At 49.0% G+C, this 43617-nt stretch carries 35 protein-coding genes and 1 tRNA gene (1 of these 36 only partly in view); 17 read left to right on the top strand and 19 right to left on the bottom strand.

What is annotated here, in order from left to right; translation table 11 throughout:
• Positions 1 to 1865, bottom strand: a 1865-nt coding sequence (locus D6029_RS11750) for a retention module-containing protein (protein ID WP_120064932.1), incomplete at its 3' end; no start/stop codon positions are given.
• Positions 1866 to 2264: 399 nt separating this feature from the next.
• Here D6029_RS11750 and D6029_RS11745 point away from each other — a divergent pair.
• The 3 genes from D6029_RS11745 (at position 2265) to D6029_RS11735 (ending at position 7274) form a co-directional block, all read left to right on the top strand.
• Positions 2265 to 3608, top strand: coding sequence for a TolC family outer membrane protein (locus D6029_RS11745; RefSeq protein WP_120064931.1), 1344 nt, complete (start codon positions 2265 to 2267; stop codon positions 3606 to 3608).
• 134 nt (positions 3609 to 3742) lie between these two features.
• Complete coding sequence (locus D6029_RS11740; RefSeq protein ID WP_244212406.1) at positions 3743 to 5914, top strand: type I secretion system permease/ATPase; 2172 nt, start codon at positions 3743 to 3745, stop codon at positions 5912 to 5914.
• Entirely contained in the window at positions 5901 to 7274 is a 1374-nt protein-coding gene (locus tag D6029_RS11735) for an HlyD family type I secretion periplasmic adaptor subunit (protein WP_120064929.1), read from the top strand. Before D6029_RS11740 ends, D6029_RS11735 begins: the two co-directional genes overlap by 14 nt.
• 121 nt (positions 7275 to 7395) lie before the next feature.
• Here the strand turns inward: D6029_RS11735 and D6029_RS11730 are convergent, their stop codons facing one another.
• Entirely contained in the window at positions 7396 to 7998 is a 603-nt protein-coding gene (locus tag D6029_RS11730) for a helix-turn-helix domain-containing protein (RefSeq protein ID WP_120064928.1), read from the bottom strand.
• Between the two features lie 645 nt (positions 7999 to 8643).
• Between D6029_RS11730 and D6029_RS11725 the strand changes: the two genes are divergently transcribed.
• The 5 genes from D6029_RS11725 (at position 8644) to D6029_RS11705 (ending at position 16437) form a co-directional block, all read left to right on the top strand.
• Entirely contained in the window at positions 8644 to 9426 is a 783-nt protein-coding gene (locus D6029_RS11725; protein WP_120064927.1) for a winged helix-turn-helix domain-containing protein, read from the top strand.
• Positions 9426 to 9947 (top strand): hypothetical protein, encoded by a 522-nt coding sequence (locus D6029_RS11720; RefSeq protein ID WP_120064926.1) that lies wholly within the window; start codon positions 9426 to 9428, stop codon positions 9945 to 9947. The genes D6029_RS11725 and D6029_RS11720 overlap by 1 nt, the downstream gene beginning before the upstream one ends.
• Positions 9948 to 10486: 539 nt before the next feature.
• Positions 10487 to 12613, top strand: a complete 2127-nt coding sequence (locus tag D6029_RS11715; protein WP_147365232.1) for an EAL domain-containing protein — start codon at positions 10487 to 10489, stop codon at positions 12611 to 12613.
• A 174-nt stretch (positions 12614 to 12787) separates the two neighbouring features.
• Positions 12788 to 14086 carry a sensor domain-containing diguanylate cyclase gene (locus D6029_RS11710; RefSeq protein WP_120064924.1) on the top strand — a complete coding sequence of 433 codons (1299 nt, stop codon included), beginning with the start codon at positions 12788 to 12790 and terminating at the stop codon, positions 14084 to 14086.
• Between the two features lie 125 nt (positions 14087 to 14211).
• Positions 14212 to 16437 carry an EAL domain-containing protein gene (locus tag D6029_RS11705; protein WP_120064923.1) on the top strand — a complete coding sequence of 742 codons (2226 nt, stop codon included), beginning with the start codon at positions 14212 to 14214 and terminating at the stop codon, positions 16435 to 16437.
• Positions 16438 to 16466: 29 nt separating this feature from the next.
• On the opposite strand, the gene D6029_RS11700 is transcribed toward D6029_RS11705, so the two are convergent.
• The 9 genes from D6029_RS11700 to xerD form a co-directional block, all read right to left on the bottom strand.
• A tRNA-Gly gene (locus tag D6029_RS11700) sits at positions 16467 to 16540 on the bottom strand.
• Positions 16541 to 16665: 125 nt separating this feature from the next.
• A complete protein-coding gene (locus D6029_RS11695) occupies positions 16666 to 17865 on the bottom strand; it encodes an MFS transporter (protein ID WP_120064922.1) in 1200 nt (399 codons plus the stop codon).
• Complete coding sequence (gene pepT, locus D6029_RS11690) at positions 17862 to 19109, bottom strand: peptidase T (protein WP_120064921.1); 1248 nt, start codon at positions 19107 to 19109, stop codon at positions 17862 to 17864. Before pepT ends, D6029_RS11695 begins: the two co-directional genes overlap by 4 nt.
• A 221-nt stretch (positions 19110 to 19330) precedes the next feature.
• A complete protein-coding gene (actS, locus tag D6029_RS11685; protein ID WP_120064920.1) occupies positions 19331 to 20095 on the bottom strand; it encodes an amidase activator ActS in 765 nt (254 codons plus the stop codon).
• Between the two features lie 65 nt (positions 20096 to 20160).
• The gene (lysS, locus tag D6029_RS11680) at positions 20161 to 21675 is read right to left on the bottom strand and encodes a lysine--tRNA ligase (RefSeq protein ID WP_120064919.1); all 1515 of its coding nucleotides are present in this window, start codon (positions 21673 to 21675) and stop codon (positions 20161 to 20163) included.
• A 9-nt stretch (positions 21676 to 21684) separates the two neighbouring features.
• A protein-coding gene (prfB, locus tag D6029_RS11675; protein ID WP_120064918.1) for a peptide chain release factor 2 occupies positions 21685 to 22783 on the bottom strand; the annotation gives its coding sequence in 2 pieces (ribosomal slippage) (positions 21685 to 22707 and positions 22709 to 22783; 1098 coding nt in all).
• A gap of 96 nt (positions 22784 to 22879) precedes the next feature.
• Positions 22880 to 24613: a single-stranded-DNA-specific exonuclease RecJ gene (recJ, locus tag D6029_RS11670; RefSeq protein WP_120064917.1), complete on the bottom strand. Its 1734-nt coding sequence runs from the start codon at positions 24611 to 24613 to the stop codon at positions 22880 to 22882.
• Positions 24614 to 24620: 7 nt separating this feature from the next.
• A complete protein-coding gene (dsbC, locus tag D6029_RS11665) occupies positions 24621 to 25337 on the bottom strand; it encodes a bifunctional protein-disulfide isomerase/oxidoreductase DsbC (protein ID WP_120064916.1) in 717 nt (238 codons plus the stop codon).
• A gap of 24 nt (positions 25338 to 25361) precedes the next feature.
• On the bottom strand, positions 25362 to 26258 hold the full coding sequence (gene xerD / locus D6029_RS11660) for a site-specific tyrosine recombinase XerD (RefSeq protein ID WP_120064915.1): 897 nt from the start codon (positions 26256 to 26258) through the stop codon (positions 25362 to 25364).
• A gap of 113 nt (positions 26259 to 26371) precedes the next feature.
• Between xerD and fldB the strand changes: the two genes are divergently transcribed.
• Positions 26372 to 26893, top strand: a complete 522-nt coding sequence (fldB, locus tag D6029_RS11655) for a flavodoxin FldB (RefSeq protein ID WP_120064914.1) — start codon at positions 26372 to 26374, stop codon at positions 26891 to 26893.
• A gap of 7 nt (positions 26894 to 26900) precedes the next feature.
• Here the strand turns inward: fldB and D6029_RS11650 are convergent, their stop codons facing one another.
• Both D6029_RS11650 and sdhE read right to left on the bottom strand, forming a co-directional pair.
• The gene (locus D6029_RS11650; protein ID WP_120064913.1) at positions 26901 to 27323 is read right to left on the bottom strand and encodes a protein YgfX; all 423 of its coding nucleotides are present in this window, start codon (positions 27321 to 27323) and stop codon (positions 26901 to 26903) included.
• Positions 27304 to 27570, bottom strand: coding sequence for an FAD assembly factor SdhE (gene sdhE, locus D6029_RS11645; RefSeq protein ID WP_120064912.1), 267 nt, complete (start codon positions 27568 to 27570; stop codon positions 27304 to 27306). Before sdhE ends, D6029_RS11650 begins: the two co-directional genes overlap by 20 nt.
• 247 nt (positions 27571 to 27817) lie before the next feature.
• Here sdhE and ygfZ point away from each other — a divergent pair, with 247 nt between their 5' ends.
• Positions 27818 to 28804 (top strand): tRNA-modifying protein YgfZ, encoded by a 987-nt coding sequence (gene ygfZ, locus D6029_RS11640; RefSeq protein WP_120064911.1) that lies wholly within the window; start codon positions 27818 to 27820, stop codon positions 28802 to 28804.
• A gap of 145 nt (positions 28805 to 28949) precedes the next feature.
• On the opposite strand, the gene trhA is transcribed toward ygfZ, so the two are convergent.
• Entirely contained in the window at positions 28950 to 29603 is a 654-nt protein-coding gene (gene trhA, locus D6029_RS11635; RefSeq protein WP_120064910.1) for a PAQR family membrane homeostasis protein TrhA, read from the bottom strand.
• A 237-nt stretch (positions 29604 to 29840) separates the two neighbouring features.
• Here trhA and D6029_RS11630 point away from each other — a divergent pair, with 237 nt between their 5' ends.
• Both D6029_RS11630 and D6029_RS11625 read left to right on the top strand, forming a co-directional pair.
• Positions 29841 to 30569: a MurR/RpiR family transcriptional regulator gene (locus D6029_RS11630; RefSeq protein WP_120064909.1), complete on the top strand. Its 729-nt coding sequence runs from the start codon at positions 29841 to 29843 to the stop codon at positions 30567 to 30569.
• Positions 30570 to 30734: 165 nt separating this feature from the next.
• Positions 30735 to 32168 (top strand): 6-phospho-beta-glucosidase, encoded by a 1434-nt coding sequence (locus tag D6029_RS11625; RefSeq protein WP_120064908.1) that lies wholly within the window; start codon positions 30735 to 30737, stop codon positions 32166 to 32168.
• Between the two features lie 63 nt (positions 32169 to 32231).
• Here D6029_RS11625 and D6029_RS11620 read toward each other — a convergent pair whose 3' ends face one another.
• Positions 32232 to 33239, bottom strand: a complete 1008-nt coding sequence (locus tag D6029_RS11620; protein WP_120064907.1) for a LacI family DNA-binding transcriptional regulator — start codon at positions 33237 to 33239, stop codon at positions 32232 to 32234.
• 189 nt (positions 33240 to 33428) lie between these two features.
• Between D6029_RS11620 and D6029_RS11615 the strand changes: the two genes are divergently transcribed.
• Positions 33429 to 34523 carry a cellulase family glycosylhydrolase gene (locus tag D6029_RS11615; protein WP_120064906.1) on the top strand — a complete coding sequence of 365 codons (1095 nt, stop codon included), beginning with the start codon at positions 33429 to 33431 and terminating at the stop codon, positions 34521 to 34523.
• A 72-nt stretch (positions 34524 to 34595) separates the two neighbouring features.
• Entirely contained in the window at positions 34596 to 35999 is a 1404-nt protein-coding gene (locus D6029_RS11610) for an MFS transporter (protein WP_120064905.1), read from the top strand.
• A 49-nt stretch (positions 36000 to 36048) separates the two neighbouring features.
• Here the strand turns inward: D6029_RS11610 and D6029_RS11605 are convergent, their stop codons facing one another.
• Together D6029_RS11605 and D6029_RS11600 are read right to left on the bottom strand one after the other, a co-directional pair.
• Entirely contained in the window at positions 36049 to 37515 is a 1467-nt protein-coding gene (locus D6029_RS11605) for a sensor histidine kinase (RefSeq protein ID WP_120064904.1), read from the bottom strand.
• Positions 37516 to 37518: 3 nt separating this feature from the next.
• Complete coding sequence (locus tag D6029_RS11600) at positions 37519 to 38229, bottom strand: response regulator transcription factor (protein ID WP_120064903.1); 711 nt, start codon at positions 38227 to 38229, stop codon at positions 37519 to 37521.
• A 143-nt stretch (positions 38230 to 38372) separates the two neighbouring features.
• Between D6029_RS11600 and D6029_RS11595 the strand changes: the two genes are divergently transcribed.
• Genes D6029_RS11595 through D6029_RS11585 form a run of 3 tightly spaced genes read left to right on the top strand, consistent with a single transcriptional unit; the run spans position 38373 to position 40077 of the window.
• Positions 38373 to 38984 (top strand): cytochrome b/b6 domain-containing protein, encoded by a 612-nt coding sequence (locus D6029_RS11595; RefSeq protein WP_120064902.1) that lies wholly within the window; start codon positions 38373 to 38375, stop codon positions 38982 to 38984.
• A 9-nt stretch (positions 38985 to 38993) separates the two neighbouring features.
• Positions 38994 to 39782, top strand: a complete 789-nt coding sequence (locus tag D6029_RS11590; RefSeq protein WP_120064901.1) for a molybdopterin-dependent oxidoreductase — start codon at positions 38994 to 38996, stop codon at positions 39780 to 39782.
• A 34-nt stretch (positions 39783 to 39816) separates the two neighbouring features.
• On the top strand, positions 39817 to 40077 hold the full coding sequence (locus D6029_RS11585) for a pentapeptide MXKDX repeat protein (RefSeq protein WP_120064900.1): 261 nt from the start codon (positions 39817 to 39819) through the stop codon (positions 40075 to 40077).
• A gap of 60 nt (positions 40078 to 40137) precedes the next feature.
• Here the strand turns inward: D6029_RS11585 and D6029_RS11580 are convergent, their stop codons facing one another.
• Entirely contained in the window at positions 40138 to 40881 is a 744-nt protein-coding gene (locus D6029_RS11580; protein WP_120064899.1) for an SDR family oxidoreductase, read from the bottom strand.
• Between the two features lie 179 nt (positions 40882 to 41060).
• Positions 41061 to 43617, bottom strand: partial view of an aminomethyl-transferring glycine dehydrogenase gene (gene gcvP / locus D6029_RS11575; protein WP_120064898.1) — the 3' portion only. The gene runs 317 nt beyond the window's last position; the window shows 2557 of its 2874 coding nt (coding positions 318-2874); its start codon lies beyond the right edge, outside the window — the gene reads right to left on this strand; it ends in the stop codon at positions 41061 to 41063.

Genomic DNA, 43617 nt, shown 5'->3' with positions numbered 1-43617 from the left:
CCGCCCACGGTGCCGGTCACACTGGTGGTCGGCTGCTGGCTTTCATGTGCATTGATTACATCATCAACCGCTATCGTGTCGATGGTGATGGTCGCTTCTGCTGCATAGTCCGGCGTGACAGTATGGTCTGCTGTGGCTTCCACGGTATTGCCTGCGCCGTCGGTGGCGGTAATGCTGGCGTGTACTTGCTGACCGTTCGCCAGGTCAGCGGTGTTGACATCAATGCTGTAACCCAGATGCCCGTTCGGCATCGGTTGCACTGTGCCGGTAAACTCATGGCCATTAACGGTCAGCGTCACCACGTCGTGCACCCGCGCATCGCCGCCCACGGTGCCGGTTACACTGGTGGTCGGCTGCTGGCTTTCATGTGCATTGATTACATCATCAACCGCTATCGTGTCGATGGTGATGGTCGCTTCTGCTGCATAGTCCGGCGTGACAGTGTGGTCTGCTGTGGCTTCCACGGTGTTGCCCGCGCCGTCGGTGGCGGTAATGCTGGCGTGTACTTGCTGACCGTTCGCCAGGTCCGCCGTGTTGACATCAATGCTGTAACCCAGATGCCCGTTCGGCATCGGTTGTACCGTGCCGGTGAAGTCATGGCCGTTGACCGTCAGGGTCACGGTATCGTTGAGTTTCGCATCGCCACCCACGTAACCACTGACCGCCGTTGTCGGCTGCTGACTTTCCTGCGCATTGATCACATCATCACCGGCAATCTGATTGATGGTGATGGTCGCTTCAGCATGAATATCAATGGCGACAGTATGATCGGCAGATGCCTGAGTCGTGTTTCCTGCCGCATCGGTAGAGGTTACGGTGGCATGAATATTCGGGTCCGCCAGCAGGCCCTGAGTGGAAACGTTAATCTGGTATCCGAGCTTGCCATCGGCCAGCGTAATGACTTCGCCGGTATATTCCTGGCCATTGACCGTTAACGTCACTTTGTCGCCGATGGAGGCATCCCCGGAAACATTGCCGTGGATTAGCGTATTTGTCTGGTGGGATTCATTGATGTTGATAACGTTGTCCGGCGTGACGCTATCAATGGTTATTTGGTCTTGCGGGCCATGAGTGTCTAACGCGGAGTCGGCGGTGCTGTGTGCTGTGCGCCCGGAAACATCCGTTGCCGTTGCCACCACGGTGATATTGCCATCCACCAAACCACTTAAATCGGGTTGGATTGTCCATTGTCCATTGTGGACAGGAACGTCCACCGTAATTGTATTATTTTGGCTATCGGTAAAAACAAGGATGACGTGATTTTGGTTACTGGTGCCGCTGACGGGGGTATGGTTTATTTCTTGTTTGTTAATGAAACCATCGTTACCGGCGAAATCGTCAATCTGAACAACAGGAGGGAGAACGGGGGAGGAACCGGAAGTGCTGCCATTCGTTAAACCATTCTCGGGTAAGATTAATTCCGAGCCTGGCGTTCCTATACCCAGGGTATTAAAACCGGCAGTTGGGTCAATAATTTTACCGGTCATATCCAACTGGACTAAGGTGTGCCCACCGCCGCCGCCTTCAATATGCACTGGTGGTTCGTTGCCCGCAGCCGTTGCTTCTAAAGCTTGCGTCGGGTCAGCGCCATCCGCAATGGCCTTTTGAACCGAGGCGATATCCTGCGTGTCGTGCTCTGTATTACTGACGGTGTTTAAGCCCTGTTCTGTCCAGTGGCTGTTGCGCCCGAGATCCAACGTTTTGCCATCTGGCAAAGCCACACTGACCGCACCACTGGCTCCGGTGACAATTTCTTCGCCACTGTAGATCCGGTCACCCTCTTTCAAAAGACGCTGCGAGCCATCTGCTTCAACGACATAAACCTGACCAACTATCGCTTTAATTACACCCAGTAAATTGCTCACAGAATCCTCTCTTGAATTTCTTCGTTATTTTTATAAAAAACAAATGAAAAAATTGATAACACTAATTTTTCATTTTCCAAACATTGCGGAGATATAAATAAATAGCCATTAATGGACATTTCCCAAATGAATTATTTTATTAATGTAGAAAAAAATACAGTTATTAAAACGTGATTCGCAGAAGCTTGACTGCGCGTTAAATATAATCAAAAATGACGGAAAGTGAAACATCACATTACAAAACATAAAATAAGACTTCATATGAAAGTCGCGTTTGATGTAATTAGATAAAACCCTCTTCGCTTGTTAATCAATATGATGTTTCGTGTTAAAAATATAAATGGATATAAAGCGTGATATAGGGATATCGTTAACGCGTGTCATTAAGGCTTCATAAAAATGCAGAAGTTTTTCCTTTTTATATTTGGTTTTTTATCAATACCCTGTGTTAACGCGGAAAGCTTACAGAATACCGTAGAGCAAGCCTTATCCACCCACCCTGAAGTTAATGCATCGGTCAACAGCCGTTATTCAGCTGAACAAGACTTGCGTGCCGCGCGTGGTGGCTATTTGCCTACGTTAAATTTGGATGCCGAAGCCGGGCAAAAAAATATTAACGATGCAACGACACGCGCAGGCGGCACCAACAAAGGGATGAATCTTTCCCCGAACGACGCGACGATTAACCTTAATCAGAATGTCTTTGATGGTTTCGCCACTTCAAGCGAAGTCGACCGCCAGAAAGCGACCGTAGATTCCCGGGCTTTTAGCGTACTGAACGTTAGCGAAAACACCGCATTCGAAGTGGTTCAGGCTTATCTTGATGTGCTGCAACGTCAGGAATATGTGCGCCTGGCCGAAGATGATTTGGCAAACCATGAACGCATCTATGACCAGATTCGTTTGCGTACCGATCAAGGCGTGGGCCGTTCTGGCGACTTAATGCAGGCGGAAGCGCGTCTGGCGCAGGCTCGCAATAATCTGCTAACCGAACAAACCAATCTTGAAGACGCGAATACCACGTTTGTGAGCGTCACCGGGCAACCGCCAGAAAACCTGAGCCTGCCTGAAAGTATTGATGCCATTTTGCCTAAATCGCTGGCCGACGCGAAACGCATTATGGAGTCCAACAGCCCGCTGCTGAAATCTGCCAATGCGGATATTGAAGCCGCTCGCCAGCAATATGAAGCGTCAAAATCAACGTTCTATCCACGCGTGGACGTGGAACTGGCTCGCAGTGTAAGCAATGACTCAGACACCACTCGCGCGCACTCTGAAGAGTGGCAGGCGATGGTGAAAATGCATTACAACCTTTACCAGGGCGGCAGTGATAAAGCGGCGATGCAGTCCCGTGCCTATTTGCAAAAACAAGCTCAGGATGTGCGCAACAATACCCTGCGCCAGATGAACCAGGAAATTGGCCTGGCATGGACAGCATTAAAAAATGCCCGCGACCAATTACCTGCCGCCGCTGATTATGCCGACCGCAGTGTAAAAGTCCGTACCGCTTATCAGGATCAATTTAGTTTAGGTGAACGTACTCTGCTGGATTTATTAGACAGTGAAAATGAAGTTTTTTCATCTAAGCGTCGTTTAGTGGAATTACGTTATCTGGAAATATCGAGTGCTTACCGAATTTGTGCGCGGATGGGTGAATTATTAAAAGCGCTTAAAATTAATGCCACACCCGCAGGTCAACCCATAGATTCGGCAGACAATAATTCTTTGCCAGAGCTTAATTAAGTATTCGGTATCCATGATGGATGACGCTACAAACGCATAACCGTTATTTCGTAGGCCGGATAAGCGTAGCGTCATCCGACAACAATTATTTCGCTCACCGACAAATCTCATCAATGAATTCACAAGTTGAACACATGAATACAATGTCAGAGGCTCCTCCCGTCGCGGAGTCGCATTATCATGATCCTCGCAGCCGCAATGACGATCCCTTGCTTGATTGCCTGCTCGTGCTTTGTTCTATACATGGAAAGTCCGCGAGTCGCTCAACGTTAAGCAGCGGGTTGCCGCTGGAAAACGATCGACTGACGCTGGCAATTTTACCGCGAGCCGCAGCTCGGGCGGGTTTAAAAGCGCGTGTGATTAAACGCACGCTCAATAAAATCCCGTCGATGTCACTGCCGGCGATTCTGCTGCTGCGTGATGGCGGTGCTGCCGTATTACTGGGCTGGAATGAAGACGGCAAAGCGCGCCTGATGCCAAGCGAAAGCGAAGGCGGCGAAATCACGCTTGATGCCGCACAGCTTGAGGAAACATACGCGGGCCAGGTGATTTTCGCCCATCCGCGCCATGAGTTTGATTTACAGTCTGAATCCTTCCTGCCGCGTACCAAATCATGGTTTAAAGACACGCTGAAACTCTCGCGCTTCCTGTATATGGATGCGGTGCTGGCCAGCTTGCTGATTAACTTGATTGCCCTCGGCACGCCACTGTTCACCATGAACGTGTACGACCGCGTTGTGCCCAACCAGGCCACGGTTACGCTGTGGGTTTTGGCGGTCGGCATTTGCCTGGCGTTCGTGTTTGATTTGATTTTAAAAATGCTGCGCGGCGTGTGTCTTGATATCGCCGGGAAAAAGAGCGACCTGATTATCTCTGCCACGCTGTTTGAGCGCATCACCGGCATGGAAATGAAAGCGCGCCCGGCTCGGGTGGGCAGCTTTGCGCAAAATATTCATGAGTTCCAGTCACTGCGCGATTTCCTCTCGTCGCTGACGCTCACCACGCTTATCGACCTGCCGTTTACCCTTGTGCTGTTGCTGGTTATCGGGATTATCGGCGGCGCGCTGGCCTGGATCCCATTGCTCACCTTCCCTATCGCGCTGGCGATTAGCTGGGCGTTGCAAAAACCGGTGAATGCCGCCGTTGCCAAAACCATGAGTCTGGCAAGCGAGCGCCAGGCGTTGCTGATTGAAACCCTCAGCGGCCTGGATGCGGTGAAAGTGAATAACGCGCAAAGCGAGCGCCAGTATCAGTGGGAACAGACGCTGGGCAGCTTGAGCCGCCTGGAACTGCGCGTGAAAACGCTGTCCAGTTTTGCCAGCAATCTTACCGGCTGGTTCCAGCAAATGGCTGGCGTGATTATGATTATCGTCGGCGTGTATATGATTATTAACGGCAAGCTGAGTATGGGTGGCCTGATTGCCTGCTACATGCTCAATGGTCGTGCGCTGATGCCGATGGGCCAGCTTACGGGGCTGATTGCCCGCTTCCATCAGGCGCGTCTGACCATCAAAAATACCGAACAAATGATGTCGATGCCGCAGGAACGCCGTGCTGATGAACATCCGCTTAAGCGCGAAACCTTCCGTGGCAGCATTGAATTCCGCGATGTGGATTTCAGCTATCCGGAGCAAAAAAATCCCTCGCTGCAAAAGATCAATCTGACGATTAATCCAGGCGAACGTGTGGGGATTATCGGCCGCAGCGGGTCGGGCAAAAGCTCACTCAGCAAGCTAATCATCAATCTTTATCAGCCTACCGCCGGGAATATTTTGATCGACGACGTGGACGCTCGCCAGCTAGATGTGAGTGATTTGCGCCATAGCATTGGCTACGTGCCGCAAGATATTCAGCTGTTTAACGGCTCGCTGCGCGATAACCTGGTGTTTGGCGCGCGCTATATCGACGATGAAACCATGCTGCGGGCGGCTGAAATCGCGGGCGTAAACGAGTTCGCTCGCGTCCATCCTGACGGTTACAACCTGCAAGTGGGTGAGCGTGGGATGCAGCTTTCTGGCGGGCAACGCCAGGCCGTTGCGCTGGCGCGTGCGTTGTTGCTTGAGCCGCCAATTCTGCTGCTGGATGAACCGACCAGCTCCATGGACAACACCAGTGAAGATAAAATTAAGCAGGCGCTGGTGCCATTCGTGGCAGATAAAACATTGTTACTTGTGACTCACCGAGCGTCGATGCTGACGTTGGTTGATCGCCTGATTATTGTCGATAAAGGACGCATTATTGCTGATGGCCCGAAAGCCATTGTTATGGATGCGCTGAAGAAGGGTCAAATCAATGCGTCTCGCTGAGTTTTTTAAAGATTTCCGTCAGCAAGCCCGCCAATATTTCCAGGGTCGTGATGAGAACCAGACGGATAATATTAACGAAGTGAGTCATGCACTTATTGATGATTCACCGCGCGTTATTCGTTTGACGCTGTGGACAATTCTGGCGTTAGTGGTGCTGTCATTCGTCTGGGCGGGCTTTGCTCAACTCGACGAAGTGACGCGCGGCGAAGGCAAGGCGATTCCCTCTTCACGACTGCAAAAAATACAGAACCTCGAAGGCGGTATTGTCACTGAGCTGTATGTTCACGAAGGGCAAATCGTTGATGCGGGCACGCCGTTACTGCACCTCGATGACACGCGATTTGCGTCGAACGTCGGCGAAACGGAAGCGGACAAGCTCGGCTTGCAGGCCAAGATTGACCGCCTGACCGCTGAAGCCCAGGGCAAAGATTTTGTTATCTCTGATGACATCATCAAAAAAGCCCCGGACGTGGCGAGCGGAGAGATGGATTTATTTAACAGCCGCCGCCGCCAGTTTAATGACGAAATCTCCGGGCTTCAGGAACAGTTAGTGCAGAAGGAACAGGAACTGCGCGACTTCCAGTCTAAACAGTCTCAATTCAAGCAAAGCCTGAACTTGTTGCAGCAAGAGATTAAAATGTCCGAACCGCTGCTGGCTTCCGGTGCGATTTCAAAAGTCGAGATCCTGCGTTTACGCCGCACCGAAGTGGAAACCAGAGGGCAGCTCGACTCGGTCACGTTGTCGATTCCAAAGTCGGCGTCCGAAGCAAAAGAGATTAAGAATAAGATTGGTGAAAGCACCAACCGCTTCCAGAGTGATGCCCTGTCGCAACTCAATGAAGCGCGCACAAATCTGAGCAAAGCTCAGGCTACGGGCAAAGCGCTTGAAGACCGCGTGAATCGCACCATGGTGGTTTCGCCGGTGCGCGGCATTGTGCAGCAGATTCTGGTTAACACCATTGGCGGCGTTATTCAGCCGGGGAGTGATTTGGTCGAAATCGTTCCGCTTGATGACAAGCTGCTGATTGAAGTGAAAATTCAGCCGCGTGATATTGCCTTCTTGCACCCAGGCCAGCACGCAATGGTGAAATTTACCGCTTACGATTACACCACTTACGGTGGTCTGGATGGTGAACTGGTGCAGATTAGCCCTGATACCGTGACCGATAAACAAGGCCATAGCTACTATGTCGCTCGCTTAAGAACGGATAAGAACTATCTTGGCCCGAAAGAACACCCGATGCTGATTATTCCGGGTATGGTCGCCTCGGTGGATATTCTGACCGGTAAGAAATCGATTCTGAGTTACCTGTTGAAACCGATTATTCGCGCGAAAGCGGAAGCCTTACGCGAGAGATAAAGAAGATAAAAAAAGCCGCAACGTTTATTCGTTGCGGCTTTTTTGTGAGCTTTATTGCTGGGATGTTTTCGTAGGTCGGTTAAGTGCAGCGTCAACCGACAGAATGAGTCAAATAGGTAGCCTACAAATTCAACGTAGCTAACTTCCCACGATTTAACGTCAACTTCTCTTCGTTGACTAACTCCTGCAAAACCTTATGAATAGCACTACGTGAAATATGGTTTCTACTTAAGATAAATGTATATACCGATGTTTTTTCACGAACGTCCGGCTCAAGCGACCAAATGTGTTTCACATGCTCAATCACGATTTCACGAATCGTTTTGTGAGAACGCAAATTTTCACGCTGGAAATAACGTTGCAGATGATTGGTTAAAATATCAAATGCGTGCATCCACAGGTTTTTTCGGGTAAGCATTTCATTAGCATTGGTGGCATTCATTACCCACATTTCGCAGTCGGTATCACAACGCAGATAATGAGACATCACATCATTACGCATTTGTGCCAGGCCAAGAATTGCCGGAGCCGTGAAGCTAACTGTGACCAGATCGTTTTCGACCCGGTATACAGAGATGGAACCTTTCTCAAGGTAAAATATGTTGCCATCTCTTCTCATTTCGATGCGCTGACGTTTTTTTCTTAATGAGAAATAGGCGTTCTCAGATTTTTTTATCTCGTCTCCGATGAGCATTACGGATTCATCAAAATTAGCAGTCAACATCAGCTTCTCTTACTCGTGTTATGGATTGAGTTTATCTCCTGCAACAATGCAAAGGAGACCGCCCTAAGACAATGATAACTCATGGCTAGTTGTGTATATCAATATAGGACATAACGACAAACCTGTGCTTGATAAGCCTAAGTTGCCAGGATTGTAAAATGGTGGCTTGAAAAGAAACACACCATTAATGTAAAAAATGGAAATTAATAACGCGATAATATTATTATATTTATAATAAGTAACGCCCTGTATTACTCGCTTCAAAATTAGATAGTGAGTAAAGGCGACTGAAATACTCAGGTATTAAATGGTGCTGGAAAAAAATTACACAGTTGAGAAATCGCAATCTCATACTGCTGCGTCAGCGATTATATTTATTAATGGACATTGACGTCATTTTTTTAATCTTTCTGGCGGGATCTTTCTCTTTGTCATGAAAAAAGAATCATCTAAAATATGTATATCATTGTTTTTGCTGTGTTTTTCATGTTTTAAAAGAGTGATTTATTTGTTATACAATTTGTATTCACAGAAAGAGACGGTGAAAAGTGAGTAAAGCCGCTAAAACACAGGTTCATCCCTCCCCCGTTATGCTTATAATGGATACGTCAAAAACCTGCCTGAGTTAACGAGAGTACTGGCAACATGTCTGAAGCAGATAATTTATGTTATCTCATTGAAAATAAAATATTATTTCTTCCTGAGAAGCAGAGCCTTGTGCATGTTGAAAGTCATGAACAGATAAAACTCAAGCCGACCGCCTCACTGTGTCTGTTGTTATTGCTCAGAAATCATGGCGAGATCGTCACGCAGAATGAATTGCTCGCTTTTGCGTGGGGGGAAAGCCACAGGCAAGTTAGTTTTAATGCTTTTTACCAAAGTATTCTCTCTTTGCGAAAGTCGTTCCTGCAAATGAATGTGGATAAGCAAATTATCACCACCATTCCGCGCAAAGGGTTAGTCATTCAACAAGAAATAACCATAGAAAAAAAGCGTGATAACGTTATTGAGGCCGAACCGGCTACCTTGCCGTTAGAAATCCCTGAAGAAATATCGCCCATAATCGTTAGCAAGATAAAGCGTTCACTATTAACCCCGGCAGAAGCGCTCATTATTATAGTGACCCTATTTATTGTCGGTGTACTTCTTTATCCACGAATGAAAAACGAACAATATTTTTCAGGCTATGTTGCCGCCAAGCAATATGCCGGCCAATGCCACTATTTTTTAAATGATGATGCCAGCGATCATACTCGCCATGATGACTTCATCAAGAAACATCCCGAGATGTGTAGCAACGATAAATACCTTTATATCACCGCTTATCCTGAAACAAAGAACATCTCGATAATCCTGTGCACTACGCGCATGGAGTTGTCACATGATAACTCTTGTCAGTCCGTCTATTATCCCCGGTACGATAGTTAATGAAGATACTCGCAGCGATTACCGCTTTGAGAATGCAGACACGCGTCATCTTTTTGGCCTGTGTCGCCATTCTTGCAAGCCTGGCTATATCCCTTTATCTGCCCGCAGAAAACGAGAATCCCCATAATCTGGTTTGCCGGGCGACATTACAGATAGTCAGAGATAACGCGTCGTTTCGCGGGATTGTCGATTTTAAATCCGGAGAAGGTAAAGGCATCGCGCACATTAACGGCATCATTGACGCCAATCCGCAGGAAGATTACACCGTCCAGCGCACTATCCTCTTTACCCATACCGATTACGGCCTGAGTCCGGTGTGGATATCCCGGCAAATTGTTATCTCAAACCGGGAAACCGTGCCGCCAGATGTGCTCAAGCAATTCCTTCCTGACTTTTATTTGAAGAACTCAGGCGTGACCGATATAGATATTTTTGCGCTGAACAAAGATGCCAATCTCATCACCCGGGAAGGTGTCCCATACCTTTATTGCCAAAAATACCAGCTTCCCGAAGACGAGTGATTTTCGTTTAAAGACCACACCAAGATAAAGCTTAAGGATAATTTACTTAAGCTTCCCTTCCCCGGCAAAAATGCTATCAATTTCACTTTTCACCTCATAACACTCTTTAGATCTAAAAACACCTGATGAATATACTGTTCAGACCAGATTAGCTCGGCTAATAATATGAAATACTTTGTACATAATAATAACCTTGCCACTCATAAATAATAACATCACAATAGATTACACCGATCTGTCTCTTATGAATTGATCACCCAGACCTATCAATTGCACCTATTAATTATTAGCTATTGATCGTCAATACCGATCTATGTTTATATTTCATACATTAAACGCTGAGTTTATGCCGCTGACATCCAGACATCTGAACCCTATATTTTCTCTTTACTTCCATTATCCGAACTGATGAATCATGAGCATTGTAATTAAGAAGAAATATTAAAGTGTTTAGCTAATTATTAGATGACATGTCTTTCTAAAGCGCCTAGAAAATTTAATCCTGCAATCATTTACCCCTAAAAAATCATAACCAAACGGTGGTTTTAACAATGGTACGTGTGTGGTTTCATAACAATTTTATTTATCAATTGAACACCAGTAAGGCATTGCTGTTTAACAACAATATCGTTAAATCTATAGTCGCCAGTTCGCTAGCTATTGTTCCCTTTGCCATTATTCGCGCCCTGCTGCTGGTCTGCTCTGTAATATCTGGTTATGTGGGATGGCACGCTTTTGCCAGTTGGTTGGATCAATTACAACAAACGCTTATGGATTTCATGCCAATCCTGATGAATGCATTTATGGCATTACATTGGGCAATTCGGAATCGGCGTTCCGTTACTCACTTCCTTACCGTCAATATATGTAGTCTGCTATTTATAAGCCGCGCAATCAGTGATGACCGACTGTTCTTTCTCGATATCTCCATTCCAATCGCACTTTTCTCCGGGATTATCGTTAATTATTTTTTAGACAGGTTTATTGCTCAGGTTGACAAGCAACTCGGGGCGCAGACAAAAAATATAAAAAATACGGTCTTGTTCTTTTTCTCCATTTTAATTATTTCATTTTGCACTTTCGTTATCAGCTTTCTGGCGCATCACCTGTTTTCACTGGTGCCGGGCTATATCGAAAACGCCTTACAACACAGCTACCCCACCACCTTTTCCACCGGCCTGCTCTATATCGTGCTGCGATGTATTCCCTGGTTTTTCGGTTTACACGGCTATTTTTTGTTTTCCGATATTGATGCCAACTTTCTTGCTGAAGCTCAGGCGAACATTTTGGCGTGGCAGGCCGGGCACGCAGATCTGAATATTCTAAGCCCTGAGTTTTACAACATCTGGTGCACTATCGGCGGCACGGGAAGCACGCTGAGTATGTTGCTGTGCATTATCTTCACCCGGGATAGTTCTCACCGCCATATCATCGGCCCGTCGCTACCGCTGGCCATTTTTAATATCAACGAACCGCTGATTTTTGGCCTGCCGATTGTGATGAACCCGGTGCTGATCATCCCGTTTATTCTGGTGCCGATGGTTTCATACATCATTGCTTATACAGCGACCGCCTGGCATCTGGTGCCAGCGATTTCAGTCGCCGTAAACTGGAGCGTGCCGCCGATAATCAGCACATGGATAGGGACCAATGGCTCAATTGCCGCCATCATTCTGAATCTAATGATTATTGCGGTAGGAATGCTGATTTATGCCCCCTTCCTGCAACGCTGGAAAATCAGTACCAAAAACAATCCGCAGCAGCATTTATTCTTGCCGCCGACCAACCTTGAGTTGATGCCTAACCATCGTAAACTCAAGGAAGAAAAAGAGTATATGGAGGCGCTTGATCATGTGCATCAACTGCAATCTAGCGGGAACTTCATTCTCTATTTCCAGCCTCAGGTGCGGCTTTCAGACCGGCGTATTATTGGGATGGAAGCGCTGATTCGCCACAGAAGTAATAATGGAAAAATTTCGCCGCCGACGTTTTTACAATATTACGACCGCCTGAATGCCATGGCAGATATTGATTTTTGGGTGATGGAACAGGCGGTCAGTTATCTTCGCCAGCATTTAAGCCATTACACCGGGATGACGCTATCCGTCAACGTGTCACCACAGACGTTGGTAGACAAGCGATTATTTAATGTTATTTCGCGTATTTTAAGCGAGCCTTTGCCTGCTGGCTGGGATCTTGAAATTGAAATTACCGAGTCGCAGGCGGTGAATGCGCCGGAACAGGTGGCCGATATCCTTGCTCAATTGAAACTGCGCGGGATTAAAATTGCTCTTGATGATTTTGGTGCGGGCTACTCTACGCTCAACTATTTGACTCGCTACCCACTCGACAAAATCAAGCTCGATCGCTCTTTGGTTCAAGGGTTGGGTAAAAAAGGAGGATTACAGTTCCTCAGACAAGTCACAAAGTTATGCCATACCACCCAATGCCATGTTGTGATTGAAGGTGTCGAAACGGAAGATGAGTTGCGCCAGATTCTCATTGAAGGTGTTGAAACAGAACAGGAAATGGCGCTGGTGCAGTCGGCAGGAATTGAACTGGCTCAAGGCTTTTTGTTTTGGCGTCCTTTGCCGATAGATGAAATATGCCTGGTACTGGAGAAAAATAACTTATCCAAAAAAGAACAGGAAATAGAACCCGACTGAAAAATTACAGCCTGATTTCTTGAGTGCAAAAAAGACAACTCACCAATGGGTTGTCTTTTATTCCCTCAAATAATAAAAATATCTTGAAGATTATAAACACATCGATATTATCCAACGGCAATTTCAGATTATAATAAACATGTATGCCTACCCAGAGTAAATTTTAAGTTAAAAATGTTATTTAATTATGATGTTTCGTTAGTCCTGCTCGCTGTCATTATTGCGTGCCTGGCTTTTTATGTCTCTTTTTGGCTATGTAAAGCGGGTGCTCGTAAAAAACATTACTGCTGGCCTTTATTAAGCGGCCCTATAATGGGTTGTGGCATTTGGGTTTTACACTATATGGTGATGCAGGCGCATCATCATAGCCACGTAATTAATTATAACCTTCACAAAACACTGGCCTCTCTCATACTCGCCATGACGGGTTGCACACTGGGTTTTGGCTGTTTTTTATTCAGAAAATTACGCAGAAAACATTACCTTCTTCCTGCATTACTATTTTCTACGACTGCGGCATCCATGCATTATCTGGGCATGATGGCTGTCATGAATCCAGGTAGCATGCATATTGGCAATATTAATGTTGCCCTGTCGTTGATAGTTATTTTTGTCACTTCGTTAATTATGTTGCGCTTAACTCATATGATGTTAGTGATGTCGAGTAAAAATGATAGTTATGCAAATTTCTATCGACTCGGTGCAACTCTTGCTTTGTGTACAGGTGTCGCGGTAATGCATTTTCTGGGCACCTGTGATGTCAATATGGACTCCATCGCTACAGCGTCCATGTCTATGAATCCTGACGATCATATTGAGAATACCATCGCGATGATACTCGTCGTGCTTGTCGTGCTGGTCATTACGATATCTATATTCATTTGGTTTGTTAATTTTAAAGAACATTTAAGTAATGAACTTCTCAAGCGAGAGTTAATTGCCAAGAATTTGCAGTTACAGAAAATGACCCAGCACGATTCCCTGACCCAGTTACCGAATCGCTTTTATCTACAAAAACATTTGGAAATGCAAATGGGGAACCTGATAGAGCCGCTGCACATTTTGTTTCTTGATCTCGATGGATTCAAACGTGTGAATGATGTCTGGGGTCATGCCATCGGCGATGAATTATTGATCAAAATTTCGCAAACACTCAGAGATGTTGTTGGTGATGAAGGTTTTGTAGCAAGAATCGGTGGCGATGAATTTATCATCGTGGTGAGCCAAAGAGAAAAAGAAGCGGTTATACAGCTTGCGCAAAAAATACTCTCTCAAGTTTCTGGTAACTACGAGCTATCAGCGACCAGGATAGATTACTTATCGGCAAGTATAGGAATTTCTATTTTTCCGGAGCACGGACAGGAAGTGGCAACCCTGTTGAAAAAAGCAGATACCGCTATGTACTACATTAAAAAACGAAGTAAAAACAATGTGATATTTTATGATGAAAAAGAAATGATATTACCCACCTGACAACAATTCGCGAACTGAATTGTATAAAAAGTAACGATAGCAGAGTATGAAAAATACTCATTCTTAAGCAATGGATGCTTGTAATCATTCCAGTAACTGGAATTTGTGAATAAAAGCTGACATTGATGATGCAAATTTCTTCGCTTTATAACAAATACAAAGATAAATGGTGGGTGCTCCCACTGATTCTGCCCTTCGTGCTTTATCCCATTACTCAGCGCCTGAGTACATATGGCGATGTTGATGGCTTTGAAATTCCATTAATTTATTTAAATATGGCTCTAATGACCGTACTTACCATGATTTATGGTATTAAGGCCATTCCGGGAATCGTTCTGTGTGTATTTTATCGGGTCTATCCGGATCGCGGATTTGAACCTGCCCTGATGTCGATTGTGCACTACTTTACGTCAATCGTGATCAGTTGTGCCGGTTATTACTACTTTACTGGGAAAAGAGGACTGGCCAGTTTCGGGCGTTTTAACTTGACCTGGCAGCGTATATTTTGGCTTGTATTTATTAACACCACCCTATTCTTAAATTATTTCCAGGCGGTGCTTTACCTGGGGTTATTTGGGGGGTATGACAAGATGATGTACGTTAACCCGCTGTCGACACGTACATTAATTAACTATCACGCCATGCTTGTGGGGAATATGATCGGATTACCCATGCTTTATCTGGTTATCCGCTCGTTTAGAACGCCCACTTATTTGATCAAATACGTTAAAAAAATACGCGATCAGGTTGCTGATGACTTAAGTACGGTAGAGCTTATCTGTTTATTCGCGGCACTTATCCTGCTGACTGCGCTGATGGTTTACCCTGAAAACCACACATTCACGCTAATGAACTCCGTCTACACACTGACATTGCTGCTGCCAGTAATGATCTGGGGAACACTGCGCCTGGGGCACGCTGCGATCTCGCTCGTATGGTGGGTAATAGTTATCGTATTATGCATTAAATATCAGAGTTATATTCCCAGCGGTGTTGATTACAAACTCCATCTTGCGATAGCAACATCTTGCTTCTCTGCATTTTCGATAACCATTACCTTAATGGCTATAAACATCTCTCGCCAGAGAGCATTGAACCTTAAAACCAAACGATTGATGAGTATTGATCCTCTGGTTCATTTACCTAACTTGCTGGCTCTGGGTACCGATTTAAAAACCAACACTATATCCATTTTGTGTCAGCTCTATATGCCAGATCTCGAATTATTGGGTCGCCATTATGGCTTGCAGATGCAGGTGCAATACAAACAGCAACTGGCTCAATTTTTAAACCCCGTTCTACAGGACGATGAGCTTATTTATATTAGCTCAGGCCATGACTTAATTGTGCGCATGTCCCCGCTGAATGCGGAAAAGCGAATCAATGAGCTTTATAATAAAGCTAAAAAATTCCGTTTTATCCGTGATGGGGTGAAAATTTATCCTCAGATTGGCTGTAGCTACTGCATCATTAATTATCCTGTTGGACATTTGTATTTGTTAATAGGTGAGTTGCGCACGCTGGCTGAAATTTCACTCACCACAAATTTACCCATTGATATGCGTAAAAACAGTAGTCGCCAGGTGCAGAATCAGGTTAAAACCAAAGTTGATATGATGAATCAACTTCAACGTGCGCTTGAACTAAACCGGTTCATTTTGATGGTTCAACCTATTGAGAACATAAAAGGCGAACGCTATCACGAAGTGTTACTGAGAATGCGTGGCAATAATGACGAAATTATCTTCCCGGATACCTTCCTGCCGCTGGCCCATGAGTTTGGCATGTCTTCCAGCATCGATCTCTGGGTGTTGAATAACACCATGAAGTTTATGGATAACACTCGTCATTCACAGCCGAATCAACGATTTGCAATCAACCTGACACCAGCATCCATTTGCCGCTCAGATATGGCAAATCTCATTGAAAGACTGTTAATCCAGCATGGCATTGCGCCGGAGCAAATCGTTCTGGAAGTGACAGAAACAGATGAACTGACCAACAATGTACAGGCAGAAAAAACCCTTGATGCCTTGCAACGCCTGGGCTGCAAAATTGCCATCGATGATTTTGGCACCGGTTATGCCAGCTATGCCCGCCTGAAAAATATGCGTGCCGATATACTCAAAATTGACGGCAGCTTCATTCACAAAATCAATTCCAGCGAGATGGACTACAAGATTGTGCAGTCGATTTGCGAGCTGGCGCGCATGAAGAACATGACGTTGGTGGCGGAGTTTGTTGAAACCGAAGAGATTCGCCATACCCTATTCCGCATGGGGATAGATTATGTTCAGGGCTATTTGATTGGTAAACCGGCACCGATTGAGAGCATTGAAGCAAGAGTTTGAATTTGAATAGATTGAAAGTGCTTGAAGTTTGGAGCGGGTGAAGGGAATCGAACCCTCGTATGCAGCTTGGGAAGCTGCCGTTCTACCATTGAACTACACCCGCTTTGAAGTGCGTAGGCATTATAGACGTTCAGCTTTCGCTGGCAAGCGTCTTTTGAGTTTATGTGATGGATTATTAAGCGATTGTTTTTAGAGAAAAGGGGAAACCAAATGGTTTCCCCTTCTTTTTTAAGCCTGACTCAGCGCTTTTTTCGGGAACACAAACAGCGCCACGATTGGGGAAACAACCATTAGCGCAAATACCCAGCTAAAGCCCATTGTGAAGCCGCCCGTCATATCAATGGACCAGCCAATCAACTGGCTATTCACCGTCGCGATAAGAAATGTGCAGACCCAAAATGTAGACATGGTGTAGGTCACGGTCTGGGTATTGGCACCTTTTAGCGTCTCTTTTGGAATGGAGAAGATGAAGGCAAACCAGGTCGCAAACACGAAACCGGTCAGGAACGAGCAAGTCAAAATCAGAATATCGTTGGTGGCGAACAACATGATAAAAGTGGTAATCGCCATCACGATGCTGGTGTTAAACAGCCAGTTTTTGTAATGGTAGCCGCGAGCTTTGCAGAACGGACCGGCAATGGCGCCCAGCATAATTCCCACCTGGTTTACCGTGCCGCTCAGATGAGCGTGAGATTCTGGCGGCAGGTGCGCGTATTTCGCGTAGTACAGCGGCAGGAAAGTGAACATGAAAATCATCATGATCATCGCACCGGTATACTGGGCAATCATGCCCCACACCACGCGGTTAAATACGGCATCTTTCAGGACGCGCATTTTGTCCGCACTTTCTGTATTACTGGTTTTGACCGCAACCACTTCTTCATCGGTAAAGAAGATAAGCCACACCGCGCCCAGCGCCAGTGTTATCACGCCATAAACCGCCAGCAGATTTCTCCAGCCGCCAAAGAACATCGACAGGCTGCCCGCTAACGTCAGCGCGATAATCGTGCCGATGATATTAGAGGTGCAGTTCAGGCTGTTCAGCGCAGAGGCGGTTTTATTGTCGAAGAAGCGCGCCACGGTTGGCACCAGCGATACCAGGCAAATTGCCCCGCCAAGGCCGCCCATAAAGCGAATCACCAGCAGCAGGTCGAAGTTGTTGGTCCACGGGATGAATATCGATAACCCCGTCAGCACGCAACCTAAAAGATAGGACTTCTTAGCACCAAGTTGCGCGGTCAAAATCGACGTGCAGAAAGCCCCCAGAATTTTGGCCCACAAAATCACGTTCGACATTAATGCCGCGTGTGAAACGTCGATATTAAAATCGGCCATGATTTGCGGCATTACCGCGCCAGTCGTCGCCCAGGCCGCACCAAATACCATGTAGACGGCGTACAAAACAAACTCAATTATCCACTTATTCACGCAGTCACCTTTTGAGCGCTCAGAGCAACGATTTCCAGCAGCATTTCACTGGCCAGACGCAGAGATTCCGCAGGCAGAAACTCTTTGGTTGAATGGAAATTATGAGCACCGGTAAAGATGTTCACGGTAGGTAAACCGGCTGGAGTGATCACGCTGCCGTCGTAGCCGCCACGCATAATTAACGGCTTCGGTTCGATTCCCAGATTGCGCATCGCTTGCTGCACGCTGGCAATTATCTCCGGTTTTTTATCCAGACCCGCTTTGACATTATCGTAGGTATCCGACAACTCCAGCGTGATATTTTCGTGACCGTAGCGTTTTTGCAACTGTTCGGTAATTGAACGCAATGTTGCTTTTCTATTCTGATAGCCGTCAATTTCAAAATCGCGTAGGGCAATTTCAAGCGACGCGCTGACGGTATTCCCGGTGATTTTATTTACCCAGAAATAGCCTTCACGTCCTTCAGTTAATTCAGGACGTTCGGCTTCAGGTAATGCGTTAATCACTTCATTGGCGATTAATAACGCATTAACCAGTTTGCCTTTGGCGCTCATTGGATGAGCAGTCACGCCCTTAAAGGTCATTTTTGCGCTGCCTGCATACCAGTTTTCAACCACATATTCACCGATACCGCAACAATCGAGGCAAATACCAAAGTCGGCATTTAATTCGGCTACGTTTAATGCTTTGGCTCCGCGAATACCAATTTCTTCATCCGGTAGTAATACCAGTTTGATATCACCATGCTTAAAGTCTGGTGTCGCAAGCATATAGCAAATGGCCTCGACGCCAGCGGCAATCGCGGCTTTGTCGTCAGCGCCCAACAGGCTGGTGCCATCGGTGGTGATGATATCCTGGCCGACGTAGTTCAACAGTTCCGGGAACGCCTCAACGGCAATCACTTCGTCCGTGGCAGGCAGCACAATGTCTGTACCCGCGTAGTTTTTGACACGAACAGCATGCGTGTCATTCGCGTTATCTGGCGCGGTGTCGAGGTGCGCAAAAAACACAATCGCGGGCATGCCCGGGCAGTTCGCCGGCAGGCTCAAAACGGTAATCGCGTTCTCATTCACCGTGGCTTGAATATCACTAACATCAGCAAATTCACTGGCGACAAGTTGCGCTAATTTGTACTGATTTTCACAGCTCGGTAATTGTTGATTATCTGGAACGGAAGTGGTGTTAATTGTTGTATACCTGATAAAGGTATTTATTATTTGGTCTGCATTGATACGTGTTGTCATTATTTGCTACTCACCATTAACATTGAATGGTTGGTAAATATCATAATTGCATCAACCTCGTTATATTCGTTATAACTCAGTTGTTATTTTGCAAAATATTAACCATTCATATTATGAATCGAAGTGTTTAGCATTATTAGTCAGGAAAGGGGGGTAATGCGTGATAGAGATCAAGTGGAAGGGGATTTATTAAAAGCCAGATTAGCTCTGGCTTTTAATTATTAGCAAGAAGGTTTGCTGCCCATCGGCGGTAAATAACGCTGTGGATCAATCGCGTTTGCCCGATAGCGAATCTGGAAATGGAGATTCACAGAGTCTGAACCGCTGCTGCCCATGGTGGCAATTTTCTGCCCGGCAGTGACTTTCTGGCTGGTGTTCACCAGTGTCGTTTCGTTGTGCGCGTAGGCGGTGATGTACTCTTCGTTATGTTTGATCATCACTAAGTTGCCGTAACCACGAAGCTGATTACCGACGTAAACCACGGTGCCTGCGGCGGACGCGTAAATCGGTTGCCCGCGTTTGCCTGCGATATCAATGCCTTTGTTTCCGCCATCGCTATCGGAGAACGGCACAATGACCTTGCCTGTTGTCGGCCAGCGCCAGCATTTTGATCCAACCGGTGGGGCTGCCACTTTCGCAACGCTGCTTGTCGATGAGGTTCGTGATTTTGAATTTTTCGCTACTGCGGTTTTCTTCGATGAAGAAGAACCTGAGCTGCTTTTCACGCGGATTTTTTGCCCAATTTCCAGCGTGTACGGGGCTGAAATGCCATTGAGCCGCGCCAGTTCGCCGACGCTTGAGCCAGTCATGCGCGAAATTTTGGAAAGGGTATCGCCACGTTTGACGGTATAAACCGAGCCGCTGTAGCTGCCCGAGGAACCTTGAGAAGTGCCCGCTTTGTTCGATGAGCAAGCGACGAGAAACAGGCCCAGGAGCAGGACGATGGCATTAAGTGACCATTTTCTGACTGTGCTTTCCTTGCGCAAACCAATCCTCTGAATAAATTAACTAAAAAAATGGGTTCCTCCCCGAAGGGAGGAACAAGAACGTCTTACTTAACCGGGCGCAGAGCCGGGAACAGGATAACGTCGCGGATGGTGTGGCTGTTGGTGAACAGCATAACCATACGGTCGATACCAATGCCCAGGCCCGCTGTTGGCGGCAAGCCGTGCTCCAGAGCAGTCACGTAGTCTTCGTCGAAGAACATCGCTTCGTCGTCGCCTGCGTCTTTTGCAGAAGCCTGATCTGCAAAGCGCTGCGCCTGGTCTTCTGCATCGTTCAGCTCAGAGAAGCCGTTACCGATTTCACGGCCACCGATGAAGAACTCGAAGCGGTCAGTGATTTCTGGGTTTTCGTCGTTACGACGCGCCAGTGGAGAAACTTCTGCCGGGTATTCAGTGATGAAGGTCGGCTGAATCAGATGGCTTTCTGCTACTTCTTCGAAGATCTCGGTCACTACGCGGCCCAGGCCCCAGCTCTTCTCAACTTTGATGCCGATAGCCGCTGCGATTTCCAGCGCTTTCGCCATATCGTCCAGATCCGCAATATCGGTTTCCGGGCGGTATTTTTTGATAGCTTCGCGCATGGTCAGTTTTGCGAATGGCTGGTCGAAGTCAAACACCTCTTCGCCATACTGAACTTGTGCTGTACCCAACACGTCATGTGCCAGAGTACGGAACAGGGACTCGGTCAACTCGATCAGGTCTTTGTAATCCGCATACGCCATATAGAGTTCCATCATGGTGAACTCTGGGTTGTGACGCGGAGAAATACCTTCGTTACGGAAGTTACGGTTGATTTCGAATACGCGATCAAAACCACCGACAACCAGACGCTTCAGATACAGTTCCGGCGCAATACGCAGGTACATATCGATGTCCAGCGCATTGTGGTGCGTGATGAACGGACGCGCAGACGCCCCGCCAGGGATGACTTGCATCATTGGCGTTTCAACTTCCATAAAGCCACGCGCAACCATGAACTGACGGACGCCAGCCATAATTTGTGAACGGATTTTAAAGGTGTTGCGGGATTCGTCGTTAGAGATCAGATCCAGGTAACGCTGGCGATAACGCGCTTCTTGATCCTGTAAACCGTGGAACTTGTCTGGCAGCGGGCGCAGTGCTTTGGTCAGCAGACGCAGTTCAGTACAGTGAATGGAAAGCTCACCGGTTTTGGTTTTGAACAGCTTGCCGCGAGCGCCCAGGATGTCGCCGAGGTCCCATTTTTTGAACTGCTCGTTATAAGTGCCTTCTGGCAAATCATCACGCGCAACATAAAGCTGAATGCGGCCACCGACATCTTGCAGGGTCACGAAAGACGCTTTACCCATGATGCGACGAGTCATCATACGACCCGCAACGGCAACTTCGATGCCCAGTTCTTCCAGCTCTTCGTTCTCTTTAGCGTCGAAGTCAGCGTGCAGTTGGTCTGAGGTATGATCGCGACGGAAATCATTTGGGAAAGCAATGCCCTGCTCGCGCAGGCCAGCCAGCTTCTCACGGCGTGCTTTCAGTTCATTGTTAAGATCAACCGCTTCGGTGCCCTGCTCTTGTTGTTCAGACATGTTGGTTCCTCATAACCCTGCTTTCAAACTTGCTTCGATAAATTTGTCCAGATCGCCATCCAGTACCGCCTGCGTGTTACGGGTTTCTACACCAGTACGCAAGTCTTTGATACGGGAGTCGTCCAGTACGTAAGAACGAATCTGGCTGCCCCAGCCGATATCCGATTTATTGTCTTCCAGCGACTGCTTCTCAGCATTTTTCTTCTGCATTTCCAGCTCGTATAACTTCGCCTTCATCTGCTTCATCGCCTGATCTTTGTTCTTATGTTGCGAACGGTCGTTCTGGCACTGAGTCACGGTATTGGTCGGAAGGTGGGTAATACGCACCGCAGATTCTGTACGGTTAACGTGCTGACCACCCGCGCCCGATGCACGGTATACGTCGATACGCAGATCCGCTGGATTGATTTCGATATCAATGTCGTCATCCACTTCTGGATAAACGAAAGCGGAACCAAAGGAGGTATGGCGACGGCCACCGGAATCGAACGGGCTCTTACGCACCAGGCGATGTACGCCAGTTTCGGTACGCAACCAGCCAAAGGCATATTCACCCTCAATGCGAATCGTGACGGATTTGATACCGGCAACTTCACCTTCAGATTCTTCGATAATTTCAGTTTTGAAGCCGCGCGCTTCTGCCCAACGCAGATACATACGCATCAACATGCTGGCCCAGTCTTGCGCTTCGGTGCCGCCAGAACCAGCCTGAATGTCGATATAGCAATTAGCGCTATCGTACTCGCCGGAGAACATGCGACGGAATTCCAGCTGCGCCAGTTTGGCTTCAAGCTGATCGATTTCAACAATGGTTTCGTTGAAGGTATCTTCGTCGTCGGCTTCGACGGCCAGTTCCAGCAGGCCGTTAACATCTTCCAGGCCTTGCGTCATTTGGTCTAGCGTATCGACAATGGCTTCTAATGCGGAACGCTCTTTACCTAACGCTTGGGCGCGTTCAGGTTCATTCCACACATCAGGCTGTTCCAGCTCTGCGTTTACTTCTTCCAGGCGCTCTTTCTTGGCATCGTAGTCAAAGATACCCCCTAAGAACGTCGCTGCGCTCGGTGAGGTCCTGGATGCGGTTTTTTACCGGGTTAATTTCAAACATGGTCTGTATTATCTTATGTTGATGACAGAAGACGAAAATGCGGTCGTAAACCGGAAAGTTTACCGGAATTACGCCGCTTTTTATAGTTCTGGTTGGCTATATCGGCCAGATATGGTCGATTAAAAGCTGAACGCTGCGGTTGCCGCGAAACTCGTTTACATCAAGCTTGAAGGCCAGTTCCACTTCACGCACGCCGTTATCCGGCCAGCATGCAGTGTCGACGTTAAAAGCAATGCCGTCGATAAGCGGGCCGCCGCCGATAGGCTCAACCATCACTTTCAGATGACGCTCGCCCACCAGCCGTTGCTGTAGCAAACGGAATTTACCGTCGAACAGCGGCTCCGGGAACATCTGCCCCCACGGCCCGGCATCACGCAATAGCTCGGCAGTTTCCAGCGTCATTTCTTGCGCAGTGATCGCACCGTCTGACCACACCACACCTTGCAGCAGCGCGGGATCGAGCCACTCGCCCACCAAATCGCCAAAGCGCTGGCGGAACTCGTCAAATTTAGCTTCTTCCAGCGACAAACCTGCCGCCATCGCGTGGCCACCAAACTTCAGCATCAAACCAGGGTGCAAGGTATCGAGGCGTTCGAGTGCATCACGCATATGCAACCCCTGCACCGAGCGGCCAGAACCTTTCAGCGTGCCATCGCCCGCAGGCGCAAAGGCAATAACCGGGCGGTTAAAGCGCTCTTTAATACGAGATGCCAGGATACCAACTACACCCTGGTGCCATTCAGGGTGATACATCGCCAGGCCATATGGCAATTCATCGTTACTGTGTTCAAGCTGCTGGCAGAGGGTCAGCGCTTCGGCCTGCATCCCCTGCTCAATCTCTTTGCGCGTCTGGTTGAGCGCGTCCAGTTCATTGGCCAGCATGCGCGCTTCGCCGATGTTTTCGCTCAGCAGCAACGCCACGCCAACGGACATATCATCCAGGCGACCTGCCGCATTCAGGCGTGGGCCTAAAGCAAAACCTAAATCGCTAGCGGCCAGTTTTTGCGGCTCACGGTTAGCGATTTCTATTAGCGCTTTAATGCCAGGACGGCATTTCCCCGCACGAATACGGCTCAGGCCTTGCCAGGTCAAAATACGGTTATTGGTGTCGAGGGGAACCACATCCGCGACAGTGCCTAACGCGACCAAATCCAGCAATTCTGCGATGTTCGGAATCGCCAGACCTTGCTGCTCAAACCAGCCGCAATCACGTAAATGTGCACGCATCGCCAGCATCAAATAAAACGCCACGCCGACGCCCGCAAGAGACTTAGACGGAAACTCGCAATCAACCAGATTCGGGTTAATGATGGCGTCTGCCGCAGGCAATTCTGGCCCCGGCAAGTGGTGGTCAGTGACGACCACCGGAATGCCGAGCGCATGAGCACGATCCACGCCGCTATGGGAAGAGATGCCGTTATCGACGGTCAAAATCATTTGCGCATCGCGCGCATGAGCCTGATCCACCACTTCCGGGCTTAAACCGTAGCCATCTTCAAAACGATTCGGCACAAGGTAACTGACGTTTGAGCAACCGAGGCTGCGAAGCCCCAGCACGCTTAGCGCGGTGCTGGTTGCGCCGTCGGCATCAAAATCGCCAACCACGATAATGCGCAGGCCTTCACGAAAAGCGTTGTGGAGCAATTCAACGGCTTTATCCATGCCGTTAAGTTGCTGCCAGGACAGCATTCCCTTCACGCTACGTTCAAGATCTTGCTCGCCACGGACGCCACGGCTGGCGTACAGACGTTTTAAAAGTGGATGCAGTTGCTGAGGCAGCACGACAGAATCATCAACGGTACGGCGACGAAGTTGTGTTTGCAGTTTCACCCGTCAACTACCCGCCAATATTCGTAAGCTGTTGGTGCGCATCCAGCATTTGTTTCATCTCTTTCGGCCCCTGGTAACCAGGAATAACCGTGCCGTTGCTCAGCACAATCGCCGGAGTTCCCTGGATACCAAACTGCACACCCAGGTTGTAATGATTGGCGATATTCATGTCGCACGTTCCGCCTGTAACAGCCTCACCTTTCATCGCGGCATCAAAGGCTTTTTTCGGGTCTTTCGCACACCAAATGGCTTTCATGTCGCTTTCAGTCTGGCTTTGCAGCCCCTGACGCGGGAAGGCCAGATAACGCACGGTAATCCCCAGCGCGTTGTAGTCTTTCATCTCTTCGTGCAGCTTGTGGCAATAGCCGCAAGTGATGTCGGTAAACACGGTAATGACGTGTTTTTCTTGCGGCGCTTTATAAACAATCATCTCTTTTTCGAGCGCGCTCAGTTTACCCACCAGCAGTTTGTTGGTGACGTTAACCGGCTGGGCACCGCTCACATCGTACAGCGGCCCCTGAATAAAATGTTTACCGTCTTCAGTGACATACAGAACACCACTGTCTGTCAGCACCGTTTTCATGCCCGCCACAGGCGCAGGCTGGATTTCGGCATTTTGTACACCTAACTTCGCAAGAGACTGCTTGATTGCTGCGTCGTCAGCATGAACAAAACCGGACACAGAGGCCGCTAATAATGGGAGCAGCCACAAACGCTTTTTCATGATGATTCCTTTATCTTTTACCACTCACGCGCGTGGGTGGTGCTGTTGATGTAGCTGGCGTAACCGCTCAGTCGCTACATGCGTATAAATTTGGGTGGTGGACAAATCACTATGCCCAAGCAACATCTGTACGACTCGTAAATCTGCGCCATGGTTCAGTAAATGCGTCGCAAAAGCATGCCTGAGCACGTGGGGTGAGAGCTTTTCGCTGTCGATTCCCGCCTGCACCGCATAGTGTTTGATGCGATGCCAGAATGTCTGGCGCGTCATTTGTTGGGCGCGATTACTGGGGAAGACGGTATCAATCGACACGCCGTTGAGCAGCCACGGGCGACCATGCTCAAGATAGTTTTCTACCCAATAAACAGCCTCTTCGCCCATCGGCACCAGGCGTTCTTTGTTGCCTTTACCAATCACGCGAACCACACCCTGACGCAGGCTCACATCGCTCATCGTTAAGCCGACTAATTCCGAGACACGTAGCCCGGTAGCATACAATAATTCGAGCATCGCTTTGTCACGCAACTCGATGGGCTGGTCGATACAAGGTGCCTGTAACAGCCGTTCGACCTGCGCTTCGCTTAAATCTTTCGGTAATCGCTGCGGTAATTTTGGCGATGAAAGCATCACGCTCGGGTCGTCATCACGGAGTTTTTCGCGGTACAAATACTGAAACAAGCGGCGCATCGCACTCAACATGCGTGCCGAACTGGTTGCTTTATAGCCGCCTTCCAGGCGTTCAGCAAACAGCGACTGTAAATCGCCCGTTTGGACATTCAGCAAATCTAAATCATGGCGTTCAAGCCACTGCGCCACCATGTTCAAATCCCGGCGGTAGGAGTCTAATGTGTTCTGTGCCAGATTCCGCTCAAGCCAGAGCGCATCAAGAAATTGTTCGATTCGGGCCTGATCTTGTTCCATGACTGCCTCGGTTATTTGCCTCACGTTTGGCGAATTGTGTCCATTATGCCTGATGCACAATGGGATCTGATACAATTGCCAGTCTGCACGTTTTTAAGAGAGTTATTAACGCGATGAACATTGGCCTTTTTTATGGCTCCAGCACTTGTTACACCGAAATGGCTGCCGAAAAAATCCGTGACATTATTGGCCCGGAACTGGTGACGCTGCACAATCTGAAAGACGACTCACCTGCCATGATGGAACAGTACGATGTGCTGATTCTCGGCATTCCCACCTGGGATTTTGGCGAAATACAGGAAGACTGGGAAGCCGTCTGGGATCAACTGGATAATCTGAATCTTGAAGGCAAACCCGTCGCACTTTATGGCATGGGCGATCAGCTTGGCTATGGCGAATGGTTCCTCGATGCGCTCGGCATGCTGCACGATAAACTGGCTCCACGCGGCGCTCAGTTTATTGGCTACTGGCCGACGGAAGGCTATGAGTTTACCAGCCCGAAACCGGTGATTGCAGACGGGCAACTATTTGTGGGCCTGGCGCTTGATGAAACCAATCAATACGATTTAAGCGATGAGCGAATCGAAAACTGGTGCGATCAAATTCTGGCAGAAATGGCCGAGAAGTTTGCCTGATAACCGCTTACGCTTCCCCGTTGCCGCTGGCCTGCTGTTGCAGCATAAGGCGGCGCAAATCACGCCATTCGCCAATATCCATGCTGTCGGCAGACAACCATAAATGCTGGCAGCGTTTGCGCCCGGCGCGGCGTAAACGCAGCATCATGCCGCTACGTAGCACCCAGGGCGAACCCACGATTTCCCATTCCTGGTTTTGCCAACGCAGGTGGTAATCGGTGAGGATTTTCATTTCGCCCTGACAGGCATGAATGCGACGCTGGCTGCGTACACTGTCAAAAACAACCAGCGAAAGCAGCAGCATCCAGATTAGCGTGTAGCTCATCGGCCACGGCATCAGCAGCACAAACAGTGCGACCAGACCGTGAGCCAGGAGTGAAAGCCATTGTGCACGCCAGGAGACGCGAAGATCAGATTGCCACAGGACCACGTTCTTTATTCCGTGTCTGAATCAGTGTCACCATCCGTTGCAGCTCTGTATCCGCCGGTTTGCCATGATTCATCAACCAATTGAACAGGTCTGGATCATCGCTTTCCAGCAGGCGAACAAACAATTGTTTATCCTCAGGGCTTAACGAGTCATATTCATATTCGAAGAATGGCATAATCGAAATATCCAGCTCGCGCATTCCCCGGCGGCACGCCCAATGAATTCGGGCTTTGTTATTGATATCCATGTGCTCTTTCCTGGTTATCTGATAAAGAAGGTACAAATCTTAGTGTAACGTGTTTTTATTGCACGCATTAACTGAATGTTACCGTTTGCGCACTTTCTCGAGAGAAATAAATGCAACGTGTTGTCGTTGCATTCACCTTGCGAGAATTGCCGTAAGCGCACAATTCGCATGATCAAACTGCTTGCATTGCCGAATGGCTCTTTTACCATTGAGCCAATATCTCTGCTCAATAACCTGGGACATTTTTATGGCTTTCACTCCATTTCCGCCACGTCAGCCGACAGCCGCAGCCCGCCTGCCGCTAACACTCATGACTCTTGATGATTGGGCTTTGGCGAACGTGACGGGCAACGATGCAGAATCCTACCTGCAAGGCCAGGTCACTGCTGACGTTGCGCAGTTGACACCAAACCAGCACACGCTTTGCGCCCACTGTGACGCGAAAGGCAAAATGTGGAGCAACCTGCGGCTGTTCCATCGCGGCGAAGGGTATTCGCTGATTGAGCGCCGTAATCTGCGTGATGCGCAGCTTGTTGAGCTGAAGAAATACGCGGTGTTTTCCAAAGTCACCATCACCCCAGACGACGAAAGCGTGCTGCTGGGCGTTGCCGGTTTCCAGGCTCGCGCCGCGTTGGCCAATGTGTTTACCGCCTTGCCTGATGCAGAAAGCCCGGTAGTTCAGGAAGGCGCAACCACCCTTCTGTGGTTTAACCTCCCAGCCGAGCGCTTCATGCTGGTAACTGATGAAGCAACCGCACAGTCATTAGCTGAAAAATTACACGGCGAAGCCCAGCGTAACGATAGCCAACAATGGCTGGCGCTGGAAATCGAAGCCGGTATCCCGGTGATTGATGCGCCAAACAGCGCACAGTTTATTCCGCAAGCCACCAACATTCAGGCGCTCGGCGGTATCAGCTTTAAAAAAGGCTGTTACACCGGGCAGGAAATGGTGGCTCGTGCGAAGTTCCGTGGCGCTAACAAACGTGCGTTGTGGTTCCTGGCAGGCAAAGCCAGCCGCTTACCGGAAGCGGGCGAAGATCTCGAACTTAAGATGGGCGATAACTGGCGTCGTACCGGCACCGTGCTGGCGGCCAGCCAACTTGATGATGGTCGCGTTCTGGTGCAGGTGGTGATGAATAACGATCTGGAAGCCGACAGCGTGCTGCGTGTTCGTGATGATGTCGGCAGCGAATTAGTGATTGAGCGGCTGCCATATTCGTTAGAAGACGAGTAAATACCCGTCATACTTCAAGTTGCAGATGCGTTGACTGCACCCATGCGCCCCAGTCACATAGTTATCTATGCTCCTGGGGACTTATGGTCTGGTCGCCTTTCTGCAACTCGAATTATTTAGGGTATGACTTGATGAATATCAGTAATTAATGAATGTATAAATAAATCGCCAGGAAGTGGCAAACGCTGCCGCCGAGTACAAAACCGTGCCAGATGGCGTGGTTATACGGGATGCGTTTGCAGACGTAGAAAATAACGCCCAAAGAGTAAATGATGCCGCCTGCCGCCAGCAACGTGACGCTGCCCGGCGCAAGTTTAATCACCATCTGGTAAATCACCACCAGCGATAACCAGCCCATCAATAAATAAGTGACGAGCGATAAAATCTTGAAGCGGTGCGCGATGGTGAGCTTGAAGAGAACCCCCGCCAGCGCCAGTCCCCAAATCACCACCATCAACCCGCGTGCCAAAGGCGAATCCAGCCCAACGAGTAAAAATGGCGTGTACGTCCCGGCTATCAGCAAATAAATTGCGCAGTGGTCAAATTTCTTCAGCCAGGGTTTGGCGCGCTTGTGTGGGATGGCGTGATACAGCGTTGAAGCAAGAAACAGCAAAATCATGCTGCCGCCGTACAAGCTATAACTGGTTATCGCCGTCACACTCGCGTTGCTTTCTACCGCCTGTACCAGTAACAAAACCAGCCCGACAATCCCGAACACCAGCCCAATACCGTGGCTAATACTGTTGGCGACTTCCTCTGCCAGTGAATATCCTTTCGTGATCAATGGTTTGTCAGCCATAGGGTAACTCCCGGTAAGACAAAGAGTGAAAATGCTTCGCAGCTAGAATAGCTGAGAATGATTTCAGCTAACACCTGTACGCTAAAATAAATCCATCAGAGTTGATAACCCTACTTATACAGCTCCGCCACATTTGCCTGGCGGATGACGTGCCTGCGAGGGCGAAAGCTGTGGTGAAATATGGCATGATGTCGCCAGTCATCACCCTTCAGCGCAAGAAAAAGGCTGGTTAATTTAATGTTCACTCATGCAGCAATTGCCGGGCTTAATGGCCTGGAAATGATGGTCTATAACTTTGTCATCAAAAACCGCGACAAAGTGATGTACATGACTATTCGCGAACTGGCCGATGCGGCGGGCGTGTCCACCACCACGGTGCTGCGCTTTTGCCGTAAATTAAACTGCGAAGGATATTCTGAGTTCCGTGTGCGCTTTAAATTATATCTTGAACAAAATGACGAGCAGTTAGTTAATTTTGGCCCAAGTGAAATTATCAGCTTTTTTAAAAGTACCAACAATGAAGAGTTTGATAGTTTAATTGACCAGGCCGTTGATATTATTTGTTCGTCAGAACGAATTATATTTGTTGGCGCTGGCACATCCGGTGCATTAGCAAAATATGGCGCTCGCTTCTTTTCTAATGTCGGAAAATTTAGTAACCATATTGACGACCCTTATTTCCCGGTCACTAATGATATGGCGAAAAACGCGCTGGCGATTGTGCTCTCCGTTTCCGGTGAAACCGAAGAGATCCTGCGCTTTGCCAGCCAGTTCAGCCTGCACAACTGCAAAGTGCTCTCCATCACCAGCCACGAAAACTCAGCGCTGGCTAAGCTCGCTGACTTTAATATCTCCTGGCATATTCCGCTTACGCGCGTTGGTGGAGTTTATGACATCACCACACAAATCCCCGTTATTTATATTCTAGAAACCATTGGCCGCAAACTGGCTAAAAAAATGGCATAAAAAAACGCCCTGTTTTTTGCATGTAACAAATCACATAAACCGTGATTTGTTATATCGTGACAATAAAATCTCATTTGTTAGACTCCAGAACAGAGCTTATTAACGCGCTGCCATTTTGTGATGTATCCCACATTATTTCTGGCACTGACAGTGAGATGACAAAATATGAAAAAACTGACTTTACCAAAAGACTTTTTATGGGGCGGCGCGGTTGCGGCTCATCAGGTTGAAGGCGGCTGGAACAAAGAAGGCAAAGGCCCAAGTATTTGTGACGTGCTGACGGGTGGCTCACACGGCGTGCCACGCGAAATCACTCAGGAAGTTGTCCCTGGCAAATTTTACCCAAACCACGAAGCCATTGATTTCCATGGTCGTTATAAAGAAGACATCGCGCTGTTTGCCGAGATGGGCTTCAAATGCTTCCGTACTTCGATTGCCTGGACGCGTATTTTCCCGAAAGGCGATGAACTGCAACCGAACGAAGAAGGGCTGAAATTCTACGACGATATGTTCGATGAGCTGCTGAAATACAACATCGAGCCAGTTATCACCCTCTCCCACTTTGAAATGCCGCATTATCTGGTGACTGAATACGGTGGCTGGACTAACCGTAAAGTGGTCGATTTCTTTGTTCGTTTTGCCGAAGTGGTGTTTGAACGCTACAAGAGCAAAGTGAAATACTGGATGACCTTTAACGAGATTAATAACCAGCGTAACTGGCGCGCGCCGCTGTTCGGTTATTGCTGCTCCGGCGTGGTTTATACCGAGCACGACAATCCGGAAGAAGTGATGTACCAGGTGCTGCATCATCAGTTTGTGGCAAGCGCCCTGGCGGTGAAGATTGGTCATCGCATCAACCCTGAAATGCAAATCGGCTGCATGCTGGCGATGGTGCCGCTGTATCCGTTCTCCTGTAAGCCAGAAGATCAGATGTATGCGCAAGAATCCATGCGTGAGCGTTATGTGTTTACCGACGTGCAATTGCGCGGTTACTACCCATCTTATGTATTGAACGAGTGGGAACGCCGCGAATTCAACATCAAAATGGAAGCGGGCGACGAGCAAATCCTGCGTGAAGGCGTATGCGATTACCTTGGGTTCAGCTACTACATGACCAACGCGGTGAAAGCCGACGGCGGCACTGGCGATGCGCTATCTGGGTTCCAGGGCAGCGTGCCAAACCCACACGTTAAAGCGTCCGATTGGGGCTGGCAGATTGACCCGGTTGGCCTGCGTTACGCGCTGTGCGAACTGTACGAGCGTTACCAGAAGCCGCTGTTTATCGTCGAAAACGGTTTTGGTGCCTACGATACCGTCGAAGAAGACGGCTCCATCAACGATGATTACCGCATTGATTATCTGCGCGCACACGTTGCAGAAATGATGAAAGCCGTGACTTACGATGGCGTGGATCTGATGGGCTACACGCCGTGGGGCTGCATCGACTGCGTGTCATTCACCACCGGTCAGTACAACAAACGCTACGGTTTTATCTACGTTAACAAGCACGACGACGGCACGGGCGATATGTCTCGCTCGCGTAAGAAGAGCTTTAACTGGTACAAAGAAGTGATTGCCAGCAACGGCGAAAATATCTAACAAACCCCAACGTAAAAAAAGCACCGGCTATCGAAAGCGGGTGCTTTTTTTATGCACTCAGGATTAACGCTGCGTGGAAGCGCGGATTCTCAACTTCCCCACCATGCGCACATGCGTGACGTTATCTTCACCCTGGCAAAGATACTCAACCGCCATGCGGCCCAGTTCGGTATAAGGCAATTGAACGCTCGTCAATTTCGGGATCAGTTGATCCGCAATTCGTTGGTCGTCATACCCTGCCACCAGCACATCTTTCGGCACTGCAATTTGCATTGCCGCCAGCGCCTGATAACAACCGATGGTCATCCAGTCACTTGAGCAAAAAATCGCATCCGGCGGTGAGGCAAGTTGCATCATCCGGCTAATCGCGTGATATGTCTCATCAATTTGCCAGTTGGTTTTCATCACCAGTTGTTCATCGAACTCAAGCCCGGCACGCGTCAGTGCGGCTTTGTAACCCGCGAGACGCTGCTGCGAAGCATCCATCCATTCGTCACCCATGATATGTGCGATGCGGGTTGCGCCCTGCTCAATCAGATGGTGAGTCACCTGTAATGCATTCGCGTAATCATCGGGTAAAAAGGTGGGCTGGAGTGGATAAGTGCTGTCATAAACGTTTAAGAGCACCATCGGCAATGCTGTGCAGCCTGAAAAGACTGAAAAATCAATGGGGCTGGTGACGGGTGAAGCCAGAATAATCCCGATACAACTGCGCTGTTCAAGCTGTTTGATAATACGCAGCGCGAGTTCGCAATCGTCGCCGTAATCATAAATCGTCAGCAACGTATCACTGCGCCAGGCGGCATCCCGAGCCTGGCAAAGTGCGTCAACAAACGGATCATAACTCGGCATGGCATTCATCAGAATGGCAATTTCTTCCTGCCCTTCTGGCTTGTGAGGCGCGGCAATTTTTTTGTATCCCAGTGCCACGGCGGTGGCAATCACGCGCTGCCGCGTCTCCTCGCTGAGCTTAATGCTTTTGGCATTATTCAGAATCAGTGAAACCGTCGCCTGCGAAACTCCTGCCTCGCGCGCAACGTCGGTCATGGTGATTTTGTTTTTCTTTTCCATCGTGTTAGCCACCCGAATTCTGCCCGCAGCGACTATAGCATAACGTGTTTATCATCACGTTGAGTTGACTCGGGTTTGGTTGAATTGTGATCGGCATTGCAATTTTCACGGCGTATCCTTGCTCAAAATCGCACCAGCTAATAAATATTAGCTAATAGTTATTAGCAACCATTTGATGAGGTGAAAACGATGCGACAGCAATGGACGAAAGAACAAATTAACGCGTGGTATCAGCAGCAGGGTTGGATGTGCGGGTTTAACTATTTGCCCAGAACGGCGGTGAACTGGACAGATATCTGGCAAGCAGAAACGTTTGATGCGCCCACTATTGACGAAGAATTAGGCTGGGCGCATGAAGCCGGTTACAACACGCTACGCATTAATTTGCCGTTTATCGTCTGGCAGCACGACCGCGACGGGCTTTTTCAGCGCATCAATACCTTCCTTGATATCGCTAAAAAGCACGAGCTGCGCGTAATGCTGACATTAATGGACGATTGTGGTTTTTCAGGGGATGAGCCTTATCTGGGTCAGCAAAAAGCCCCGATCCCCGGCAAGCATAATAGCCAGGCGGCGGCGAGTCCTGGGCGCGATAAAGTCTGCAATCCAGAAGTCTGGCCGCAAATAGAAAGCTATGTGCGTGATGTTATCCGCACCTTCCGCGATGATCCTCGCATTATTGTCTGGGATTTGTATAACGAGCCGGGTAATCGTGGAACATTCGCCAGTGGCGTCGAGGAAGTGTTTTACGATGAAAAACTGGAACATTTTGCTCTGGAACTCATGACCCAAACCTTTAAATGGGCGCGTGATGAAAACCCTTCGCAACCGCTGACTATTGGCGCGTGGCATCTGCCTCTCGACCCTGATCAGCCCGATAATGAAATTTACCAGCATCCTATTGATCAGGCCGCCTTAGCCCTCTCCGATATTGTCAGTTTCCATGCGTATATTGGCACCGCCAAAATGGTGCGGGTGTTGCGTTACGTCGAACAGTTTGGTCGCCCGTTAATGTGCACCGAATGGCTGGCACGCCATGTCGGCAGCACTTTTGAAGAGCAGTTGCCGTTGATGCATGCCTGCAATGTGGTGCCGTATCAATGGGGACTGGTGCGCGGTAAAACTCAGACGTATATGCCGTGGCCGGTGGTGGTACAAAAACGCGAAGATTACGCGCATCTTTGGTTCCACGACGTATTTGATGAACACGGTATTCCTTTCCGCAAAGCGGAAATGGATCTGGTCGCCCGGCTCTGCAAAGTTGGGTTACATCACAGAGCTTAATTCACCGCCCCCTACAAAATGATAATAATAGCTTCCCTGGTTAATTAGCCGGGGAAGGCTGAGGTTGATTCCATGACAATGGCAATGAAAATACCTTCAAAAGAATTGTGGTCTTATTTTGGTTATGGTTTAGGACAGTGTTTTAGTTTTGGCCTGGTCGGCTCATTCATCAATTACTTTTACACCGATGTACTGGGTATTTCCGCTTTAGCCGCCAGCACAATTTTCTTGATTGCTCGCGCCTGGGATGCGATTCACGATCCCTTCTTCGCCAGTATTATGGACACGATGAACACCCGCTTCGGTAAATTCCGTCATTTCATGCTTATCGCACCGTTGCTGATTACCTTAATGACACTGGCGTCGTTTTATAATATTGACGCACCAACCAGTACCAAAATTCTTTACGCCGGAGCGACCTATATTCTATGGGGCACGCTGTACGCTATCTCTGATATTCCTTTCTGGTCAATGTCATCGGTGATGAGTAGCGAACCGAGAGAACGAACCAAAGCGGTGACCGCAGCGGTGCTTGGCGTCAACGCAGGGATTGCCTGCGCCAATATTTTCTTCCCACGTTTGACTGCATTTTTCGCACCCTACTCCAGCGACCACGGCTATTTTATGGCGGTACTGGTGATGATGGTCATCGGCATGTTGTTAATGATTAATGGCTTCTTTAATGTGAAAGAGCGCGTCCCGCCGAGTGGTGAGAAAGTCACTATACGCGATACTTTCCGGAATTTACGGCACAACAAACCCTTATTCTTCGTGCTCGCAGCCTTCTTCTTTTGCGTACTGCACAATATTGCCAACGGCATTTATATCTACTTCTTTATTTATAATATGGGTGATGGCGGGTTACAGGCGGCAATTGGTGTAATGGGAATTCTGGCGGCACTGGCTTGTTTATTAGCCCCACTCCTGACGCGGCATTATAAAAAACGCACCTTATTTATTGCGCTTTGCTGCCTGGATATTCTGGTGCGTATTGTGCTGTGGTTTGCTGGTTATCAAAGCCTGGCGGTACTGTTTATTTTGCTTGGCCTGAGTACGCTTTTTGTCATGATGAGCAATCTATTTACCTCGGCCATGATCGTCGACACAATCGAATATGCGGAATACCACACCAATAAGCGCTGCGCAGCAATTACGTTTTCCGGGCAGACTTTTACCGGCAAAATGTCGGTCGCGGTCGGCGGCGGATTAATTGGTGTCTATCTGACGCTAATTGGTTATGTGCCACAAGCCGCGTCACAAACTGAAGGTGTGCTTAACGGGCTGTTTTTTGGCATTAGTTTGCTGCCAGCCATCGGCTCGCTTATTCGTATTGGGTTTATCTGGTTCTTTGATTTTACAGAGGATAAACATGAAGAAGTGACCCGTTTGCTTGCCGAACGGCGCGCAAACGGGGGTATCAGTAATCCGGTTGACGATCAGGAAGACAGGCCGGTGACACCCGCCTGGCAGAAATAAGTTCAGCCATTCAGCGACCGCAAATACTCTAAAAATGAGTATTTGCGGTTTAGACCGGAAGCCCAAAACGGAAGCAAGCCCCGCTTTCCGGTCTTTCCACCAGCGCGATATCGCTGCCATGAAGCTGCAACATCTGGCGCACAATCATCAACCCTAAACCGCCGACTCTGACGTGTGACTGGCTCACAATCGACGGGCGTACAAACAGACCTTCTTTAAGTTCCTGCGGAATCCCCGGCCCGTTATCGCTAATCTGCACCATCACTTTTTCGCCGTCTTTCCACAAGCGGACGGCAACGGTTCCCTGCTCCGGCGTATGGCGAATCGCGTTATCCAGCAAATTCGTTAATACCCGCTCAATCATCCCCAAATCCGCATCGATTAGCGGCAAACCGGGCTGGATATCAGCAACCAACTGGAGTTGCCGCGTTTGCGTCATCAATTCAAATTTCTGGAAGACATCCTGCAATAATTCACCAAGGCAAAAACGTTCTTTTTGTGGCTTCACTACGCCATATTCCAGACGCGCTAATTCAAACAGCGATTGCGCAAGGGTGCGGACTTTCTGGCTTTGCGCTAATGCGATTTCCAGATAACGCTTTTTCTCAGCTTCCGAAAGCGTCGCCGACATTACCGATAAACTTTCCAGATAACCATGCATTGAGGTCAACGGCGTGCGTAAGTCATGGGAAATATTGGCAATAAATTCACGACGTAGCTGATCTTGTTGGGAAAGCCGATGCCACTGTTCTGAAATGCGACGCGCCATCGAGATAACGCCCTGGCGCAGCAGGCTGATTTCGTCGTTACTGTGGTTTTTATCCAGCGGTAGCGCCGCCATCGCCTGCATTTCAGCCATACCGCCGGTTTCCAGCGCATTCACCTGGCGTGAGAGCGAACGCAATGGCCGCGTGATCCAACGAAACGCCAGGCCACCGACAATCAGCCCCAGTAAGGCAATCAGGCCAATAGTCAGCAGAACCACTTTTGAGATGGTGTTAAATCGCGCATCACTTGCCAGGGCGTTGTAATTTTCGCCCAATAAAATGATGTACAAATAGCCCATAACTTCGCCGTTTTGCTGCATCGGTGCGACGCTAAATACTTTTTTGCCATCAGGGCTACGGGGGTCGTCGCCGTAAATAGGGAACGGTTGTTTATCAAGCGTGGCCTGAATCGGCTTTAAATCAATGCGGTGGCGTTTGATATGATTCGGCGGTGCCGCATCACCAATGATATTGCCATTTTTATCAAGAAGATAAACCTCAACGCTGGGATTTACCGTCATCAGATGGTCAAACAGACTGCGCACAGAATCCGTGTTCAGGCCATCTTGCCCAAGCAGTGGATAACTTTGGTTGATGTGCTCAGCGAGCGAACCAGAAAGTTGTTGTATTACCGCCTGGCTGTACTGCGTGCTGGTGCGGATTTGCAGCCACCCCAGCAATGAACAGGAGGTGATCAGCAGCAACGCAAAAACCAAAGTCAGGCGCTGAGAAAGCGTGAGTTTTCGCATGGTTTACTCGTGTCGAGGTGCGATGAATTTATACCCTTTACCCCACACCGTGAGAATAAATTCCGGCTCTGCGGGGTTATCTTCAATCTTGATGCGCAAACGGTTGATATGGGTGTTAACCGTGTGTTCGTAGCCTTCGTGCTGATATCCCCAAACCTGATTGAGCAAATTAAGGCGCGAAAAAACTTTGCCGGGATGTTTGGCAAAGAACCACAGCAAATCAAATTCGCGTGGCGTCAGTTCCACCGGCTGATTTCGTAAACGCACATCACGCGCCAGCGGGTCGATAGTCAGCCGTTCAAAAGTGAGCGTTCCTGCATCTTGCATCAGGTTTTGGCTCATTGCTTCCTGGCGGCGAAACAGCGCTTTGACACGCGCCACCAACTCCAGCATAGAAAACGGTTTTGCCAGATAATCATCCGCGCCCAATTCCAACCCCAAAACCCGATGCGTTTCGCTTGAGCGCGCGCTGATCATCACGATCGGCGTATAGCGCGTCATGGTGCGCGCATGGCGACATATTTCCAGGCCATCAACGCCGGGCAGCATAAGATCCAGAATCAAGGCATCCCATCCCCCTTGCTTAAGCAATTCCAGGCCCTGCGAACCATCGGCCGCATGGACAATTTCATAGCCTTCTTCACGCAAATGCAGTTGCAGAAGTTCTGCAATGTTTTCGTCATCCTCAACGATTAATAACTTTTTGGGCTTCATGACTCCGCCTTATTTCCGTCTGTTACCAGAAGTCTATACAACAAACCGACGTGGAGTTATCACATTTAATTTAACTTTTGGTGAGACTTTGGCGAACAGATTTAAGCCACACTGATTTCAACGCAATAACCGGAAATAAAACGATGGATACGCCAACGTTTCAGGTTAAACCCGCCATAGTGCATCCATTATGGCTGAGGCTCTGCCACTGGCTGAATGCACTTGCCATGCTGATTATGGTGACCAGCGGCTGGCGAATTTATAACGCTTCGCCTCTGTTTGATTTCAGCTTTCCAAATGAGTTAACGCTCGGCGGTTGGTTAGGCGGTGCGTTGCAGTGGCATTTTGCGGGGATGTGGTTATTCGGCATTAATGGCGTGATTTACCTGCTGATGAATATTTTCAGTGGCCGCCTGAAACGCAAATTCTGGCCGCTGTCACCGGGAGAGTTAATCAATGATTTTATTTCCGCACTGCGCGGGAAGCTCGCGCATAACGATCTTAACCATTACAACACCGTGCAAAAATTGGCTTATCTGTTTGTGATGATCGATGGGATCGTTCTGGTGTGTTCGGGTTTTGTGGTGTGGAAATCGGTGCAATTCCCTTTATTACGAGAATTGCTCGGCAGTTATGAAAGCGCACGCCTTATTCACTTCTTTGCAATGTCTGGAATGGTTGGGTTTGTGGTTATTCATTTGATTATGGTGGCGCTGGTTCCAAAAACTTTGCTTGCTATGCTACGCGGACGCTAAGGAAAAACCATGAGTAATAATAACAAGATTTTTTCTGATTCCGACAAAGCCGCCATTATTCAGGATGCGACTCAAGAAATTAATAAACAGTTATCGTCCGAAGGTCGCCGTCGTTTTTTAAAGCAAGGGCTAACGCTTGGCGGATTAATGATGCTAACGGGCTGCGATATTAGTGATAATGAATCCGTCGAATCAACGCTAAGCAATATTTCAAGATTTAACGACCGGGTTCAGGGCTGGTTATTTAATGCCAACGATCTGGCTCCGGTTTATCCAGAAAGTATGATGACGCGTCCCTTCCCGTTTAATGCTTTTTATAGTGAGGACGAAGCGCCGACGATTAATGGTGATGATTATCGTCTTGAGGTTGCCGGGTTAGTAGCCGATAAACGCCCGTGGACACTGGCGCAACTTCACCAGATGGCGCAGGTTAGCCAGGTGACTCGTCACATCTGTGTCGAAGGTTGGAGCGCCATTGGCAAATGGGGTGGCGTACCATTTTCTTTATTCCTTAAAGGTATCGGTGCTGATTTAAATGCCCGTTATGTGAGTTTTAAATGTGCTGACGACTACTACACCAGTATTGATATGGCGACGGCACTACATCCACAAACCATTATTGCACTGACTTACGATGGTGAAATATTGCCGCGTAAATATGGCTTTCCGATGAAGCTAAGAATGCCTACTAAGTTGGGATATAAAAACCCAAAACATATTCAAGTTATAGAAGTCACCAACCGCTATCCCGGAGGTTATTGGGAGGATCAGGGTTATAACTGGTTCGGCGGAAGTTAAACCCCTACTGATTAAAACGACGAGGAAATACAAAATGAAAAAACTCTACACTGCTCTGATGTGCTCGGCTTTATTCTTTGGTGTTGCCGGTGCAAATGCTGCCGATAATATGGCGAAAGATAATATGTCTAAAGACAACATGGGGAAAATGTCCCATGACTGTTCGAAAGATAGCATGAAGAAAGACTGCATGGCTAAAGACGGAATGAAGAAAGATTCCATGTCTAAAGATTCCATGTCTAAGGACGGTATGGCTAAAGATAATATGGCCAAAGACGAAATGGGTAAAAAATAATCGTCTAAGCCAGCACCAGGATAATGGCCGTCTCCTGTAATTTCAGGCGACGGCCCTTTTTTATTTTCCGCCAGCCAAATCGAGAAAACTGCCTGTCACGTACGAGGCTTTATCACTAAGAAGCCAGACGATGGCTTCCGCCACTTCTTCCGGTTGCCCGCCGCGTTTCATCGGCAACAGATCTTTTACGCGATCAACGCGCCCGGCCTCGCCGCCCGATGCGTGGATGTCGGTATAAATTAAGCCAGGACGTACGCCATTAACGCGAATGCCCTGCGCGGCGACTTCCAGAGAAAGCCCGATGGTTAGCGTATCCACCGCGCCTTTTGACGCTGCGTAATCGACGTATTCACCCGGCGCACCTAAACGTGACGCTGCCGACGAGACGTTAACAATCGCCCCACCGTTCCCGCCGTGACGAAACGCCATGCGTTTTACCGCTTCACGGCAGCATAGAAAATAGCCCGTGACGTTGGTGACTAGCACGCGGTTGATGCGCTCGGCCGTTAATTCTTCGATGGTCGATTGTTGGAACAATATCCCGGCGTTGTTGACCAATGCGGTAACGGGGCCGTAAACCTTGTCGATTTCTGCGAACATCGCCATCACTTGTAGCTCGTCGGCAATATCCGCTTTGATGGCTATCGCCTCGCCGCTGTGGGCACGAATAATGCTGACGACTTCATCAGCGGCTTGTTTGTTTTGCAGGAAGTTAACGACGACTTTGTAGCCGGATTGCGCCAGCAGGATGGCGGTGGCTCGGCCGATTCCACGGCTGCCACCGGTGACTAATGCGACGGACATTTTACCTCCTGGAACCCCTCACCCCAACCCTCTCCCCCAGGAGAGGGAGCAAACCGGACTATCCCATATCCCCCAGGAGAGGGAGAAAATAGGGCTATCCCATACCCCCAGGAGAAGGAGAAAACCAGACCATTCCCTCTCCATCAGGGAGAGGGCCAGGGTGAGGGTTGTTTTAGAACTTACTGATATTCGCTCATCGGCACGCAAGAACAGAACAGATTGCGGTCGCCGAACACATCGTCCAGGCGTTTCACGGTCGGCCAGTATTTGTTGCCATGACCTGTCGGGAACACCGCCAGTTCGCGGGTGTACGGGTGCGTCCAGTCAGCCACGATTTCGTCCTGGGTGTGCGGTGCGTTAACCAGCGGGTTATCTTCCAGCGGCCATTCACCACGCGCCACGCGGTCGATTTCAGTGCGGATAGTCAGCATCGCATCGATAAAGCGATCCAGTTCCAGTTTGCTTTCAGATTCGGTTGGCTCAACCATCAGCGTACCCGCCACCGGGAACGACATGGTTGGTGCGTGGAAACCGAAGTCAATCAGGCGCTTAGCAATATCCAGCTCGCTAATACCGGTCTCTTCTTTGAGCGGACGAATATCCAAAATACATTCGTGCGCCACGTGCCCACTGCGCCCGGTATACAGAATCGGGAATGCAGATTTCAGGCGCGTCGCAATATAGTTCGCATTCAGAATCGCCACCTGGCTGGCTTTTTTCAGCCCCTGCGCGCCCATCATGCGGATGTACATCCAGCTGATTGGCAGAATCGATGCGCTACCAAACGGAGCCGCAGAAACCGCGCCTTGTTGGGTCAGCATCTCTTCAATCTGCACCACGCTGTGCCCTGGAACAAACGGTGCCAGGTGCGCTTTCACGCCGATTGGCCCCATGCCTGGGCCGCCACCGCCGTGTGGAATGCAGAAGGTTTTGTGCAGGTTAAGGTGTGAAACATCGGCATCGATATAACCCGGAGAAGTGATCCCCACCTGTGCGTTCATGTTCGCGCCATCGAGGTAAACCTGGCCGCCGAACTGATGCACAATCTGGCACACTTCGCGGATTGTCTCTTCGTAAACGCCGTGGGTGGACGGGTACGTCACCATGATGCAAGACAGCGCATCGCCTGCCTGTTCGGCTTTAAGACGCAGATCGTGAAGATCGATGTTGCCTTGTTTATCACAGGCGACAACCACCACTTCCATGCCCGCCATTTGCGCCGACGCCGGGTTAGTCCCGTGCGCAGAGCTTGGGATCAGGCAAAGATTACGACTGCCTTCGTTGCGGCTTTCGTGGTAGCGACGAATCGCCAGCAGGCCCGCGTATTCACCCTGCGCGCCTGAGTTTGGCTGCATGCAAAGCGCGTCGTAACCGGTCAGTTTCACCAGCCAGTCAGACAGCTGAGAAATCATCTGGTGATAACCTTCTGCCTGGTTTGCCGGGCAGAACGGGTGCAGTTCAGCAAATTCCGGCCAGGTGATTGGGATCATCTCAGCCGCCGCGTTCAGCTTCATGGTGCAAGAACCCAGCGGGATCATCGCCTGATTCAACGCCAGATCTTTGCGCTCGAGCGAGTGCATATAGCGCATCATTTCAGTTTCGCTGTGATAGCGATTGAATACCGGATGCGTCAGGATCGCATCTTCACGCAGCATTCCTTTTGGAACAGACAGGCTATCGCCCGCCACGTTTTGGTCGAGTTTGTCGATATCCAGGCCGTGGTTGTCACCCAGTAAAACGGTGAACAGCGCCTGAACATCTTCGCGGGTAGTCGCTTCATCAAGCGTAATGCCAACCGCGTTGAGGATATCGCTGCGCAGGTTGATTTCATTGGCTTCGGCACGTGCCAGCACACCGGCTTTATCGGTGACTTCGACACACAGTGTATCGAACCAATGTTTATGACGCAGCACCAGCCCTTTTTGTTGCAGGCCAGAAGCCAGAATATCGGTCAGGCGATGAATGCGCCCTGCAATGCGTTTCAGGCCAGCCGGGCCGTGGAACACCGCATACAGGCTGGCGATGTTTGCCAGCAGAACCTGGGAAGTACAAATGTTGGAGTTCGCTTTTTCGCGGCGGATATGTTGCTCGCGAGTTTGCATCGCCATGCGCAGTGCGGTGCGGCCCGCAGCATCGCGGGAAACGCCGATAATACGGCCTGGCATGGAGCGTTTAAATTCGTCACGCGCCGCAAAGAATGCCGCGTGTGGGCCGCCGTAACCCATTGGCACGCCGAAACGCTGGGCGGAACCAAATACGATGTCGGCACCTTGTTTGCCCGGTGCAGTCAGCAGAACCAGCGTCATAAAGTCAGCGGCAACACTCACGATGACTTTACGGCTTTTCAATTCGGTAATCAGGGCGCTGTAGTCATGGACTTCGCCGGTGGTGCCGACTTGTTGCAGCAGCACACCAAACACATCCTGGTGATCCAGCACTTTGGCGGCGTCGTCGACAATCACGTCAAAGCCGAAGGTTTCAGCACGGGTGCGAACCACGTCCAGCGTTTGCGGGTGGACGTCGGCGGCAACGAAGAAACGGTTGGCGTTTTTCAGTTTGCTGACGCGCTTAGCCATTGCCATCGCTTCTGCGGCAGCGGTCGCTTCGTCGAGCAGGGATGCGGAGGCGATGTCCAGACCGGTCAAGTCCAGCGTCACTTGCTGGAAGTTGAGCAGTGCTTCAAGACGGCCTTGTGAAACTTCGGGTTGATACGGCGTATACGCGGTGTACCAACCT

The organism is Buttiauxella izardii (assembly GCF_003601925.1).
Classification (GTDB): domain Bacteria; phylum Pseudomonadota; class Gammaproteobacteria; order Enterobacterales; family Enterobacteriaceae; genus Buttiauxella; species Buttiauxella izardii.
Note: the sequence above shows the minus strand (reverse complement) of the source record. Positions and strands in the feature narration are given on the sequence as shown.

Bases quoted from the DNA above. Each gene is read 5' to 3' on its own strand.
- D6029_RS11615 (WP_120064906.1), top strand. From the start codon at position 33,429: ATGCGACAGCAATGGACGAAAGAACAAATTAACGCGTGGTATCAGCAG.
- xerD (WP_120064915.1), bottom strand. From the start codon at position 26,258: ATGGAACAAGATCAGGCCCGAATCGAACAATTTCTTGATGCGCTCTGG.
- D6029_RS11735 (WP_120064929.1), top strand. From the start codon at position 5,901: ATGCGTCTCGCTGAGTTTTTTAAAGATTTCCGTCAGCAAGCCCGCCAA.
- D6029_RS11730 (WP_120064928.1), bottom strand. From the start codon at position 7,998: ATGTTGACTGCTAATTTTGATGAATCCGTAATGCTCATCGGAGACGAG.
- D6029_RS11745 (WP_120064931.1), top strand. From the start codon at position 2,265: ATGCAGAAGTTTTTCCTTTTTATATTTGGTTTTTTATCAATACCCTGT.
- D6029_RS11605 (WP_120064904.1), bottom strand. From the start codon at position 37,515: ATGCGAAAACTCACGCTTTCTCAGCGCCTGACTTTGGTTTTTGCGTTG.
- ygfZ (WP_120064911.1), top strand. From the start codon at position 27,818: ATGGCTTTCACTCCATTTCCGCCACGTCAGCCGACAGCCGCAGCCCGC.
- D6029_RS11740 (WP_244212406.1), top strand. From the start codon at position 3,743: ATGAATACAATGTCAGAGGCTCCTCCCGTCGCGGAGTCGCATTATCAT.
- D6029_RS11580 (WP_120064899.1), bottom strand. From the start codon at position 40,881: ATGTCCGTCGCATTAGTCACCGGTGGCAGCCGTGGAATCGGCCGAGCC.
- D6029_RS11625 (WP_120064908.1), top strand. From the start codon at position 30,735: ATGAAAAAACTGACTTTACCAAAAGACTTTTTATGGGGCGGCGCGGTT.
- D6029_RS11725 (WP_120064927.1), top strand. From the start codon at position 8,644: ATGTCTGAAGCAGATAATTTATGTTATCTCATTGAAAATAAAATATTA.
- trhA (WP_120064910.1), bottom strand. From the start codon at position 29,603: ATGGCTGACAAACCATTGATCACGAAAGGATATTCACTGGCAGAGGAA.
- D6029_RS11620 (WP_120064907.1), bottom strand. From the start codon at position 33,239: ATGGAAAAGAAAAACAAAATCACCATGACCGACGTTGCGCGCGAGGCA.
- D6029_RS11610 (WP_120064905.1), top strand. From the start codon at position 34,596: ATGACAATGGCAATGAAAATACCTTCAAAAGAATTGTGGTCTTATTTT.
- D6029_RS11595 (WP_120064902.1), top strand. From the start codon at position 38,373: ATGGATACGCCAACGTTTCAGGTTAAACCCGCCATAGTGCATCCATTA.
- D6029_RS11705 (WP_120064923.1), top strand. From the start codon at position 14,212: ATGATGCAAATTTCTTCGCTTTATAACAAATACAAAGATAAATGGTGG.
- D6029_RS11710 (WP_120064924.1), top strand. From the start codon at position 12,788: ATGTTATTTAATTATGATGTTTCGTTAGTCCTGCTCGCTGTCATTATT.
- pepT (WP_120064921.1), bottom strand. From the start codon at position 19,109: ATGACAACACGTATCAATGCAGACCAAATAATAAATACCTTTATCAGG.
- fldB (WP_120064914.1), top strand. From the start codon at position 26,372: ATGAACATTGGCCTTTTTTATGGCTCCAGCACTTGTTACACCGAAATG.
- D6029_RS11630 (WP_120064909.1), top strand. From the start codon at position 29,841: ATGTTCACTCATGCAGCAATTGCCGGGCTTAATGGCCTGGAAATGATG.
- D6029_RS11720 (WP_120064926.1), top strand. From the start codon at position 9,426: ATGAAGATACTCGCAGCGATTACCGCTTTGAGAATGCAGACACGCGTC.
- D6029_RS11585 (WP_120064900.1), top strand. From the start codon at position 39,817: ATGAAAAAACTCTACACTGCTCTGATGTGCTCGGCTTTATTCTTTGGT.
- sdhE (WP_120064912.1), bottom strand. From the start codon at position 27,570: ATGGATATCAATAACAAAGCCCGAATTCATTGGGCGTGCCGCCGGGGA.
- dsbC (WP_120064916.1), bottom strand. From the start codon at position 25,337: ATGAAAAAGCGTTTGTGGCTGCTCCCATTATTAGCGGCCTCTGTGTCC.
- D6029_RS11590 (WP_120064901.1), top strand. From the start codon at position 38,994: ATGAGTAATAATAACAAGATTTTTTCTGATTCCGACAAAGCCGCCATT.
- lysS (WP_120064919.1), bottom strand. From the start codon at position 21,675: ATGTCTGAACAACAAGAGCAGGGCACCGAAGCGGTTGATCTTAACAAT.
- D6029_RS11600 (WP_120064903.1), bottom strand. From the start codon at position 38,229: ATGAAGCCCAAAAAGTTATTAATCGTTGAGGATGACGAAAACATTGCA.